Below are 56,237 nucleotides of genomic sequence, written 5' to 3' on the forward strand. Positions count from 1 at the left end.
GGCAGGATCGCGACCGGCGACGTGAAGTCAGTGCCCGTTGGCAAATATGCCAAGGCTGCGCTCGAGAAACTCGGGGCGTGGCAGGCGGCCGAGCCGAAGTTCGCCATGGCCGAGAGCGTGCGCGCCGCGCTGACGCTGGTGGCCCGTGGCGAAGCCGCACTCGGCATCGTCTATTCCACCGACGCCAAGGTCGAGCCCGGCGTCAAGATCGTCGGCACCTTCCCCGCGGATTCGCATCCGGCGATCATCTATCCGGTGGCCGCGACCACGACGGCGAAGGCCGAGACCAACGATTATCTGACGTTTCTGCGCTCGGCCGCCGCCAAGGCGATTCTGGAAAAATACGGCTTCAAATTCCTGATCAGCCCCACGACGTGATGTTCGCCACTTGATGTCCGAGATTTCGCCTGCGGAATGGACGGCGATCCTGCTCTCGCTCAGGGTCGCCATCATCGCGACGCTGGTGGCGACGCCGTTCGGCATTGCGCTGGCGTGGCTGCTCGCCCGCAAGGAGTTTTGGGGCAAGGCGGTGCTCGACGCATTGGTGCATCTGCCGCTGGTGCTGCCGCCGGTCGTGACCGGCTACCTGCTGCTTCTCACCCTGGGCCGCCGCGGCCTGGTCGGCGCTTTCCTGGCCGACCATCTCGGCATCGTTTTCGCGTTCCGCTGGACCGGCGCGGCGCTCGCCTGCGGCGTGATGTCGTTTCCGCTTTTGGTGCGCCCGATACGACTGTCGATCGAGGCGATCGACCGCCGGCTCGAGCAGGCCGCGGAAACACTGGGAGCTGCGCCTTTCAAAGTGTTTGTCACGGTGACGCTGCCGCTGGCGCTGCCCGGCGTGCTCGCCGGCATGGTGCTCGGCTTTGCCAAAGCCATCGGCGAGTTCGGCGCCACCATCACGTTCGTCTCCAACATTCCCGGCGAGACCCAGACGATCTCCTCGGCGATCTATTCGCTGATCCAGACGCCCGACGGTGATGCGGCCGCGGGCCGGCTCGTCATGATCTCGATCGTTCTCGCGCTGGGCGCGCTGATCGCCGCCGAATGGTTCGCCCGCCGCGCCACCGCGCGGCTGCACGGGAACTGACGATGCTGCGCGTCGACGTCGAAAAGCAACTCGGTGAGTTCTCGCTTTCCGCATCCTTCAAAAGCGAGGGCCGCGTCATCGGCCTGTTCGGTGCGTCCGGGGCCGGCAAGACCTCGCTGGTCAACATGATCGCGGGCCTGCTGCGTCCCGACCGCGGCACCATCGTCATTGACGGCGAGACCGTGGACGACACCGCGGCCGGCATCCACATCCCCACCTGGCGCCGCCGCGTCGGCTATGTGTTCCAGGACGCGCGGCTGTTTCCGCATCTCAATGTCGCGCAGAATCTCGACTATGGACGGCGGATGAATCGCGTGCTGCCCGATCCGGCGCAGCACAAGCGCGTCGTCGACCTGCTCGACATCGGCGCGCTGCAAGGTCGCCGCCCCGGAAAGCTCTCCGGCGGCGAGCGCCAGCGCGTGGCGCTCGGCCGCGCGCTGTTGTCCAGGCCGCGCCTGTTGCTGCTCGACGAGCCGCTCGGGGCACTCGACGAGGGCCGCAAGCTCGAGATCCTGCCCTATCTGGTGCGGTTGCGCGACGAGGCCAACGTGCCGATGGTCTATGTCAGCCACGACGTCGCCGAATTGCGCCAGCTCGCGACCCAAATCGTGATGCTGAAGCAGGGGCGGGTGACGTCGCTTGGCGGGGTGAAGGTGCTGACGTGAGGGTGCAGCCCGCCGCCATCGTCATTGCGAGCGCAGCGAAGCAATCCAGAGTCTTTCGGCGGCGGCAGTCTGGATTGCTTCGCTGCGCTCGCAATGACGGGGTTGGCTCCGGCCTGCCAAACTCAATGCGGGCTGCGTAGCGGCTAAACCCCCGCCACCGACGTCCAGAGATCCGCGAGCTTGCGCCGCAGCGCTTGCCGGCGCGTCAAGGGCGCGGGCGTTTCCTCGTCTTCCGGCAGGCGGAGGCCGACGACGTTGACGCGGCCGCCCGAGATGCTTCGCGCCACAAGCACGATCTCGTCCAGCGCGAGCTCGGCGCCCTCTTTCGGCGCGCGATCGAGGTTGATGTCGAACCAGTCGGCCAATGTCAGTTTGGCTTCGTCCTCACTCACCTTCACGCCGTAGATCTCGGCGAGTTCGGCCAGCGTGTGTTCGCCGGAGACCATGAAGTCGCCGAGCAGATGCGGGTCGGGCGCCGTGCTCGGCTGCATGTCGACGAAGAAGCGGTCGAGCGACTCGGCCTTTTCCGGCGGGGCCAGCAAATAGATGTAGTCGCCGGGCGCGATCGGATCGGCTTCGACGGGCGTCAAGATGTTCTCGTTGCGGATCACCAGCGTCGGCTTGGACCAGGACGGGATCAGGCCGCGGCGGAAATACAGGCTCTTGGGCCGCACCGGATAGCCGACGAGCTGCTGCTCGAGTTGGCCAGGCAGGTCGAGCTCGACGCGGCGCGGCCCGCGCTCGGCGCGGGGCAGCGCCACGTGCAGCTTGCGCGCGGCGGGTGCCAGGGTCCAGCCTTGCAGCAGGAGCGAGATGATGACGACGACGAAGGCGACGTCGAAATAGAGATAGGCCTTTGACAGGCCCACCAGCATCGGGATCGAGGCCAGGAAGATCGCGACCGCACCGCGCAAGCCGGTCCAGGCGATGAAGATCTTCTCCCGCCAGTTGAAGCGGAACGGCGCCAGGCAGACGAACACGGCAAGCGGCCGTGCCACCAGCATCAGGACCAATGCGACCCCCACCGCCGGCAACGCACTGGCGCCGAGCCGGCTTGGCGAGACCAGCAGGCCGAGCAGCACGAACATCACGATTTGCGCCAGCCAGGTCGCCGCATCGAGGAAAGCCACCACCGAATTGTGCGCGCGCGTCGGCCGGTTGCCGATGACGATGCCGGCGAGATAGACCGCGAGGAAACCCGAGGCGTGCATGATCTGCGAGCCGCCGAAGATCACCAGCGCGGCCGTGGTGACAAACGGCGCATGCAGGCCCTGCGGCAGCGCCACCTGGTTGAGCGCGATGACGACCAGGCGCCCGCCGATCACGCCGACAATGGCGCCCAGCACCGCCTCCTGCGCGAACTCCATCAGCACGTGCGTGGCCGTGCCCGTTCCTAGCGAGATGTATTCGACCAGCATCAAGGTGAGGAAGATCGCGAACGGATCGTTGGTGCCGGATTCCACTTCCAGCGTCGCACCAACACGCGGGCGCAGGCGCAGGCCCTGGGTATGCACCAGCAGGAACACCGCGGCGGCGTCGGTCGAGGCCACCACGGCGCCGACCAGCAGCGACTCGGTCCAGTTGAGGTCGAGGGCATATTTCGCGAACGGCGCCGTGATCAGCGCGGTCAGGAGCACGCCGACGGTTGCGAGCATCACCGACGGCGCAAGCACGGTGCGGATGCTGGCAAAGCGTGTCCTTAAGCCGCCGTCGAACAGGATCAGTGCCAGCGCCACCGAGCCGACCAGATAGGTGGTGCGGACGTCGTCGAACTGCAGCTGCCCGGGTCGGAATCGCCCGCCAGCATGCCGATCGCGAGGAAGACGAGCAGCAGCGGCGCGCCGAAGCGCAACGCAAGCAGGCTCGACAGGATACCGGCCATGATCAGGACGGCGCCGAGCAGAATGGCGATGCTGACGGAATCGAGAGAGGCCATCCACCTTCCGGTTACAAATCGCTGGCAAATCGCTGGCAAATCACTGGAATGGCATCCTTATCGTCGGCAGACTCCCGCGCCAACATATTTTCTCCCGCTCGCGGCGATCTGCCCGTATTTTGCGGCCTTAACGCGCGTCGGAGGGCGGTGTATCGATGGTCCCGCCGCTGCCTTTGTGGGATTCTGCTTCTCCCTCGAATCAATCCCGACCGCTTCCCGACGAGACCTCCGGATGGACATGGACCTCAAAGACCTCATGGAGCTCGTGCAGACGACCGCGCGCGGCGTCGGGGCGGAAATCTCCTCGCCCTGGTTCTACCTGCAATTTGGTCTGATTCTGGTGGCGACCGGGATCGCCTATGCGGCGGAGGCCGCCGTTCGCAACCGCGTCGACATGACGTCGCTGGCGATGGGCTGGCCGCTGCCGCTGCGGCACTTCGTTCGCGTCATGGTGTCCAGCGCCTCGGCGGCGGTGTTCACCCTGGTCGTGATCATCTCGCGCATCGTGATGTACCATGCGACCTGGCCGAGCCGCAGCTATCTGCTGATGGTCGCCGCCAAGCTCGGCTTGGCCTGGCTCGCGATCCGCCTCTTGACCTCGGTGCTGCGCAACGAATTCATCGTCAAGCTGGTGTCGATTACGGCGTGGTTCGTCGCAGCGCTGTCCATCCTCGGCCAGCTCGATGCCACGGTCGAGCTGCTGGACTCCTATGCGATCGTGCTCGGCGGGCTGCGGCTGACGCCGCTGCTGGTGCTCAAGGCCGGAGCGCTCTTGATCATCGCGCTCTGGTTCACCAACGTCGCCAGCAATTTCGCCGAGAGCAAGATCAACTCGGCCTCCGACCTGACCCCGTCGATCCAGGTGCTGCTGGTCAAGATCATCCGCATCGGACTGCTCGCCGTCGCGATCGTGATCGCGCTCGGAACGGTCGGCATCGACCTCTCGGCGCTCGCGGTGTTCTCCGGTGCCGTCGGTGTCGGCATCGGTATCGGCCTTCAGAAGATCGTGGCCAATTTCATCTCGGGTATCATCCTGCTCGCCGACAAGTCGGTGAAGCCGGGCGACCTCGTCACCATCGGCGACAATACCGGACGCATCAGCGCGATGAAGACGCGCTATATTTCCGTCGCCGCCGGCGACGGCCGCGAATTCCTGGTGCCGAACGAGGATCTGGTGACGCAGAAGGTCGTCAACTGGACCTATACCGACAAGAACACGCTGGTGAAGATCACCTTCGGCACCAATTACGATGCCGATCCGAAGCTGGTCTGCAAGCTCGCGATCGACACCGCGGCCGCCCACCCCCGCGCCCAAAAGGCCAAGCCGCCGAACTGCATCCTGACCGAGTTCGCTGAAGCCGGCATGAAGTTCTCGCTGACCCTCTGGCTCGCCGACCCCGACGGCATGGACAACGTCAGGAGCGACGTGATGCTGGCACTGTGGGACGCCTTCAAGCGCGAGGGCATCCGGGTTCCCTATCCCGTCCGCGAAATCCGCGTCCGCGGCGGCGCGCTCCCGGTGGAAACCACCGTAGAAGTCCCGAATTGAGCCGGCTTTCGGGCGCATGCCCGCCAAGCTTGGCTTGCATGAAGGCCCGCGATCATTAAATTGGGGCCTGAAATCAGACCCTTGCGCCCACCTCGATACCGGCTCCGTGCCGAGAAGACCGCATCCGCATGAGCTACGTCGAAGCCACCGATACCTCGCTCCGCAAAACCGGACAGATCAAGCTGCATGGGCCGAGCGCGTTTGCCGGCATGCGCAAGGCGGGCGCGCTGGTGGCCAAGTGCCTCGACGAACTGACCGACATCGTCGGGCCCGGCGTGCCGACCGAGCGCATCGACCAATTCGTTCGCGACTTCGCCTTCAGCCACGGCGCCTATCCGGCGACGCTGATGTATCGCGGCTATCGCTACTCGACCTGTACCTCGCTCAACCACGTGGTCTGCCACGGCATGCCCGGCGACCGTCCGCTGAAGGAAGGCGACATCGTCAATATCGACGTCACCTTCATCCTCGACGGCTGGTATGGCGATTCCAGCCGGATGTATGCGGTCGGCCCGATCGCGCGCAAGGCCGAGCGGCTGATCGAAGTGACCTACGAAGCCATGATGCGCGGCATCGCCGCGGTGAAGCCCGGCGCCACCACCGGCGACATCGGCCACGCCATCCAGAGCTTCGTCGAGCCGCAGGGCATGAGCGTGGTGCGCGATTTCTGCGGCCACGGCCTCGGGCGCATGTTCCACGACGAGCCGAACATCATCCATATCGGCCGGCCCGGCGAAGGCGTGCAGCTCAAGCCCGGCATGTTCTTCACCATCGAGCCGATGATCAATCTCGGCAAGCCGCATGTAAAGATCTCTCCGACGGCTGGACCGCCGTGACCCGCGACCGTTCACTCTCGGCGCAGTTCGAGCACTCCGTCGGCGTCACCGCCACCGGCGTCGAGATCTTCACGCTGTCGGAGCGGCACGGCGAGAAGCAGATCGGGTAACGTGTAGCTACCGCTCGATCGCATCGCCTATCGCCGGCGGAACGACGACGGTGGCCGCTTGTAGGTCGCCGCAAAAGCATCGTTGAATCGGCGAACGCTGCCGAAGCCTGCGGCGAAGGCGATTTCGGCCAACGTCATCTCGGTTTGATCAATCAGACGCTTGGCTTCCTGCACGCGGCGGGTTGCCGCGATCTCGCTCGGGCTCGCACCGGCATGGCGCATGAACAAGCGCAGGAGATGGCGAGGTCCGACCCCTAGGGCTTCCGCGAGGTCCACCACCGACGCGCGATCCAGAAAACCGTCGCCGATCAGCCGCATCCCACGTGCAACGGTGGTGGCGGTTCCCATCCAGGCCGGAGATCCTGGCGCCGCTTCCGGCCGGCAGCGCAAACACGGGCGAAAGCCGGCCCGTTCGGCGGCGGCCGCGGTAGCATAAAAGGTGACGTTCTCCGAGCGCGCCGGGCGAACCGGACAGACCGGGCGGCAGTAGATTTTCGTCGAGCGAACGCCGGAAAAGAACAGGCCGTCGAAGGCCCGCGAACGCGACAGCCGCGCCCGATCGCAGGTTTCCCGGTCGAGATGCGGGGGCAGCGCTTGCCGATGTGCCGAGCTTGTCGCCATGGCGGAAGAATAATACCCGCCCAGCACGCCGAGTAGTTGAAATCGGACTCGATCGGGCGATGAGGTCCGAATTCAGCCAGCCTGCGCCGTCGCTCTGGATCATGTTGCCGATCAACTCCGGAGCAAATCGCATGAGCACACAGGCGCCACGGGCAACATTAGCGCAAACCACGATTACCCCGGAGATTGGGCTTCTGTTGCTCCTTTCTTTGATCTGGGGCAGTTCGTTCACGCTGATCAAGGTAGCGATTCCCACGGTTCCACCGTTCACGATGGTCGCCGCGCGTGTCGCGATCGCGGCAATTCTGCTCGCTTTGATCTCCGTGGCGCAGGGACACTCACTCCCGAGACAGGGCCAGGTATGGGCTGCTCTCTTCGTCCAGGGGCTGCTGCAAAGCGCGCTGCCCTTCACCCTGATCAGTTGGGGTGAGATTCATATCGCGAGCGGTCTTGCCGGCGTGCTCAACGCCAGCCCGCCGATGTTCGTGCTTTTGATCGCGATGATGACGCAGCGCGGGCGACGGACGATCAGCGGCCGCAAAATCGCCGGCGTCTGTCTTGGCCTGGCCGGAGTGGCGGTAACGATGGGCATCGGCGCGCTCTCCGGGATCGGCACGGCGCCGGCGCTTGCGCAATTGGCCGTGCTCAGCGCGAGCCTCTGCTACGCGCTCGCACCGATGTGGGGACAGCGGTTTTCGAAACTCCCCGCAATCGTTACGGCGGCCGGCGCCATGACCTCCGCCGCGATCGTAATGATTCCCGCGGCCGCCATCCTCGATCAGCCCTGGCAATTGACCCCCACGGTGCAGGCGATGGCCGCGGTCCTCGGCCTTGCGATCGTCTGTACTGCCCTCGCAATGGTGATCTATTTTCGGCTGATCCATACACTAGGCCCGCTCGGCACGACCAGCGGGAGTTACCTGCGCGCAGGATTCGCGGTGGCACTCGGCAGCGCTCTGCTAGGCGAGCGCTTTACCTGGTCGATTCTGTGCGGAATGGTGCTCATCGTGCTCGGAATAGTGGCTGTTACAATGCCTTCGCCGAAGCGAGACGCTGGTGCCGGCTGAAACCGGGCGGCTAGAACAGCGGCGCCGCAATTGGCGGTTGCAAAAGCGCCGGTCCGCGGCAATGCTGGCGGCCGATGCCCGCCAAAGCCGACCACGACAAGAGCAAGCCGGAGGACGCGCCGCACTATCTCGGCCATCGCGAGCGGCTGCGCGAGCGCTTCTATAGCGCGGGAGCGGATGCGCTCAGCGACTATGAGCTGCTGGAGATGGCGCTGTTTCCGGCATTGCCGCGGCGCGACACCAAGCCGCTTGCGAAGGCGCTGATCAAGACTTTTGGTTCATTCGCCGAGGTCGTCCACGCACCGGTGGCGCGGCTGCGCAAAATCGAGGGCGTAGGCGAAGGCGCGATCAACCAGCTCAAGCTGATCGCCGCTGCTGCGCACCGGGTCGCCAAAGGCGAGGTCAACAGCCGCAACGCTCTGTCGTCCTGGAACGAGGTGATCGACTATTGTCGCACCAGCATGGCGTTTGCCGACAAGGAGCAATTCCGGCTGCTGTTTCTCGACAAGCGCAACCAGCTCATCGCCGACGAGGTGCAGCAGACCGGCACGGTCGACCACACCCCGGTCTATCCGCGCGAGGTGATCAAGCGCGCGCTGGAATTATCCGCAACCGCGCTGATCCTGGTGCACAACCACCCCTCTGGCGATCCCTCGCCGTCGCAGGCCGACATCCAGATGACCAAGGCCATCATCGACATCGCCAAGCCGCTCGGGATTTCCGTGCACGACCACATCATCGTCGGCAAGGGTGGGCATGCGAGCCTGCGCGGGATGCGGCTGATTTAGTTGCCGCTCACGGTTCAACTGCGTGCCCGCTGGAAGCGGATGACCGCTCAGTAGCAATACCGGGGATCGACGGGGACATAGCGGCCGTCGGGGCGCTGCATGTAGCAGCCGCGCTGATAGGCGTAGTATCCGGAGCGGCGGCGCTCGCCTTCGGAGGCGATTGCGGCACCCGTGCCGGCGCCGACGACGGCTCCGATCGCCGCGCCACGGCCGCCGCCAAGCGCGCCACCAACGATCGCCCCACCGACGCCGCCGAGGATGGCACCGCCAATTGCATCCTGCGCCACTGCTTCATGGACCGGCATCGCCATGGCCACGGTCAGACACGCCGCAATTCCAAGACCACGAAGCATTCCAAGCCCTCCATTGTGCTGAAACACGTCATAGCGCCGCCAGCGGATTCGAGCCAGAACAATCGCAGATCGCGGGGTTGACGCCGTGCGCGACGGCGCCGGAGTCCGGGCTCGAAGGCATCCCAGACCGCATGCGATGCAGCCGCCGCCAACATCATCTCAGGGCTTGACCCAGCGCTCCACGGCTTCGACGGTGTCGGCCGGCGTCGTGTTGAAACAGATCGCCGCCTCCGGTGCGAGCCGGTGGACCAGATTCACAATTCTCTCGAACAGCAGTAGCCGTTGCCTGGGCTCGCGCAGGCCGGCTCCGATGACGATGCAGTCGAAGCGCTCATCGCGCAACGCTGCCGTCACGCTGGCTTCCGCGGTCGCGTCGAGATCGATGAGGCAGCTTGTGACCTCGTAGCCGAGATCACGCAGGCGCAGGAGCTGCGCCTCGATATAGGTACGCACGAGCTCCGGCGTGAGCTGCGGAAACGCGCTGTAATCCGCACTTCCAGGCTCGATGCCGATCGCGAGGACGCGATTGACCAAGCAGGTCTCCTTGCCAAACAAACTCCATAGCTAACGGACGACCGGCCTTGCCGGTTCCCCGACTGGCGCAGTCGTGTCGTCGGCCGGCCGCTTCGGACTGCACTGCCGCAATCGGGGTTCTCGTGACCCTGGCCACAGCTGCTCCGCTGATTTCCCGCCGAGCGTGTAAGCCATTTCACATACCCCGGAGCGGCGGCCTGCCACATTCAGCGGGCCACGCCGAGAGCCCCTGCCCGCCGATGGCACGCGGCTCGCGCCTGACTTGCACGACGAACCAATATTTTATGAATTCGCGGGAGCGGGAAAATGGTGTCATTCGAGACTCTGAAGAGCGAATATGAGCGAAACTGGGCCAATCTCGAGATCCGGCCCGCACGCCTCGCCGAAGCCAACGCCGTCGCGCGCAAGGCGATCAATGGCAAGGCGAGCTATCAGCAGGTCGAGCGGCTGACCGGGGTGCCCTGGCACTTCGTCGCGCTGTGCCATTATCGCGAGTCCAATTTCGATTTCGACACCTATCTCGGCAACGGCGAGACGCTACATCGCGCGACATGCCTGGTCCCGAAAGGGCGCGGTCCGTTCGCCTCGTTCGTCGACGGCGCCGTGGACGCGTTGAGGATCGAGAATTTCGTCGGAACGCAGGACTGGGGCGCCGCGCGGACCCTGTTCAGGCTCGAGTGCTTCAATGGCCTCGGCTATCACGCCAAGGGCGTCAACTCGCCCTATCTCTATGGCGGCTCGACCCTCTACGGGCCGCCCGAGGCACGCGCCGGCAAATTCGTCGCCGACCACGTCTTCGACCCGGGCCATGCCGACTCCCAGCTCGGCACCGCGGTGATCCTGCATGCGATGATGTCGCAGGATTCCTCGATCACGCTCGACGGCAGCCCGCCGATCGCCGGCCGTTCCGAACCCGACGACGACATGGCGCCGTCGGTCCTGCTGATGCAGCAGACGCTCAACAAGCTCGGTGCCAATCCGCCGCTCGACGAAGACGGCATCTGCGGACCGAAGACCAAGGCCGCCGTCTCGCAATTCCAGCAACGCAACGGCCTGAAAGACACTGGCCTGCTCGACGGCACCACGATTGCCGCGATCACGAAGGCCACACCGCCAGGACCGGTGGCGGTGCAGCCTCCTGACCTATCCAAGATCCTCAAGCGGCTGGAAGACCTCACGCAGGTCATACCGCCGGCGGCGACAACACCGGCGGGCACGACGTCGGGAGCATCGCCGGTCGAGCTGTCGCAGATCCTGAGCCGACTGGAAAACGTGGCCCAGCTCCTGCAGCCGGGCGCGGCGACGCCGACAGGTGCAACGCCGGTCGCGGGCCCGCTGACAGGAACGGCGCCCGGAGCGCAGCCCAACCAGCTCTCTCAAATCCTGAACCGACTCGAGAGCCTCGCACAGCTGTTGCAACCGGGAGGAGCCACAGCGGCAAGCATACAGCCCGCGGCCAACAATGCAGTCAGCGTGCTCGAACGGCTGTTCTCTCTCGTCAGCAACTCGGCTCCCGCACCCGGAACGGCGGCGGCAAATCCGGTTGCGACCGACCAACTCAAACAGGTGGTCGACCTGCTCAGCGGTTTGCTCAGCAACAAGCCCGTCCTCGGCCAGGTCAATGGCGCGCTCGGCGACACCATCGGCAATCTCCTCAACGGCAAGAAAACCGCGATTGGCATCGGCGGGTCGCTCATCACTGCGCTGCTCTCCGCGGTAACGGCAAGCCCGAACGCGGGAGGTCTTGCCGGGCTGTTCGGGACGATCGCCTCAGCGGTCCCGGGCCTGAGCCAGTTCGCGCTCCCGATCTCGCTGGCGCTCACAGCCTGGGGCGTGCTCGGCAAGATGGAGAAATGGGCGCAAGGCACCGCGCCGCCGCCCAAGCCGACATCCTAGAGAGGCTCGTCGCGGAGGGCCTCGGCGCGGCGCTGCATCAGCGCACGTTCGCGGCCGTTGGTCGCGAGCTGCGCGGCGGCCTCGAACGCCAGACGTGCCTCTGCAAGGCGTCCGAGCTTTTGCAGGAGGTCGCCACGAACCGCCGGCAGGTGATGATAGGCCGTCAGCGCCGGCTCGCCGGCGATCGCATCCACGATATCAAGTCCGGCCTGCGGTCCCTCGGCCATCCCGACCGCGACCGCGCGATTGAGCTCGATGACCGGTGAGCGCACCAGCCGCGCCAGCTCGGCGTAGAGCTGCGCGATGCGCCGCCAATCGGTGCTGGCAGCCACATCCGCGGTGGCGTGACACGCCGCGATGGCGGCCTGAAGCGCGTAGAATCCGCTCGCGCCGCCGAGCTCGCCGGCGCGTTCGAGCGCGCGCAGGCCGCGACGGATCTGCAACCGGTCCCAGAGCATGCGATCCTGGTCCATCAGCAGAATGGGATCGCCGTTTGCATCGGTGCGCGCATGCAAGCGCGAGGCATTCAGGTCCATCAGGGCGACGAGGCCATAAACCTCGGGCTCTTCCGGCGCGAGAGCGACGAGCACCCGGCCCATGCGCAGCGCCTCGTCACAGAGTTGCGGCCGCAGCCATTCCTCTCCCCGCGCCGCGAGGTAGCCCTCGTTGAAGATGAGATAGACAACCTCCAGCACCGAGCCGAGGCGCTGTGACAACGCCTCGCCGCTGGGGGTCTCATAGGCGAGGCCGGATTCCGACAGCGTCCGCTTGGCGCGGACGATGCGTTGGGAGATCGTTGCTTCCGGCACGAGGTAGGCACGCGCGATCTCCGGCGTGGTCAAGCCGCAGATCATGCGCAGCGCCAGCGCCGCGCGGGCCTCGCGCGACAGGATCGGATGACAGGCCGTGAAGATCAACCGCAACAATTCATCGCCGATGTCATCGTCGAGCGCGGCATCGAAATCCGGCACGGTCGCCTGCTCCTGCAACATGTCCCGCGCCAGCATGCCGTGCTTGTCCGCGAGCATCTTGCCGCGGCGCAGATGATCGAGCGCCCGCCGCCTGGCGGTCGTCATGAGCCACGCGCCGGGATTCTCGGGCACGCCCATGCTTGGCCAGGCTTCCAGCGCCGCAACCAGCGCGTCCTGGGTCAGCTCCTCCGCAAGCGGCACGTCGCGCAGCATCCGCGACAGCGTGGCGATCAGCCGCGGCTGCACGACACGCCAATTGGCGCGGATGACGCGATCGATGTCGGCGGCGGTCATCGCCGCCGACCGGGGTGGACTGTCTCAGCCATCAGGCGTGGGCGGCTACCCCCGCGCGCGCGTCGACCTCGCAGGCCACGTCCACGCCCGGCGTCGCAAATGCCCGCAATTCACACGTGCCTTCCCAGCCCGGCATATGGTCGAGGTGCAGCTGCATGAATTCCTTGGCCATCGTCAGGGCCTCCTCCTTGTCGCGCAGCTCGAATATCGCATAGCCGCCGATCACCTCCTTGGCCTCCACGAACGGGCCGTCGATAACGCTGAGCTCGCCATCGGCGACATGCACCCGCGCGCCGGTCGCGAGCGGCATCAGGCCCCCATTGTCGAGCATCCGGCCGGCCCTGATCTCCCGCTCGGAAATCCGCTGCATCGCCTCCATCAGCGCAGGCGACGGGCCCATAGGGGGCTTCGGGGAGGTGACGATGTACATGAAGCGCATGCAAAACTCCTGTTGAGGCGAGACGCCGCCGTTTCGGCCGCAAAATCAGCTCGCTAGGGAGATGACGGTCCAGCCGACGCCAGATCGACACAAGTCATGAAAAAATTCGAAAGCCGGGCGGCGCCTACTGCCGCAGCAGGATCAGGGGATCGGCAGTATCGGGCACGCGCCGCCACTGCGCGTTGTCGTCGGCCTCGAACTGCCAGGCCTCGCCCGTCTTCGACAGCAGGATGATCTGGCCGCGCTCCAGCCGCCATTGGGTCGGGTTGAACTGCGCAATGGCCGCGTCGCATTTTGGCTTGAGGAAGACCTGGAAATTATCCGGGCCGGCTTCCGTGTTGGTCAGCGTCAAGCCGCAGACCGGCTGACCGTTGCCGCGCACGATCGACCAGTCGCCGATCATCTGGTCCATCGACTTGGCCATCGAGCGGGCGGCGGCGAGGTCTTGCAGGATGTAGACGCCCTCGCCCTGCCGCAGGCCTTCGAAAATGCCGGCCTCGACCTCGGTGAAGTCGATCACGGATTCACCGGTGGCATCCTGCAGGCGAACGATGTCGAGACCCCTGACGCTCCAGGCGACGATGTCCTTGGTGAACGGCAGCGCGGTCTTGCAGGCCGGCTCGAGCTCGAGCTTGAAACCTTGCCCGGTAGGATCGGCTTTCATGGTGACGACACAGGTCTTGCTGCGTTCGGTGGTCGAGAGCTCCCACTGCCCGACCATCTCTTTCTTCAGCGTCGTCGCATCCTGCGCCCGCGCAGCGCCGATTGCGGCAAGAGATGCCGCGACCGCCAATGCGAAGACCCGGACAGCGATCATCAGCGCCCCTTGACCGGCGTTTCCGCAACCGGCGTCAGCGGCGCCTTGCCGGCGAACCAGGCCTTGAGATTGTCGACCACGAGCTGGTCCATCGCGTTGCGCGTCACCACCGACGCCGAGCCGATATGCGGCAGCAGGATGACGTTCTGCATGGTCTTGAGCTCGTCCGGCACGTTGGGTTCGGCCGCGAACACGTCGAGGCCGGCGGCGAGGATGGTGCCGGACTTCAGTGCCTGCACCAGCGCCGGTTCGTCGACGACGGAGCCGCGCGCCACGTTGATCAGCACGCCGCGCGGGCCGAGCGCCTTCAGCACCTCGGCATTGATCATCTTTTCGGTAGACGCACCGCCGGGCACGATCACCATCAGCGTGTCCACCGCCTTCGCCATCTCGATCAAATCGGGATAATGCTTGTAGGAGACGTCCTTGGACGGATTGCGGGTGTGATAGACCACGGGCACCAGCGACGCATCGAGGCGGCGTGCGATCGCCTGGCCGATCCGGCCCATGCCGACGATGCCGACCTTGCGGTCGCGCAGCGAGCCGACGCTGAGCGGATAGTTCTGAGTCCGCCACAGGCCGGAGCGCACATAGCGGTCGGCCTTGATGAATTCGCGCAAGGTGGCGAGCAGCAGGCCCATCGCGACGTCGGCGACCTCCTCCGTCAAGACATCAGGCGTATTGGTGACGACGATGTCGTGCTCGGCCGCATATCTGGCATCGACGTGGTCGTAGCCGACGCCGAAGCTCGCGACGATCTCGAGTTTCGGCAATTGCGACAGCGAGTCCTTGTCGGCGCGGACGGTATGATAGGTCACGGCCATGCCGCGGATCTTCTCGCGGACCGCCGGCGTCAACCGCTCGAGATCGCCTCGCGTCTCAGCCTTGTGCACGACGAAATGATCGGAAAAACCGTTCTCGAGGATCGGCCGCACCGGCCCATAGATCAGGAGGTCGATCTTGTCGGACGAAATCGAACCGGCGGTCATCAATTTTCCTTTCCAAGCGCGCTCTCGTGCCAGCGCCGTAAAACGAGGTGGGAAACTAGCGCCAGCACCCCATAGATGACAATCCCGGCCAGCGACAACAACAGCAGCGCTGCGAACATGCGGGGTATGTTCAACCGGTAGCCGGATTCGGCGATTCTGTAGGCCAGTCCGGAGCCTGCGCCCGCCGTTCCCGCCGCAATCTCGGCCACGACAGCGCCGATCAGCGACAGTCCACCGGCAATGCGCAGGCCGCCGAGGATGTAAGGCAGCGCCGCCGGCAGCTTCAGGAAACGCAGGGTCTGCTGTGGCGAGGCGCCATAGAGCTGGAACAGTCCCGCGAGGTTGCGGTCGACCGAATTCAGCCCGAGCGTGGTGTTGGACAGCACCGGAAAAAAGGCGACGATGAAGGCGCAGACGACGACCGCGGTCTGCTGCTCCAGATAAATCAGCAGCAGCGGCGCGATCGCGATCACCGGCGTGACCTGAAGCACGACGGCGTAGGGGAACAGCGAATATTCCACCCATTTCGACTGGTTGAACAACAGCGCCAGCGCGATGCCGCCAAGGCTCGCCGCGACAAAGCCTTCCAGCGTGGTCAGCAGCGTGGTCGCGAGCGATTGCGACAGCACCGCCCAGTCCTTGATCAGCGTCAGGAAGATGGCGGACGGTGCCGGCAGCACATAGGGCGGGATCTCCTTGACGCGAACCACGAGTTCCCAGACCATCAAGCCGGCGGCGAACACGATGACGGGCAGCACGAAGCGTACCGCGCGTTGCGCGCCGGACGGTCTGGTAGTCATGGCGGGCTGCGCGTTCATAGCACCGACTGCCCCAAATAGGACGGCGCCAGCGCGGCCGACACTTTCCGGCAATAATCGGAATAGGCGACCGAGGTGCGAAACTCCTCGGCCCTCGGCTCGATTGTCTCGATGCGGATGTCAGCCTGAATGCGGCCGGGCCGCGCCGTCATGACCACGACGCGTTGCGACAAATAGACGGATTCGAACACCGAATGGGTGACGAAGATGATGGTCTTGCGCAAGCCCCGCCACAGCGCGAGCAAATCGTCGTTGAGGCGGAAGCGCGTGATCTCGTCGAGTGCTGCGAACGGCTCATCCATCAGCAGGATATGGGGATCGGTGACGAGCGCGCGCGCCAGCGACACCCTCATCTTCATGCCGCCCGACAATTCGCGCGGGAAGGCTTCGGCGAAATCCGCAAGCCCGACGCTCGCCAGCGCCGCGTCGGCACGCGCGCGGGCCTCGGCTTTCGGGATGCGCGCAAGCTTCAAGGGCAACCGGACGTTTTCGCGCACGCTGGTCCAGGGCATCAGCGTCGGCTCCTGGAACACGAATCCGATACCATGGCCCGGCTGCTGCGGGCCCTCGCGATGCGCGACGCGCAACGCGCCGGACGACGGTGCAGCGAGCCCCGCGATCAGCCGCAGCGCGGTCGACTTGCCGCAGCCGGAAGGGCCGAGCAGCGAGATGAACTCGCCCTTGCGCACGGCGAGATCGAGCGGGCCGAGCGCCATGACGCCATTGTCGTAAGCCTTGGTCACGCCGCGCAGGCTCACGGCGAGCGCCGTCAGGCCGGCTTCGACCCCGGGCGAGGTCTTGCCCTCTACCATTGCGCGTTGGATGTGAGTTGCTGAGCCGAGCTGCCCACCTCTCCCCAACGGGGAGAGGTCGCGCCGAAGGCGCGGGTGAGGGGGCTCTCGTCCCACGAGAAAGCATAAGCCCTCACCCGGATCGCATCTGACGATGTGATCCGACCTCTCCCTGCGGGAGAGGTGAACTGCGCCGCGACATATCGATCCAGCCGCAGCATGCGTTACGGCTTGCTCGGGCGCAGCTCGACGCCGACGCCCTTGTTGACGAAGCGCAAGGTGTAGGACTTGCGGAAGTCGAGATCGGGCTTGACGACACCGGCCTTCACCATCTTGTCGAAGAAGGAGGTGTAGCGCTCGTCGCTCATCGCGCCGATGCCGTTCCTCAAGGACTCGCCGGAATCGACGATGCCGTATTGCTTCATCTTGGCGACGGAATAGGCGAGCAGCTCGTCGGTCATTTCCGGATTGAGCTTCTTGATCATGGCGTTGCCGGCGGAATTGTCGCCATAGATGTAATTGTACCAGCCGACGATGGAGGCATCGACAAAGCGCTGCACGAGATCGGTTTTCTTCTCGACCATGTCGCGGCGGGTCTCGACCAGGGTCGAATAGGTGTTGAAGCCGTAATCGGCGAGCAGCAGCACGTTAGGCTTGAAGCCGGCCGCCTTCTCGACGGCGAACGGCTCCGACGTCACGTAACCCTGCATCGCGCTCTTGGGATTGGCGATGAAGGGCTGCGGATTGAAATTGTAGGGCCGGACGTTCTTCTCGCTGAAACCATATTCGGACTTGAGCCATTGGAAATAGCTGGTCATGCCCTCCTTGGAGACGAACAGCGTCAGCGGCTTCAAATCTTCGATCTTGCTGACCTTGGCGTCCGGTTGTGTCAGCAGCACCTGCGGATCCTTCTGGAAGATCGCGGCGATCGTCACCACGGGGACGTTGTTGGCGACTGCATCGAACGACATCAGCGTGTTCGCGGCCATGAAGAAATCGATCTTGCCGGCGATCAGCAGCATCCGGTTGTTCTCGTTCGGACCACCCGGAACGATGGTGACGTCGAGGCCGTACTTCTTGTAGGTGCCGTCGGCGACCGCCTGGAAGAAACCGCCGTGCTCGGCCTCGGCGACCCAATTGGTGCCGAAGCTGACCTTGTCCAGGGTCTCGGCGCGCGCCGGGACGACCGAGACGAATACGGCATAAAAGGCAACCGTTAACGCTCGCCAGAGCTGAATGAGGCGCATAATTGGACTCCGTCGATCGCTTCTAGCCGACACCAAACCAACGCGATAAAACCGCAAGACGTTCGGGGACGCGAACCGGCCGGCCCGCGTCCCTCCATAACACCAAAATACGTGACAAATTCGCGCAAAGAAACCTCCAGGGAAAACTTGCAAGGAAAACTTGATGACGCCTTCCCGCGACTGGACCGAGATCCGCTGGGCCGATGCTGGCGCTGCGGACATATCGCGCTGGATCGCGGTGCTGCCGCTGGCCGCGACCGAACAGCATGGGCCGCATCTGCCGCTCGAGACCGACGTGCTGATCGCGGAGGCGTATCTCGCGCGCGTGCGCGAGCTCTTGCCCGAGACCATTCCGGCCAGTTTCCTCCCCGTTGAACCGGTCGGGATTTCCACCGAGCACATCGACTATCCGGGCACGCAGACACTGCCGACCAACGTGGCGCTGGAGAAGTGGACCGCGATCGGCGAGGACATCGCGCGGCTCGGGATGAAGAAGCTCGTCATCATCACCAGCCATGGCGGCAACAGCGCGGCGATGATGCTGGTCGCGCAGGATCTGCGCGCGCATCATAAGCTGTTCGTGGTGACGACATCTTGGTCGCGGCTGTCGGGCGCGGACCAATTATTTCCGGCCGATGAAGTGCGCCACGGCATTCACGGCGGCGCCGTCGAGACCTCGATCATGCTGTCGCGCTATCCCGATCAGGTGCGCATGGATGCGATCGCAGATTTTCCCGCGAGCAGTCTCGCGCTGGAAAAGCAATATCGCTGGCTGTCGACGCAGCGGCCGGCGCCATTCGCCTGGCAGGCGCAGGATCTCAACGCCAGCGGAGCTATCGGCAATGCGACCCTTGCTGTCGCTGACAAAGGCGGGCAACTCATCGAGCACGGCGCGCGCGCCTTCTGCGAGTTGCTTGCGGAGGTCGATAACTTCGACGTGAACAGGCTCGCCAAGGGACCCCTCGGCTAGGCACCATCCATCTGGAATCATTCGGGAATGAGCCGGGATCCGCGGCTGCTGCCAGCCGCTTCGAACCGGTTCGGGCAAGCCTCCGTCCAATGGGGCACGCGGACCACAACGGACCCGCCCTCAACCCGGATGAGTTTCAAATGTCGATCAAGACCAAAATTGCCGCTGTCGCTCTCGCTGCCCTCGCCGTGACCGGCGGCATCGTAACCACGACGTCGCAGGCCGAAGCCAAGCCGATCGGCTGGGCCATCGGTGCCGGCATCGCCACCGCCGCCATCGTCGGCACCGCGGTCGCTGCGAGCAGCCAGCCCTATTATTACGGCTATCACTGTTGCGGCTGGGTCGCCCAGTACAACGCCTTCGGCCAGTACGTCGGCAACGTTCGCACCTGCTATTGATGTGAGAACCTGAGGCCGATCTCACGTGGATCCCGCGTCCGACACGGGCGCCTCATCCACCCCGTGTCGTGCCCCCGACCCCGCCCGGCTGTCCCCCCGGGCGGGGTCAACCGTTTTGGCGACCAGAATTTGTTGCAGTCCCGTCACACAAGGATGCGAACCATCTTCCACGACATTCTGTACTCGTTGCTATTAAGAACCATTCGCAATAAGGTTTGCAGCAAGCGCAGGGGCTTGGGACTAAATCCCCTTGCATCGAGATCATCTCGTCGGATCGGACAATCAGCCGGACCCTGATGACAGGAGCGCCGCGAATCGGCAGGGATGTCGGGGCGGCTGAGGCATATTCGCGTTTGGGGGCGTGCGTTGACGTTGAGAGGGCATCGACACCGGTACTTGCGGACGGCCGCGGCGGTCGCCACGGGCGTGCTGGTGCTGCCGAACCCGAGCCTTGCAGCCGACCTGCCGCTGAAGGCACCGGCGCTGAGGGCGGTCTATGACTGGACCGGCCTCTATATCGGCGCGCATACCGGTTTCACCCGCGGAACGTCCTCGGCGACGTTGACCGATCCCACGGTCGCCACCGACAAAAATGTCTTCACCGGCGCGACCGGCGGCGTGCAGGCCGGTTACAATTGGCGCCTCAACTCGGGCCTGCTGCTTGGTGTCGAAGGCGACATCTCCTTTCCGAACTATTTGCCCTCCAACCACGTGGTGTCGTCGGCGACCACCGCGCTGTCAAGCGCGGAGGAGCGCTGGGATTATGTCGCAACTCTGCGCGCGCGCCTGGGCTACAGCACCGGCGCCTGGCTGTTCTACGCGACCGGCGGCGCGGCCTTTGCCGGCGAACGCTTTCTCTCGACGCCCACCGGTGGCAACGAAGACAAGGTTCTGAACACGCGGTTCGGCTGGGTGGCCGGCGCTGGCGTCGAATACGCGTTCGCACCGCATTGGAGCGCGCGGCTCGAATATCTCTACAGCAAGTTCGAGAACGCCAACGTCACCTTCCCCACGGGCGCGCAATATTCGTCGTCGATGGACTTCCAGAGCCTGCGGATCGGGCTCAATCGCAAGATCGATTGGCCGGGCGTGCCGAGCTACGATCCCAAGAGCTCGTTGGCCAATACCGAATCGGATCGCTGGGAGATTCACGGCCAGGGCACTTATCTGCCGCAGGGGTATCCCTCCTTCCCTGCCCGCTACAGCGGCGCGAACTCCCTGTCGCCTTCGGCGCAGGCCAAGGCGACCTGGAGCAACAGCCTGTTTCTGAACGCGCGGCTGTGGGAGGGCGGTGAGGTCTACTACAATCCGGAGCTGCTTCAGGGATTTGGGCTGAACGATACGGTGGGCGCAGCCGGTTTCCCGAGTGGCGAAGCGCAGAAGTCGAACTTCCCCTACCCGCACTACAACACCTCGCGTCTTTTCCTGCGCCAGACCTTTGGCTTTGGCGGCGAGCAGGAGGAGCTTGCGAGCGGCCAGTTGCAGCTTGCAGAGAAGGTCGACGTCTCCCGCCTCACGCTGCAGGCCGGCAAGTTCGCCGTGACCGACGTGTTCGACGGCAATGCTTACGCCAAGGACACGCGCAAGGATTTCATGAACTGGTCGATATGGGCGCCGGGCGCCTTCGACTATTCCGCCGACAAGGTCGGACTCACCTACGGCGTCACCGCCGAGCTCAACCAGAAGCAATGGGCCGTGCGCGGTGGCTATTTCCTGATGGTCGCGGAATCCAATTCAAATCATTTCGACACCAGGGTGCCGGAGCGCGGTCAATACGTGGTCGAGCTCGAGACGCGCTATTCACTGTTCTCGCAGCCCGGCAAGATCCGAACCATGGGTTGGGTCGACAGCGCCAATATGGGCAGCTTCCGCGAAACGCTGGACAATCCTGCGCTCAACCTCGACATCACGCAGACCCGGCGCGGCCGCATCAAGGTCGGCTATGTCGTCAATCTCGAACAGGCCATCACCGACGATGTCGGACTGTTCGGCCGCTGGAGCTGGAACGACGGCAAGACCGAAACGCTCGCCTTCACGGATATCAACAGCAGCCTGTCCGCCGGGCTGTCGATCAAGGGCGCGAAATGGGGCCGGCCCGACGACGTGATCGGCATCGGCGGCGCAGTCAACGCCATCTCCCAAGACTATCGCGATTTCCTGGCCGCCGGCGGGCTCGGCGTTCTCGTTGGCGATGGTGCCCTCAACTACCGCAAGGAGCGCATCCTCGAGACCTATTACGCCTACGCGCTGAATAAGAATCTGACCCTCACCGCCGACTACCAGCTCATCGTCAACCCCGCCTACAACGCCGACCGCGGGCCGGTGTCGGTGATCTCGGGAAGGCTGCACGGCGAGTTCTGAGCGCGGCCGGCTACCCGCTCCTTACGCGGCCCGGATCGCGTCCAGGAATTTTCCGACCTCGACCTTGAGGCGGCTGCTCTCGCCGGACAGCGACTTTGCTGCCGCGAGCACATGGGAGGACGCCGATCCGGTCTGGCTTGCGCCGCGCTGCACGTCGACGATGCTTGCCGAGACCTGCTGGGTGCCCCGCGCCGCCTGCTGCACGTTGCGGGAGATCTCCCGCGTTGCCGCGCCCTGCTCCTCGACCGCCGAGGCAATCGCCGAGGCGATCTCGGACATGCGGGTGATGGTATCGCCGATCGTCTTGATCGCGCCGACGGAATCGCCGGTCGCCGTCTGGATTCCCGTGATCTGCTGGCTGATCTCGCCGGTGGCCTTGGCGGTCTGCTCGGCGAGCGCCTTGACCTCGGACGCCACCACGGCGAAGCCGCGTCCGGCCTCGCCGGCGCGCGCCGCCTCGATGGTGGCATTGAGCGCGAGCAGATTGGTCTGGGCCGCGATCTGGCTGATGAGTTCGACGACATCGCCGATGCGGCCGGCGGCCTTGGCCAACTCGCCGACATGATCGTTGGTCCGCCCGGCCTGCTGCACCGCTTCGCCGGCGATGCGGGCCGAGTCCTGGACCTGCCGGCTGATCTCGTCGACCGAGGACGCCATTTCCTCGGCGGCCGCGGCAACGGTCTGAACATTGGTGGAGGCCTGTTCGGACGCGGCCGCAACCGTCGCCGTGACCTGCTCCGATTGTTCGGCCGTGCTCGTCAGCGTTCCCGCGGATGTCTCCAGCTCCGAAGATGCCGAGGACACGGTGTTGATGACGTCGCCGATCATGGCTTCGAACTCGCGCGCGATCTGGTCCATGCGCTGGCTGCGCCTGAGCTTTGCCTCAGCCTCGATTGCGGCGGCCTCGTCGGCGGATTTCTGAGCGACGAGAGAGTCCTTGAAGTGCTGGAGCGAGCCCGCGACCTGGCCGATCTCGTCATTGCGGCCGGTTGCGGGAATCTCGACCGTGTGCTGTCCGGCGGCGAGCGCTGCGATCACGTCGGCGATCCGGCTGAGCGGCGTCACCACGCGGCTGCGCAGCATCATGGTCACGCCGCCGAGCGTCCCGAGCAGCGCCAACACCGCCACGCCGGCGAGCGCGAGCATCGCCAGCGCGCCATCGCGCGCGGCGGAGGCGCGGTCAGCCGCTTCCGCCAGCGCGGCGTCACGCACGCCGTAGAACATCTGGATGGCGGGCACGATGACGTTCGCCAGCTCGTCGGCGTTGATGCCATACTTGCCGTCGCTATGGGCCGCGGGCATCTCCTTGTCCACGACGAGCGCTGCTTTGCCGAAATAGGATCCGTCGCCGCCTTCAGCGCGGTGGCAATGCGGGACGGGCTTCCGAGCTGGTCGATGCCGGCCTCGATGCGATCGCGGTCGGCCTCGACACGCCCCTGCATGCGATCCATCAGCGAGAATTCGGCCATGGTGAGCGGTCGATGCGCGCTCAGTGCCGGCGACAACGACGCGGCGCGGCTGCCGGCCGAGACGCGCAGATCCTGTGCGGTTCGCGCCAGGCTCAACAGCGCAGCAAGCGAGGAATCGGCATTGATGACCTCCGCTTCGAGCCGGTTCATGATCGGCTCGATATTGCCGATGACCTCGGCAACGCCGGGCAGGAAGCCCTTGATCACGGCGCTGTCGCGCGCCGCCAGCGGAACGGCCATCGCACGATCTGCCGCCGAATAGATATCCTTGAGCCGCCGCGCGGTACGGTCCAGCTTTTCGATCATCGGTCCGGAATCATTCAGCACCATGAGAGCGCGCCTTGCGCCCTCGAATGCGGCATCGGCCGCCTTCGCCGCCTTCGCGGCAGCTTCGGTCTGGGGCTGCGTCGCAGTCCCCTCCTGAAAGATCGGGGAGATGTAAGGGGCGCGAAGGCTGGCGACCTGTTGGCTCACCATCAGGGTCGCACCAAACGCCTCAACCGTCTTGATCGCGTCGGAGCGGTTCGTGAAAATGCGCGTCTGGGGTACAAGCACCTCGGCGCCAAGGATGACTGCAAATACCGTCACCGTCAGCATCGATAGCGCGAAAAGCTTCCCAATTCGCATTGTGGTCCCCGAATACATGTCTGCAATGCCGGAAAAATAGCGGCTGCGGGCTAAGGCCCCGTTAAGCAAGGGCAGCACCGTAGTTCCGCGGGGCTGTTCGAGAGCTCCGGGGCCGGGCGGAGGTTCCCTGGCATTGCGGGTGCGACAGAATTGGCCGGCAATTGCGCTCCAAATACCTATATCAACGCTTGGTCGCGTCACCAGCGCCACACCCACTTACCTCGGAACATCAATGCTCTCGGTCGAACTCGTCGTCGTCGTCGTCCTGATCGTCATCAACGGCCTCCTGTCCATGTCCGAGCTGGCCGTGGTGTCGTCGCGTCCGGCCCGGCTCTCGATGCTCGCCGCCAAGGGCGTGCGCGGCGCCGAGCGGGCGCTGCGTCTTGCGGCCGATCCCGGCAAATTCCTCTCGACGGTGCAGATCGGGATCACGCTGGTGGGTGTACCTCGGGCGCGTTCTCGGGCGCGACGCTCGGGCAGCGGTTGACGCAATGGCTGCTCGAGCTCGGGCTGTCGGTAGGCATCGCCGACATCGTCGGCGTCGGCATCGTGGTCACGCTGATCACCTATGCGACCCTGATCGTCGGCGAGCTGGTGCCAAAGCAGGTGGCGCTGCGCGATCCCGAAAGCATCGCGGTCAAGGTCGCGCCCGCGCTGGACTGGCTCGCAACGATCTCGCTGCCGCTCGTTTTCCTTCTTGATATTTCAGGCAAGCTGATCCTCGCGCTGCTCGGCAGCGGCGGCAAGGCTGAGGAAAAGGTCTCGGAAGACGAGATCCATCATCTCGTCAGCGAGGCCGAGAACGCCGGCGTGCTCGAGCCCGGCGAGAAGGAGATGATCGCCGGCGTGATGCGGCTCGGCGACCGGCCGGTCGGCGCCCTGATGACCCCGCGCACCGAGGTGGACGAGATCGACCTCAACGATGATCCGGAGACCATTCGCAAGATCATCGCGGAGAGCCCGCATTCGCGCTTTCCCGCTTCAGACGGCGACCGCGACCAGCCGCTCGGCGTGCTCCAAGCCAAGGACCTGCTGGTCGCCTATATGAACGACCGCACGCCCGACCTGCGGCCGCTGGTCCGCGAAGCGCCGAGCATTCCCGCCTCGGCGGATGCGCGCGATGTGCTCGCGATCCTGAGGGCTGCGCCGGTCCATGTCGGGTTCGTTTACGACGAGTACGGCGCCTTCGAAGGCGTGGTCACGGCAGCCGATATTTTGGAATCGATCGTCGGCGCCTTCCATTCCGAGGAAGGGCCGCCGGAGCCGGCTTACGTCAGACGCGCGGACGACTCGCTGCTGGTCTCAGGCTGGATGCCGGTCGACGAATTCGGCGATCTGCTCGGCATCGAACTGCCGCCGCACCGCTATCACACCGTGGCCGGCCTGGCGCTGCAACAATTCAACGCGCTGCCCAATGTCGGCGACGCCTTCGATTTCGGCAGCTGGCATATCGAAGTGGTCGATCTCGACGGCCGGAGGATCGACAAGATCTGGCAAGCCGGCGCAGCGAGGCGGAGGCGGCGTGAGTTGGCGGGCGTTGAAACTCTTCCCTTCTCCCCTTGTGGGAGAAGGTGGCGCGAAGCGCCGGATGAGGGGTCTCTATCCGCTCAATCAATTGATGGTTGGAGTCGCCGAGACAACCCCTCACCCGTCTCGCCGCTACGCGGCGAGCCACCCTCTCCCACAAGCAAGGGGAGAGGGAAAACAGCCTCACCCAAACCTCACCCCAATCCGCTTTTCCTTGCGCCAGACCACGGTGCACGCCAAATGCACTGCGTCGGCCTGAATGACCAGGGTGAAGTGCTCGGGGATGCCGAGCGGGCTGGTGACGTCGAGTGCTGCGCCGGTCTCCGAGAAATTGCGGACCGTGCAATCGATCGCGCCGCCGCCGAACTCGATCGTTCCGGCCTTCAGCACGCGGTGCCTGGATTTGTCGCGTCGTTCGTTCATGGGCCAAGCCTACACCCAAAGTTGAATCAAACGTTTAGCACCAGCCCTGCTCGCAAAGAATTTACGCGGGGCCAACCGGCGTGATCCCAACGCATAGCCGGGCTTTCACGGCGCCGGCTGGAACGTATCCACCTGCGCCATCCGCCAGGCGTCGCGGAAGCGCGGGTCTTCCGTGCCTTCGAGCAGTTCGCCCGGGCGCAGCGACGGATAGAGCTGTGCAAAGGATTTCACCTGAGTCGTCGATGTCCGCTGGCTGAAGTGGATCGGGCGCAGCTGCTGCGGATGTTGCAGACCGGCCGCGGCAATCAGCTCGGTCAACGAGTGCAGCGTGGCGAGATGATAATTGTGCACGCGATCGATCTTGAGCGGCACATAGAGCGCGCGCGCGCGTCGGGTCCTGCGTCGCGACACCGGTCGGGCAGCGGTCGGTGTGGCAGCTCAGCGACTGGATGCAGCCGAGCGAGAACATGAAGCCGCGCGCCGAATTGCACCAGTCGGCGCCGATCGCCATGGCGCGGGCCATGTCGAAGGCGGTGGCGATCTTGCCGGAGGCGCCGAGCTTGATGCGGTCGCGCGCATTGATGCCGATCAGCGCATTGTGGACGAAATTGACGCCCTCGCGCATCGGCATGCCCAGATGATCCATGAACTCCAAAGGCGCGGCGCCGGTGCCGCCCTCATTGCCGTCGACCACGATGAAATCCGGATAGATGCCGGTCTGCAGCATCGCCTTGCAGATCGCCAGGAACTCCCAGGGGTGGCCGATGCAAAGCTTGAACCCGGTCGGCTTGCCGCCGGACAGCCTGCGCATCTCCGCGATGAACTGCATCATCCCGACCGGCGTGGAGAAGGCGCGATGCGAGGCCGGCGAGATGCAGTCCTCGCCCATCGCAACGCCGCGGATCTTCGAGATCTCCTCCGAGACCTTCGCCGCCGGCAGCACGCCGCCATGGCCGGGCTTGGCGCCCTGGCTGATCTTGAGCTCGACCATCTTGATCTGGTCCGTGCTGGCGACGCGTGCGAATGCCTCCGGATCGAACGTGCCGTCGAGATGGCGGCAGCCGAAATAGCCGGAGCCGATCTCCCAGATGATGTCGCCGCCCATCTCCGCGTGGTAGGGGCTAAAGCCGCCCTCGCCGGTATCGTGCGCGAAGCCGCCCATTTTGGCGCCGGCGTTGAGCGCACGCACGGCATTCGGGCTGAGCGCGCCAAAGCTCATGGCGGAAATGTTGAACACCGAGGCGGAATAGGGCTTTGCGCAGTCCGGTCCGCCGATGGTGACCCGAAACTTCTCCTCGGCATGCGCCTGCGGCGACACCGAGTGATGCATCCACTCATAACCCTCGCGGTAGACATCCTCCTGCGTGCCGAACGGCCGCTTGTCGAGCTGCATCTTGGCACGCTGGTAGACCACCGCGCGAATGTCGCGCGAGAACGGCATGCCGTCCTTCTCGCTCTCGAAGAAATACTGCCGCATCTCCGGGCGAATTTCTTCGAGCAGGAAGCGGATGTGCGCCGAGATCGGGTAATTGCGCAGGACCGCGTGGCCCTTCTGCATGAGATCGCGGACGCCCAGAGCCGTCAGGGCGCCGAAGATCACGATCGGGATCAGCAGGACGTCGAATATCTTGCGATCGGCGATGCCGATGCCGATCAGGAGCGCGGTGACGACCGCGCAGATGGTCAGGATGATGAAGCGCGGCGAGAATGGAAGCAGCAGGGTTTCCATGACCCCCTCTTCCGCCAGCGCCAGGCGTTTGGGCGATTGGGCTTTGGGCGATTCTTGCGTTTTGTTGTCGTCGGCCACGATCACATCCTCTCGCCAGCATGGGGCGGCACGATAGGCCCGCGCCTGTCATACGGATATGACGCGGCGTATGTTTCAGGCTAGCGAATTCAGCCGAACCAAATCAATCAGCCCGATGGGCGGATTTTGCAGTGCAGCAGAGGGCGGGGATACGGAAGGTGGTGGCTGCAATCTCAGCCGTCGTCCCGGGCAAGCGCCAGCGCAGACCCGGGATCCATAAGCACAGGAAGGAGTTGCGGGACGAGGCTGGTGGTTACCAACCTTCGCATAACCACGGCCTGTGGTTATGCGTCCCGGATCGGCGCGCTTGTGGCGCGCTTGTCCGGACGCCGGCCGCCCTGGGGCAGACGGTCTGAGGACGAGAAGGCGCGGTCCTTACCGCTCGACGAACGCCTTCTCGATCACGAAATGGCCGGGCCTGTTGCCGGAGCCCTCGATGAAATCGCGGCCCTCGAACATCACCTTCAGCTCTTCGAGCATCCCCGGGCTGCCGCACATCATGACGCGGTCGGTTTCGATGTCGAGCGGACCCTGGCCGATGTCGTTGAAGATCTGCTCGGAGCTGATGAGGTCGGTGATGCGGCCCCGGTTCTTGAACGGCTCGCGGGTCACGGTCGGGTAATAAACCAGCTTGTCCGCGAGCAGCTCGCCGAACAGCTCGTCCTCGCGCAAGGACGCGACCAGCTTCTCGCCATAGGCGAGCTCGGAGACCTGACGGCAGCCATGGACCAGCACGATGGATTCAAACTGCTCGTACACGTCCGGGTCCTTGATCAGGCTCGCGAAGGGGGCGAGGCCGGTGCCGGTCGAGAGCAGCATCAGCCGCTTGCCGGGAATGAGGTTGTCGGTGATGAGCGTGCCGGTCGCCTTGCGGCCAACCAGGATGGTGTCGCCTTCCTTGATCTTCTGCAGGCGCGAGGTGAGCGGACCGTCCTGAACCTTGATCGAGAAGAACTCGAGCTCTTCCTCGTGATTGGCGCTCGCCATGCTGTAGGCGCGCAGCAGCGGCCGGCCCTCGACCTCGAGGCCGATCATCGCGAACTGGCCGTTCTGGAAACGGAAGCCGGAATCGCGGGTGGCGCGGAAGCTGAACAAAGTGTCGGTCCAGTGCTGGACGGACAGAACCTTCTCTCGGTAAAACGCGCTCATGATTTTCGATATTCCGAATAGTTGCGGTTTTGAACAAAGCGTTGCCCTGCCCCTGAAGCGAGGCGAACACCACTTGCCATTGCGGCGGATTCCTCGCGGAGGATTTCCTGACGGAGGATTTCTTGGCTGTGATCTACGCCATTGAAGCCAATAATCAACCTCGTTTCGGATGCAATTGATGCCGATCAAACCGGCATTGCGGTGGAATTGGACGCATTATTCATGAATCTGCTACCAGCCGCGCGCGCAGGGCAATTTCTTTTCCCTGCGGGGCTCGATCGCAGCACTTAATTTCCGTCGCGCTCGCGAGAATTTCATTAAGAATAGCGCTGACTTTCACCCCTGTTTGGCGCCGTTTCCCGCATTTTTTGCGGCTTTTGGCGACGGAATGATGGAAGCATATGGCGAGCAATGAGCGGATCTTCGTCCAGGCCATCAGGCGCTATTGCGCGGACCATGGCATCGCGGTCGATATCCGCGCCGGCGGCTGGCTGATCGCGATGCGCCGCGGCGAGGAGCGTCGCTTTGCCTTCGGCTACGACATCGGCCTCAACAGCGCGATCGCGCACCGCCTTGCCAACGACAAATCGGCGACCGCCGAGGCGCTGTCGCTGGAGTGCGTGCCCTGCGTTCCGCATCAGCTCTTCCTCAACCCGAAGCTGGGCAGGAAGGTTGTCGATGATTCCTGGCGAGAGGCCATGCTTGGGCTGCTTCACGACAATCCGCAAGGCGTGGTGGTCAAGCCGAACGAGGGGACGTCGGGGCGATCCGTGTTCCGGGTGACGAGCGAGGCGGAGCTCGACCACGCGGTCGGCGAGGTGTTTTCGATGAGCGCAGGGCTCGTGATCTCGCCCTATGTCGCGATCGAGGACGAGGTCCGCGTGGTGCTGCTCGATGATGTGCCGCTCGTCGTCTACAGCAAGCAGCGTGGCGCGGATTGGCGGCACAATCTCGATGCCGGCGCCAAGCCGGTGCTGCTGCAGGACGGCGAGGTTCGCGCCGCCTGCGTCAAGATCGCGGTCGATGCTGCCAACGCCATCGGCATCACCTTTTCGTCGATCGATGTGGTTCGCGTTGACGGCGACTGGCGGGTGCTGGAAATCAACTCCGGCGTGATAATGGAGGCGCTGGGGAAGCTGTATCCGGAACTGGTCCAGGCGACGTATGATGCGGCGCTGGATCGGGTGTTTGGGACCTGAGCTGAGCGCCAGGCACTCGCTGCTGTCCCTTCTCCGCTTGTGGGAGAAGGTGGCGCGAAGCGCCGGATGAGGGGTTATTTCCGCGAGTTCAACTGCAAGAGGGTCCCGCGTGGAGAGAACCCCTCACCCGGCTTCGCTATCGCGAAGCCACCCTCTCCCACAAGGGGCGAGGGTGCAGCGAGCTTGGGGCGCGAACGTCGCAGTCAAGACGTTCTAATTATTCGCGCTCGCCGAATCGTCCATTGCCTTGAAGGCTTCTTCCAGTTGCAGCGAGATCGGCACGTTCAGCCGCTCTCCGGTGGGAAGGCGCGCGGTGAACCATTTGTTGTAGAGCGGCACCAAATCGTGGTTGGAGCCGAGCTTGCGGAAGGTTCGCTCGACCACGGCTGTCAATTGCGGTTCGCCCTTGCGGAACATGATGCCGTAGGGATCGTAGGACAGATAGTCGCCCGTCACGCGGAACTTGTCCTGCGCCTTGTGGCGCACGATCAGGCTCGACAGCAGGATGTCATCGGTCGCGAACGCATCCGCCTTGCCGTCCACGACCATCTGGAACGACTGCTCGTGGTCGGCGCCGACGACGATGTTCAGCCCCAGCGACGACTTCTTGTCGGCGGCCTGGATCGCCTGCTCGTTGGTGGTGCCCTTGGTCACCACGATGGTCTTGCCCTTCAGGTCGGCCAGCGCCTGGATGCTCGAGGCCTTCGGCACCATCAGCTTGGTGCCGGCGACGAACATCAGCGGCGAGAACGCGACGCGCTTGCCGCGCTCGGCATTGGCCGTGGTCGAGCCGCATTCGAGATCGATCTTGTTCTGGAGCACCGCGTCGATGCGGTCGTCCGAGGTGACCTTGACATAGTCGATCTTGAGATTGGGATCGTCGACTTCGGCGCCGATCTCCTCGACGATGGCCTCGCAGAGCTCGAGGCTATAGCCGATCGGGCGGCTGGCTTGATCGAGGAAGGAGAACGGCGGCGAGCCTCACGATAGCCGAGCCGCACGGTGTGCGCGTTCTTGATGGCAAGCAGCGTCGGGCTAAGCCCGTCGCTGCCGCCGGTCTGGGCCGACGCGCCGGTGGCCAGCAGGCTCGCCGCCAGCAACAGGCCGCCCCAAACCGGCTTAACCCAACTCGGCTTGCCCCAACTCGGCTTTAAAGGGCGCATCACGCATTCCCCATCAATGGCCGGCCATCGCGGGCACTTCGCCGGGCACCATATCGCCCGGCACGACGTCGCTCGGCCCCATCGCATGTTCGGGCCCGAGCTCGCCTTCCCATTTCGCGACCACGGAGGTCGCGAGCGTGTTGCCGATTACGTTGGTGGCGCTGCGGCCCATGTCGAGGAAGGTGTCGATGCCCATGATCATCAACAGGCCGGCTTCGGGGATGTTGAACTGCGACAGCGTCGAGGCGATCACGACCAGCGAGGCGCGCGGCACGCCGGCGACGCCTTTGGACGTGATCATCAACGTCGCCAGCATCGCAAGCTGCGTCCCGAGCGGCATGTCGATGTGATAGCTCTGCGCGATGAAGATGCTGGCAAAGGTGCAGTACATCATCGTGCCGTCGAGGTTGAAGGAATAACCGAGCGGCAGCACGAAGCTCGAGATTCGCGACGAAGCGCCGAAGCGGTTGAGGCCCTCCAGCGTCTTCGGATAGGCCGCTTCCGAGCTCGCGGTGGAGAACGCGATCATCAGCGGCTCGCGGATCAGCTTCAGCAGATGGCTGTAGCGCGGCCCGATCACGATGAAGCCGACGATGACCAGGATGCCCCAGAGCAGGAACAGCGAGAGATAGAACCCGCCCATGAACACGATCAGCTTCCAGAGCACCAGCAGGCCGTTCTTGGCGACGGTGGCGGTGATGGCGGCCCAGACCGCGAGCGGCGCGAACAGCATCACATAGCTCGTCACCTTGAGCATGATGTGGCCGAGATCGTCGATCAGCGCCAGGATCGGCTTGGAGCGTTCCGGCATCGAGCCCATCGCCACCGAAAAGAACACGGCGAAGATTACGATCTGGAGGATCTCGTTCTGCGCCATCGCATCCGCGATCGAGGTCGGGATCAGATGCGTCAGGAACTTCTCGATGGAGAAGGCGGAGACCGGCAGGCCGGTCGACTGCGCCTTGTCCGGCAACGTGCCGGGGAAGTTGGCGCCGGGCTGGAGCAGATTGACCATGATCAGGCCCAGCATCAGCGAAACGAAAGAGGCGCTGACGAACCAGCCCATGGTCTTGGCGAAGATGCGGCCGAGCTTGGAGCCCGAGCCCATATGGGCGATGCCGCCGACCAGGGTCGCGAATACCAGCGGCGCGATGATCATCTTGATCAGGCGCAGGAAGATCACGGCGACCAGATTGATGGACGAAGCCCAATCGCCTCGCGTATCCGGCAGGAAGTTATAGATCGCCGAGCCCATGATGATGCCGAGCACCATCGCCGCCAAAATGTATTGCGTAAACCTGTTCGACATTAGCGACCCCCACTACACCGGTGGTTCATGATGTCGCAGATATCAAGACGACGCAACACGCTTGGCGTGTGGTCGCGTTGTCCGGATGTTCCCGTTGTGAAACTGGCCGCACCGATCTAGCCTTCATGCAGCGCACAACGAATGCGGCTTGCATCTTTTTCTTGGCTGCGGCTGCATCAATAATCGTCACATTCAGGGAGGCAACGCCATGACCGTCAGCGCCAATCGCCAAATTCTTCTGGTGGAAAAGCCCAGCGGCAAGCTCGGTCCCGAGCACTTCAAGATGGTCGAAGGCGCACGGCCTGAGCCGAAGGACGGCGAGGCCTTGTTGCGCGTTCGCTACATCTCGCTCGATGCCGCCAATCGCGCCTGGATGCACGGTGCGACTTATCGTTCAGCCGTCGAAGCCAACAGCGTGATGGCCGGCGGCGCCATTGCCGAAGTCGTCAGCTCGAAGGCGCCGGGGCTCGCGCCCGGCGACATCGTGTTCGGCGACACCGGCTGGCAGGAGTATGCCGCCGTGCCGGCAAAGCATCTCACAAAAATGCCGAAGCTCGAGCCAATGACGCATCTGCTCAGCGTCTTCGGCATCGCCGGCCTCACCGCCTATTTCGGCCTTCTGGAGATCGGCAAGCCCGAGGAAGGTGAGACCGTGGTGGTTTCGGCGGCGGCAGGCTCGGTCGGCTCTATCGTCGGACAGATCGCCAAGATCAAAGGATGTCGCGTGATCGGCATCGCCGGCGGCGCGGACAAGTGCAACTGGCTGACGTCCGAGCTCGGCTTCGACGCCGCCGTCGACTACAAGGACGGTGCGACCTTCAAGGCGCTGCGCGCGGCCGCGCCAAAAGGCATCGACGTCTATTTCGACAATGTCGGCGGCGAGATTCTGGAAGCGTGCCTGCCGCAGATGAACAATTACGGCCGCATCGCCTGCTGCGGCGCGATCTCGCAATATGACGGCGCGCCGTCGGCGCATGGCCCGCGCGGCGTGCCCGGGCTGATCGTGGTGAAGCGTCTCGTCATGCAGGGCTTCATCGTGATGGACTACATGAAGGAAAGCCAGCGCGCGCTGGCCGATCTCCAGGCCTGGGTCAAATCCGGCAAGCTGAAAGTGCAGGAAGACATCATCGATGGACTGGAGAACACGCCGAAGGCGCTGATCGGATTGCTTGCCGGCGAAAACCGCGGCAAGCGCATGGTCAAGCTCTGAGGACGTAGTTACGTCGCAATTGCGTCGGCATTATCTACTTGCGGTAGAGGCCAAGGCGCCCAAAGATATCGCGCGCGAGGCACTGCTCGCGCTCATTGCGATTGCATCACTTTTCAAAAATCGTCGGCGTGACCGACAGGGCAGGAATTCACCCAGATGTTCAACACGTTGAAACATGTTTCGACGCGCAAAATGTTGCTCGCTGCAACACTCTTCGCAACTGCAACAAGCGCGTTCGCGCAAGCGCCGACCGAGGCTCAGAAGAGCGCCATCCGCTCCGCATGCCGCTCGGACTTCATCGCGCACTGCTCGAGCGTGACGCCCGGTGGTGTGGAGGCGTATCAATGCCTCCACAAGAACATGTCCAGCCTGTCATCGGGATGCCAGACCGCGGTTCGCGCGGTCGAGCCGGCCGCCGCGCCGAAGACCGAAGCTGCGCCGGCCAAATCTGAGCCGGCCAAATCCGAAGCAGCCAAGTCTGAGCCTCCCAAGTCTGAACCCGCAAAGTCTGAACCGGCAAAAACCGAGGCCGCGCCGACTGCGAAGCCGGCCGCCGCGGCGGCTGCGAAAGCCGCCACGCCCAAGCCGCCAAGCGGCGCGCAAGTCTCCGCCATCAAGAGCGCCTGTCGCTCCGATTATCCAAAGGTCTGCGCCGGTGTGCCGCCGGGCGGCGCGCCCGCGCTCGAATGCCTGGAGAAGAACAAGGCGAAGGTGTCGGCGGCCTGCGCAACAGCCGTGAGCGCCGCCTCCGGTGGTGGTGCTGCAGCCGCGGCGCCTGCGGGCGCTGCACCGGCTGCGGCGGCAACGCCGGCCGCAGCCCCTGCCGCGATCGTGCTGCGGCCGTTGCGGCCTCGGGAGGAGCTGTTCATCGTCCGGTCCGCCTGTGGCGGCGACATTCGCGCGCTGTGCGGCGGCGTGGCTCCCGGTGGCGGTCGCATCGTGCAATGCATTGCGAGCAATGCCGCGTCGCTGTCGCCCGGATGCAAGGACGTTCTGGCGCCGTTCGCGGCGCGATAAGACGTCGCGCGATCGCGCTGGTGGTCAAGCCGGCGCGATTTGGCTATGCTTCGCGCGTGACGGTTTCGGGCACACCCTAAGCGGGGGTCCGGGAGCGAGCCTCGGCGCGCCATGCCTTGCCGATAATTCCGCTGGCGCGGGACGCCGGAGCACATTAGTCTACCCCTAGATAGTAAGTATACTGTCAATTAGGGAGGCAGATTTTGCGGATCGCCGTGATCGGCGGGGGGCCCGGCGGGCTCTACTTCGCCTATCTCTGGAAGAAGCGTCACCCCGAGGATCAAGTCGACCTGTTCGAACAGAACCCGGCCGACGCGACCTGGGGCTTTGGCGTGGTGTTCTCCGAGCAGGCCCTGGAATTCCTGCGCGCCGACGACCCCGAGACCGTCGATGCGATCGCGCCGCACATGGAGAGCTGGCAGAACATCACGCTGAGCCTGGACGGCGACAACGTCGCTATCGACGGCGTCGGCTTCTCCTCGATCGGCCGGCTCGAGCTGTTGAAGTTCTTGCAGCAGCGCGCGCTCGATGCCGGCGTCACGTCGCGCTTCGACACGCCAATTCACGCGATCGACCAGCTCAACGGCCATGACCTGATCGTCGCCGCCGACGGCCTGAATTCGCTGGTACGCCGCGCCTATGAGGGCGATTTCGGCACCTCGCTGTCCTACTCCTCCAACAAATTCGTCTGGTACGGCACGTCGAAGCGCTTCGACACGCTGTCGCAGACTTTCGTGAAGACCGATCGCGGCGCCTTCAACGCCCACCACTATCGCTATTCGCCGAACATGAGCACCTTCCTGGTCGAATGCGACCACGCGACCTGGCAGGCCTATGGCTTCGCCTACAAGGACGTCGAGCAGTCCAAGGGCGTCTGCGAGGAGGTGTTTGCCGACACGCTCGGCGGTCACTGCCTGGTCTCGAACAAGTCGGTGTGGCGCAACTTCCCGTGGGTCTGGAACGAGCACTGGTCGTTCAAGAACATGGTGCTGATCGGAGATGCCCTGCACTCGGCGCATTTCTCGATCGGCTCGGGCACGCGGCTCGCGATCGAGGACGCCATCGCGCTGGTCAAGGCGCTGGAATCGGATGCGCATCTGACGACCGCGCTGCATCGCTACCAGGCCGCGCGAAAGCCAGTGGTGCAGAAGCTCGTCAACGCCGCGCGGACCAGCGCCTTCTGGTACGAGCACTTCGCCCAGCACATGCAGCTCGGCCTGATCGACTTTGCCTATAGCTACATCACCCGCTCGGGCCGCATCGACGATGCCCGGCTGCGGGCCATGTCGCCGGCCTTCATGGCGCGCTATGAGGCCGCGAAGAACGGCGAGGACGAGGCATGAGCAGCGAGATTCGCGACCAGGTGCCCGCGGACGGCCCGGGCGCCCGCGAGATCGGCTTCGCCGTTCCGCAAGCCTACAATGCAAGCCGCGTGCTCTTCGACAATCTCGCCAAAGGACATGGCGACAAGCTCGCGCTCATCGGCCCCGCAGGCACGCGCAGCTATGCGGAGCTCTGTACCGACGCTTGCCGCTGGGGCAACGGCCTTGCTTCACTGGGTTTGAAGCGCGGTGACCGCGTGCTGCTGTTTCTCGATGACACCCCGGCCTATCCGGCGGCGTTCTTCGGCGCGGTCCGCGCGGGCTTCGTTCCGCTGCTGATCAACACGCTGACCCCGCCGGATCTGCTGCAATTCTATCTCGCCGATTCCGGCGCGAACGTCGCGGTGGCCGAGTCCGAGTTCTGCGCGCGCTTCAACGCCGAGGCCTGCAATGACACGGGCCTGCGCACGCTGATCGTCGTCAACGGCGAGGTGGGCGAGCACGCCGCGCCGAACGCGATCGGCGCGGCAGACTGGCTTCCACAGTTTCCAACCGCGCTCGCGGAAGCCGATACCCATCGCAACGACATGGCGTTCTGGATGTACTCCTCCGGCTCGACCGGCCGGCCGAAGGGCATCGTGCATCTCCAGCACGACATGGCCTATAGCGAGGCGGCGTTTGCGCAGAACGTGTTGAAGCTGATGCCGGATGACATCTGCTTCTCCGTGCCGAAGATCTTCTTCGCCTATGGTTTCGGCAACTCCGTCACCTTCCCGTTCTCGGCTGGCGCTGCAACGCTGCTGTTGCCGGGACAGCCGAAGCCGGCCTCGATATTTGCCGCGATCGAGCAGTACAAGCCGACCGTCTTCTTCGGACTGCCGACGCTTTATACGTCGCTGACCAAGGCTGACAGTGCGGCCAAGACCGACTTCTCGTCGCTCCGCATGTCGCTGTCCGCGGCTGAAGTGCTCTCGGCCGAGGTGTCCAACGGCTGGAAGGCGCTCACCGGACTCGAAATCGTCGAGGGCCTCGGCTCGACCGAAGTGCTGCACATCTATCTCTCCAACCGCCCCGAACGGAAGAAGCTCGGCGCCGCCGGCCTGCGCGTGCCCGGCTACGAGATCGCACTGAGGGACAAGGACGGCCGCGACGTCGGCGACGACGAGGAAGGCATCTTGTGGGTGCGCGGCGATTCCAACACGCCGCTGTACTGGAACCGGCCGGACAAATCGGCGGAAACGATCCGCGACGGCGGCTGGATCTACACCGGCGACCGCTTCGTCCGCGACAGCGACGGCTTCCACTTCTTCCGCGGCCGCGCCGACGATCTCATCAAGATCTCCGGCCAGTGGGTCTATCCGCTCGAGGTCGAGTTGTGTCTGGCCGACCACCCCGACATCCGCGAATGCGCCGTGTTTGCCGCCGAGCTGCCCGACCGGCGCATGACGCTGAAGGCGGTGGTGGTGATGAACAGCAGGACCGTCGACCAGAGCGAGGCGACGCGGCGGCTCCAGGATTATGTGAAAGGCAAATTGCTGCCCTACAAATATCCGCGCGAGGTGATCTTCATCGACGACCTGCCGAAGACGGGTACGGGGAAGATTGATCGGCAGGCTTTGCTGCGGATGTGAGGAGACGGCCGGCCGCACATTCAGTGTCGTCCCGGCGAAGGCCGGGACCCATACGCCGAGGCAGCAGTGTGGCACGGAATGGTGTTTACCTGTCTTCGCCAAACCAGGAGTAGTGGTTATGGGTCCCGGCCTTCGCCGGGACGACGACGGTATTGACGCACGCCCCCTCACCCCGTTTTCCCCAGATGCTCCAGCGCGTCCTCGGTGCGCAGCGGCACCCGTGACGCCTCGTTGTTGAGATCGACGAGCTGCACCAGCAGTCCCATCAGCGCCTTGCGCTCAGTGGGCTTGAGCGGCTCCAGCATGCGCGCCTGCGCGCGTTCGACGGCAGGGATGATCTCGCGCAGGACCGCCGCGCCCGGCTTGGTCAGATAGAGCAGCTTGATCCTCTTGTCCTCGGGCGCAGGCCTGCGCTCGATATAGTTCTTGGCCTGCAGCCGCTCGATCACGCTGCCGAGCGTGGAGCGGTCGAAAGCGATCACCGCCGACAACCGCGTCGCGTCGATGCCGGGATGGGTGTGGATCGCGATCAGCGCCGCGTATTGCACCGGCGTCAGGTCGAACGCCTTGCATTCCTCCATGAAGATCGAGACCGCGATCTGCTGCATGCGCCGGAACAGATAGCCCGGCGCGGCATAGACCGCGTCGATCGTGATCGCAGCCGCGGGCTTACTCGGCATCGGGCTGCTTCTCCGGGGCTGCGTTGGCGAAGGCGGCCAGCGCCTTTGCGGCGGCTTCCGCCTTGAGCAGGCGCGGATAGGCGGAGACATCGACGCCGAAACGGCGCGCATTGGCGAGCTGCGGCACCAGGCAGAGATCGGCAAGTGTCGGCGCATCGCCGAAGCAGAACGGGCCGGGCTCGTTCCTGATCAGCGTCTCACACGCAGACAGTCCCTCGCGATTGACCCAGGCCGCCCATTCCTGGACTTTCTCCTCGGCAAGCCCGAGTTCACGCAGGCGTGCCAGCACCTTCAGGTTCTGCACGGGGTGCGTATCGCAGGCAATGGCGAGCGCGAACGCCCGCACCTTGGCGCGCTTGAGCGGATCTTTCGGCAGCAGCGGCGGATTGGGGTGGGTTTCGTCGAGCCATTCGATGATCGCCACCGACTGGGTCAGCACTGCGCCCGCATCGTCCTCCAGCGCCGGCACCAGCCCCTGCGGGTTGATGGCGAGATAGCTGGGGGCGCATTGCTCGCCCTTGCGCAGATGATGCGGCAGATGCTCCGCACCGAGGCCCTTCAGGTTCAGCGCGATCCGCACCCGGTAGGCGGCGCTGGAGCGGAAATAGCCGTGCAGCTTCATCAGAACCCTCCCTCTATCTGTCATTCCCGGGCGATGCGTTAGCATCGAACTATGGTGCGCAATTGCGCACCTGAGAATCTCGAGATTCCGGGTTCGCGCTTCGCGCGCCCCGGAATGACGACCCGGACTGTTGTTCAACAAGTTGACGCTACCTAGACTGTCAGTATACTGTCAATTAACAAAACGAACGGGAGCCGCACCATGGAAGCCGTGACCAGGACGCCGGAACGCGAGGCGTTCTACAAGAAGATCGACGGCGAGAACCTCACCGCGCTGTGGACGGTGATGGGCGATTTGATCACGCCGGAGCCCAGGAGCGCCTGCCGGCCGCACCTCTGGAAATTCGACGTCGTCCGCGACTACATGACGGAGGCCGGCAAGCTGATCACGGCCAAGGAAGCCGAGCGGCGCGTGCTCGTGCTGGAAAACCCCGGCCTGCGCGGCCAGTCCAAGATCACGACCTCGCTCTATGCCGGCGTGCAGATGGTGGTTCCCGGCGACGTCGCACCGGCACACCGGCACAGTCAGTCGGCGCTGCGCTTCGTGCTCGAAGGCAAGGGCGCCCATACGGCTGTCGACGGCGAGCGCACCGCGATGGAGCCCGGCGACTTCATCATCACGCCGTCGATGACCTGGCACGATCATTCCAACGAGACCGACCAGCCGATGTTCTGGCTCGACGGTCTCGACATTCCCATGGTGCAGTTCTTCGACTGCTCGTTTGCGGAAGGCGCCAAGGACGACCAGCAGAAGATCACAAGACCGGCCGGCGACAGCTTTGCGCGCTATGGCCATAACCTTTTGCCGGTCGACATAAAACGATCGTCGAAGACCTCGCCGATCTTCAGCTATCCCTATGCCTACACCCGCGAGGCGTTGGAGAAGGCGCGCGCGAGCCAGGAGTGGGACGCGTGCCACGGGCTGAAGCTGAAGTTCAGCAATCCCGAGACCGGCGATTTCGCGATGCCGACCATCGGCACCTTCATCCAGCTGCTGCCGAAGGGTTTCAAGACCGCGCGTTACCGCTCGACCGATGCGACGGTGTTCTGTCCGATCGAAGGCCACGGCCGTAGCCGGATTGGGGATGCCGTGTTCGAATGGGGCCCGCGCGATCTTTTCGTGGTGCCGAGCTGGCAATGGGTGACGCACGAGGCCGACATGGATGCCGTGCTGTTCAGCTTTTCGGACCGGCCCGTGCAGCAGAAGCTCGACCTGTTCCGCGAGGATCGCGGCAACGCGTAAGGCTGGATGCCAGCCACACCGTCATTGCGAGGAGCACTTGCGACGAGGCAATCCAGAATCCCACCACGGAAAGATTTCTGGATTGCTTCGCTTCGCTCGCAATGACGGGAGTACGCCTTACCGCCAGTGCAACAGCCGCGTCTCCAGCCAATTGATCACCCTGCCCACCGCCAACCCGAACACCGACAGGATCACCACGCCCGCGAGCAGCTGATCCGTCTGCATCAGATTGCCCGCCTGCAAGACGAACGCGCCGATGCCGTATTGGGCGCCGATCATCTCGGCGCTGACGACGAGCAACAGCGCCACCGAGGCGGTGATACGGAAACCGGCGAGGATCGCGGGCAAGGCGCCCGGCCAGATCACCTTGCGCACGATGGTGGCGAACGGCACGTTGAAGCTCTGCGCCATGCGGATGAGGTTGCGCGGCACCCCGTCGACGCCGCTATAGACCGAGATCGCCGTCGAGAAAAACACCCCTAACGCGATGGTCGCGATTTTGGGCTCTTCGCCGATGCCGAGCCACAGGATCAACAGCGGTAGCAGCGCGATCTTCGGGATCGGGAACAGCGCCGAGATGAAAGTGATGCCGACGCTGCGCGCGAGCCGCGACAGGCCGATGGCGAAGCCGACCGCAATTCCGGCCGTCGTCCCCAGCAGCCAGCCGACGCCGATGCGCAGCAATGAAGCGGAAAGGTGCTGCCATAGCGCGCCCGAGATCGCGAGCTGGTAGATCGCGCGCGCAATTGCCACTGGCGCCGGCAGGAACAGCGGATTGACGACGCCGGCGCTGCCGGCCGCCTGCCAGATCGCAATGACCAATGCGAGCGCGATCCAGCCGCCAAACCGGCTGCTCGCGGGCACGAAGCCGGCGCCGCGAAAGCGAACGCGGCGGGTCGTCTCGTCCTTTGTCGATGATGTCGCTGCCGGTGCGCGATCAAGCATGCTGCACCTCGCGCTCGGCATCGATCGCCTCGGTGCGGATCAGCGACCAGATCTGGTTCTGGAGCGCGAGCAGCTTTTCACGCGCGGCGATTTCGCCGCGCTCGGTGCGCGTCATCGGCACGGTCACGACCTCGCGAATGCGGCCCGGCCGGCGCGACAGCACCACGATGCGATCGGCGAGCCGCGCCGCCTCTTCGAGATTGTGGGTGACATAGACCGCGCCCATGCCGCCGTCCGCGAGCAAACGGACAAAATCCTCCATCAGCAGCTCGCGGGTCTGCGAATCCAGTGCCGACAGCGGCTCGTCCATCAGCAGTATCGCAGGCTTGACCGCAAGCGCGCGCGAGATGCCGACCCGCTGGCGCATGCCGCCGGAGAGCTGCTTCGGATAGGTTTTGCGGAAGTCGGTCAGGCCTGTGCGGCGCAGCGCGTCATCGACCAGCGCCCGGCGCTGGATGGCCGAGAGCTGCGTGTGCAGCAGCGGGAATTCGACGTTCTCCTCGACATTGGCCCAGGGCAGTAGCGCGAAATCCTGGAACACGAAGGTGAGCGGATTGAGGCTGCCCGCCGGCGGCGATCCGCGCAGCTCGGGCGCGCCCGACGTCGGCTGCAACAGCCCGCCGAGGATCGACAGCAGCGTGCTCTTGCCGCAGCCGGAGGGACCGACAATCGCCACCACCTCGCCGGCGCTGACCGTGAACGAGACATCGTCGAGCACGGCGAGATCGCCGAAGCGATGGGTGATATGGTTGGCGATCAGGTCCATCTCATGGCCTCAGTGTCGTCCCGGCGAAGGCCGGGACCCATACGCCGAGTGGCAGTTGTGGCGCAAAATAGTCATTGCCTGTCTTCGCCAAATTCAATTCGGCGGTTATGGGTCCCGGCCTTCGCCGGGACGACGCTGACGGCCGAGCTGCACGTGGGCCGTGCGCCCTTCGAGGCCTGCCTTGCGGCAAGCCGCAAGACAGGCACCTCGGGGTGACGGGGATAGTTCGAAGAACGTGGCATCAATCCGCCTTCACAAATTCCTTGGCGATGATCGTATTCGCATCAAAGCCCTTGTCGGCAAAGCCCTGCTCCTGGAGCCATTTGATCTGGTTGTCGACGTTCTTGACGTCGAGCTTGCCGTCCGGATCGATATAGGCGCAGTTGCCGACCACCTGCTCGACCGGCAAATTGGTGTACTTGGCGATGATCTCCAGCAGCGGCTTTGTCTTGTCGTTGATCGGGGCTGTGCCGTTCTTCATCGCGGCAAGGATGACGTCGTGATATTCGCGGTCGGCTTTCGCCAACACGCCGAGCAGCTTCGTCACCAGAACCTTGTTGGCGAGCGTCTTCGGCGAAGCGAACACCGCGCCCAATTGCCAGGGCGTCTCGTCGCCGACCCAACCCAGAAACTTCGCGCCGCCATCGTCCATCAGCTTTCGCGCGGTCGAAATCGGCAGCAGCGCCGCATCGACGGTCTCGCCCTTGAGCGCCGCGGCCGCATTCGACAGCGATTGCAGCGGGACGATCTTCACATCCGACAGCTTGAATCCGTATTTGTCCGCCAACAGGCCCAGCGAATAGTGGAACGAGGAGCCAACCTGCGTCACCGCCACGCGCTTGCCCGCAAGGTCCTTCGGCGTCCTCAATCCGGCTGCGTAGGCATTGTTGCTGGCGAAATAACCGATCAGGGGATAGCCGGCCCTCTCGCGGCTCATGCCGCCGATCACCTTCAACACGCCCTTGCCGGCGAGATTGTAGAGGCCGGCCGTGAACGCGGTGACGCCGAAATCGACGTCGCCCGAGGTGGTGGCGACCGCGATCGGCTGCGCGGCATCGAAGAACTTCAGCTCGACGTCGAGGCCGGCCTCGCGAAAATAGCCCTTGTCCTGCGCGATGAACACCGGCGCGGATGACGACAGGCGGAGCACGCCGATTTTGGCCTTGAGCGCGTCCTCGGCCCGGGCCGTCCCCATCGCCATGATCGCCACCAGGCCGGCAACCGCGAGCCGCGCAATCCCGATCATCTCGTTTCCTCTCTTTTTTCTCTTGCAGGCCGTCACAGTCCCTCGGGGACGGGCTGGTCCCGCCCGATGAAGGCGCCCTGTTGTTTCAACGTTTCCTGCAACTTTTCAACCGGGATTTCGCGTGGAATGCGATTACCTGAGAGTGCCAGCGCCGCTGCGGAACCGGCTGCCTCCCCCATCACGAAGCAGGCACCGGACACCCGTGCCGCCGATTGGCCCTCATGGGTCATCGAGGCGCAGCGTCCGGCGACCAGCAGATTATCGACCGCGTCGGGCACCAGCATGCGGTAGGGCAGCTCGTTATAGCCGCGCGATTCGGGAATTGGCGGAAAAGTGAACACGACATCGCCGGGAACATGGGCCTCGATCGGCCAGCCATTGACACCGATGGAATCCTCGAACGAAGCGCAGCCGAGCACGTCCTCGCCGCTGAGCTGATAGCCACCCGTGACGCGCCGGGTCTCGCGGATACCGAGCTGCGGCGGCAGGTCGACGATGTAGGACTTCTCAAACCCCGGCACGGTCCGCAGGAATTCGAACGCGGCCAGCGCCTGCTTGCGGCCTTCGATCTCGCCGCGGGTGAGATCGTCCGGCTCGATGCCGTTGATGGCGTGGCCGTCCTCGCGCGCGATTTGGGTAAAATTCACCCGCCATTCGATGCCGGACTTCTGCGGCCGTACGATCGCGCTTTTGCGCGGGAATTTGTGGGTGCCGGCGGCACTGGCCTTTTCCATCAATTGCGGGATGGTGCGCCAGGCCTCGCCCGCCCGCTGCGGATCGATGCCGTTGAGGCGGAGCATCATTGACGGGTACAGGGGATGGCCGTGTTCGTCGCCAAGCTCGAACGGCGCGCCGGCCCAGACCGCGAGATCGCCGTCGCCGGAACAGTCGATGAATATCTCCGCGCGTACCGCCTGCCGGCCGGCCTTGGTCTCCACCATCAGCGCGTCGATGCGGCGGTCGTCGCCCATCACCACGCCGGCGCCGAGCGCATGGAACAGGATGTGCACCTTGTGGCTGCCGAGCAGTTCGTCGGCCGCGATCTTGTAGGCGGCGGTGTCATAGGCCTGGGCAAAGACCTTGCCGAGGATCAGATGCGGCGCGTTCAGCCCGTTCAGGCGGTCGATCCGCGCCAACAGCTCGGATGCCATGCCCTGTACCAGCCGGTGGTGCTCGCCATGGACGTTGCCGTGCAGACCGCAGAAATTGGTGACGCCGGCAGCGGTGCCCATGCCACCGAGAAAGCCGTAACGCTCGATCAGCAGCGTCCGCCGCCCCGCGCGCGCGGCGGACGCCGCCGCCACGATGCCGGCCGGGCCGCCGCCGAGGACAACGACCTCGTATTCGCCGTAGAGCGGCACCTGGCGCGCTGGTTCTTCGATGGTCGTGGCCCGCATGGCGCGTCCTGTCCCTGAAATCTCTTGCTTGGGTCCGACTATGAATTAACGCTGAGCAAGCTACAATCCATCAAAATGGGCGATCAGCTTTCTCGAATCGCGAAAGGTCGGGATGGATATCCTGGTGAACCTTCAGGCCTTCCTCGCCACAGCCGACGCGGCCGGCTTCTCCGCCGCGGCGCGAAAGCTCAACGTCTCGACCTCGGTTGTGGCCAAGCGGGTCACGCAATTGGAGGCGCGGATCGGCACGCCGTTGTTTCATCGCTCGACCCGGCAATTGCGGCTCACCGACGCCGGCCAGCGCTACGTCCATCGCGCGCGCGGCGTCGTCACCGACGCCACCGATTTGCTGTCGCGGATGGGCGAGAAGGGCCACGATCTGGTCGATCACCTCCGCATCAAGGCGCCGACCTCGCTGACAGTGGCGCGGCTTGCGGATGCCTTTAGCGCATTCCAGACGCAGAACCCGCGGCTCAAGCTGGAGATCGTGCTGATCGATCGTCCGGTCGATCCGGTGACGGAGGGATTCGACATCGCCATCGGCGCCTTTCCGCATTCCTTCGGCGGCGTCGTGGACGAGCCGCTCTGTGCGCTGAAGCGGCTGCTCTGTGCCTCGCCCGCCTATCTGAAGAAGCACGGCACGCCAAAGCATCCGCGCGACCTCGTCGAGCATCGCTGCCTCAGCTTTCTGCCGACGGGACCGGAGTGGATCTTTGACGGCCCGCGCGGCCGCATCAGCATCCAGGTCAGCCCGCTACTATCCTCCAACGAGGGCCATGTGCTGGCGCGCAGCGCGATCGCGGGCAACGGCATCGCCCTGATCTCGCATTATCTCGTCGCCGACGCCTTACGCGAGGGGACACTGAAGCCGGTGCTGCGCGATTTTCCGATTCCGGAATTGTGGGTCAAGGCCGCGATCCCCGAGCGGCGGCGCAATGCAGCCGCGGTGCAGGCGTTGCTGACCTTGCTGAAAACGTCTCTTGCGCCGTCGCTGTAGAGGGCGCCGAGCGTGCGGTAACCGTAGCCCGCATGGAGCGCGGCGGAATGCGGGGATGCCGGCCCCGGACTGCGCTTCGCTCCATCCGGGCTACGCGCCTGTCATAAGCCGCGGCTGCTGAGCGGCTCGCTCAGCCTTTGCCGCCACCCCAATTCGCCGCCCGCTTCTCGGCGAACGAGGCCAACCCTTCCGCCGCCTCCCTGCTCTGGCGCTTCAGCGAATGCAGCTGCACGAGCCGCCTGTAAGCCGCATCATCCACAGCCATTCCGCCGAACGAGCTTTCCAGCGCGAGCCGCTTGGTCTCGGCCATCGCCTCCGGCCCGTTGGCGAGCAGCTGCTCGACCACCTTGGCGCCGGCGGCGTCGAGGTCGGCCAGCGGCACGACCTCATGCACGAGGCCGATGCGGCGGGCGTCCTCGGCGCCGAAGCGTTCGCCGGTGAGTGCGTACCGGCGGACCTGCCGCACACCAATGGCATCGCAGAGTTGCGGGATGATGATTGCAGCCGTCAGGCCCCAGCGCACTTCCGTGATCGAGAACAGGGCGTTGTCGGCCGCGATCACGACATCGCAGGCCGCGATCACGCCGGTGCCGCCGCCGAAGCAGCCACCTTGCACCAGCGCCACGGTCGGGACCGGCAAGGTGTTGAGCCGCTGCACGGCCTCGAACGTCGCGCGGGACGCGGCTTCGTTCGCGTCAGGCGATTGCGGCCGCACGCCGTTGATCCATTTGAGATCGGCGCCGGCCTGAAAGTGCTTGCCGTTGCCTCGGAGCACGACGACGCGGAGGTTGGGCTGTTTGCCGAGTTCGTCCATGGCCGCGAGCACGCCCGCGATCAACGCGCCGTCATAGGCGTTGTTCACCTCCGGACGGTTGAGCGTGACGGTCGCGACGCCACGGGCATCTGATGTCCACAGGACGGGGTTGGCGGTCATCGGGATCTCCGGTCATGTTGTTTGCCGCGCACTATGGCCGAGGCCACGCACCCCGATCCATATCTTTCCGTCGTAGGGCTGCCGCGTCCATCGCATGGCGGCTTGTGCCATGCTGGCGCCGGGCGGCAGTCAAGGGATCAGGACGGGGACATCACATCATGCGCATCTGCATTTTCGGCGCAGGCGCCGTCGGGAGCCATATCGCGGTGAGGCTGGCCCGTGCCGGCCATGAGGTCTCGTGCGTGATGCGGGGCGCGCATCTCGAAGCGGTGCGCGCGAACGGCCTGAAGCTGCGCGTCGGCGATTCCGAGGTAGGCGCCAAGGTGAATGCCACCGGCGATCCGGCCCTGCTCGGACCGCAGGACGTGGTGATCAGCACGCTGAAAGCGACTGCGCTCCAGGGGCTGGTCGCCAGCCTCAAGCCGCTGCTCCAGGACGATACCGCGATCGTGTTCGCCCAGAACGGCATTCCCTGGTGGTACGGGATCGGACTGCCGCCGCGGCACCCGACCCCGCCCGACATCTCCTTCCTCGATCCGGGCGGACGGCTGCGCGCCTGCATCCCGAAAGAACGGATCGTCGGTGGCGTGGTGTTCTCGTCCAACGAGGTGATCGCGCCGGGCGTGGTGCAAAACCTCACGCCCGATCGGAACCGCGTGCTGATCGGCGAATGCGACGACCGCAATTGCGAGCGGATTACGAAGCTCCGCAACATGTTGAACGACGCACGGCTGGACTCGCCGCCAGTTGCCGATATCCGCGAGGCGATCTGGTCAAAGCTGCTGACCAACATGTCGTTGTCGGTGCTGTGCCTGCTCACCGGCCAGACCGCGCGCGGCGTGCGCGACGACCCCGCCTTTACCGAAGTGATTCCGCGCATGCTGAACGAGGCCAACGACATCGCGCAGCACTTCATTCCCGAGGTCAAGCGCGTCACCCGCAGCGGCCCCGCCCCCAACCACAAGCCATCGCTGCTGCAGGACTACGAGCTCGGCCGCGCCATGGAGATCGACGTGCTGGTGAAGGCGCCCGCCGCCTTCGCGCGCACTGCCTGCCTCTCGACGCCGACGCTGGACCTGATCGCCGCGCTCGCGATCCAGAAGGCGCGCGACAAGGGGCTTTACTCCGCCTGAATTCAGGCGAGCGCGTCGATCCACGCCGCGAGCGTATCGAGCACCTCGGTCAGCGCTTCTTCATTGGTGCGGCCGGACTTTTTCAGCACCGCGAAGGAGTGATCGCCGCCTTCGATCTCATGCAGCGTCGCCTTCGCCCCGAGCGCAGTGACCACGGGCTTGAGAAGACCGAGGTCGGCGAGCTTGTCGCGCGTGCCTTGCAGGAACAGCATGGGAATTGCGATGCCGGCGAGGTGCTCGGCGCGCTCACTCGATGGCTTGTTGTCGGCATGCAGGGGAAAACCGAGGAAGGCGAGCCCTTTGACATCAGGCAGCGGGGCCTTGGACTGGGCCTGCGACGTCATTCGCCCGCCGAACGATTTTCCACCCGCGACGAGCTTGAGCCCGGGACACAGCCGCGCCGCCTCCTCGACTGCCGCGCGGATGGTGGCGTGCGCGACCGCCGGCTGGTCGGGGCGCCCTTGTTTCCTCTCCATGTAGGGAAAATTGAAGCGGAACGCGGCGATGCCGCGCTCCGCGAGCCCCTCCGCGACCTCGTTCATGAACGAATGCCGCATATCGGCGCCGGCGCCATGCGCCAGAACGTAGCAGGCCCCCGCATGCTCCGGCCGCGTCAGCATCGCCGAGACCGTGCCGATGCGCGCGATGTCGAGCTTGAGCTCTGTTGCCTTGGTCCTCATGACGCGTTCAACCCTCGATCGGCACTTAGCGGCGCGCCCCACTTGCGGGCCAGAGATAATTCAGAACGCGACCAAGCGTCGTCATGATCTCGCGATGTCCGGCCTCGCTGCCGACCGAGCCGAATTTCTCCTCCAGCGCCAGCTTGGCAAAGCCGTGGACAGTCGACCAGGCCGCCGCCGCCGCAATCTTCGCCTCTTTCGGCGTCCCGCCGACGAGCTCGGCGATAATGATCTCGAACTCGCGGCCGGCCGCCCTGCTCGCCTGCGTCAGACGCGAGTCGTCGGCGACGAGGCGCTTGTTGGCAAACATCATCTGGAATCGGCCGGGATGCTTGAGCGCGAATTCGACATAGGCAAGCCCCTGGGCCTGAAGCTTTTCGCGCGCTCCCTGCTTGCGGGACGCAGCATCGCGCAGCGCGCCGGCCAGTGCATCATAACCGCGGATCGCCACCTCGGTCAGCAGGCCCTGCGCATTGCCGAAGTGGTGCGACGGTGCGGCCGGAGACACACCGGCGCGGCGAGCGGCCTCGCGCAGGGTAAAAGCTTCGGCGCCGTGCTCGGCCAAAATGGCCTCGCTCGCTGCGATCAGAGCCTCCTGAAGCTCTCCGTGATGATAGCCGGGTTCGGGCCGGGGAGCCCGGTGGCTCGGCGCGGCGCGCGGCGTTTTCGATTTCGTCATGCTAACTTGACATTGTTCAGATTACAGACTACCTATCTTAACACCGTTTAGATTGGTCAGCCGGGAGTTCGAAATGACCGAAATGCAGCATAGCACCGCAAGTTCGCGCGTAAAGCGGCGTCATCTGGTGGCCGGCGCCGCGCTGGGCATGCTGGCGAGCACCGTCGGCGGCCTGGCCGGCGGCATCGCGCTCGGCCAGAGCGCGGCGCTGCCGCAGCAGAAGCCGAGCGGCAGGCGCCGCTTCGACGACAAGACCGTCATCGTGACCGGCGGCACTTCCGGCATCGGCCGCGCCGCCGCATTGATGTTCGCCGCCGAAGGCGGCAAGGTCGTGTTCTGTGGACGCAATGTCGAGCGCGGAACGCGGGTTGAGGACGAGATCAAGGCGGGCGGCGGCAACGCAACGTTCGTCCGCGCCGATGTCCGCAACGAGGCCGAGGTCAAGGCCTTGGTCGATAAAACGATCGATCTTCACGGCCGCCTCGATGTCGCTTTCAACAATGCCGGCATCTCGATCGAAAAGCCGCTGCACCAGTACAGCGCGGCCGAATTCGACGATGTGATCAATACCGACCTGCGCGGTGTGTTCCTCTCGATGAAGTACCAGATTCCGCACATGCTGCGGACGGGTGGATCGATCGTGGTGACGTCGTCATCCAACGCCATCGCCACCACGGCGAACCGTTCGGCCTATTCCGCCGCCAAGCGCGGGCTTGTCGGCATGGTTCAGGCCGCAGCACTCGAATATGCCCAATACGGGATCCGCATCAATACGCTGATTCCTGGCACCACGGATACGCCCTTCATCCGACGGCTCGCCGGCATGGAAAACCTGCCCGATGCCGCCTGGCACGTCGCCATCGCGCAATGGGCCAAATCCCATGTACCGGGAATGCAGCGCGTGGCGACGGCGGAGGAGATCGCAGCCTTCGCACTCGTGCTCGCCTCGGACGATCATCCCTACACGACGGGGGCCAGTTCGTCGTCGACGGCGGCAAGACCGCGCAGGCGGGATAGGGCATCCGCCGACGCAGCCTCAAGACACGATCTTTGGCAGCTCCGGTCGGCGTCGCAACACGACGGGCTTGCGCCCGCGTCTCGCCTTGTGGCACGGCTGAGCGGACACATCGCCAGCACGATCGAGGCCGCCATGTCCTACCGCTCCTCCTGGATGACTGAAGAGCTCGATGTCTTTCGCGACCAGTTCCGGAAATATCTCGCCAAGGACCTGGCCCCGCACGCCGAAAAATGGCGCGAGCAGAAGATGGTCGAGCGCTTTGCATGGCGCGGGCTCGGCGAGATGGGCGCGCTGCTCGCAAGCGTACCGGAGGAATATGGCGGCCTGGGCGCGAGCTTCGCTTATGACGCCGCGGTGCTGGAAGATCTCGAAAGCACGGTGCCGGAACTGACGACCGGCGTTTCCGTGCACAGCGCCATCGTTGCCCATTACATCCTCAACTACGGCTCGGAGGAACAGAGGAAGCGCTGGCTGCCGAAGATGGCGTCGGGCGAGATGATCGGTGCCATCGCCATGACCGAGCCCGGCACAGGCTCTGACCTTCAGGCCGTGAAGACCACGGCAAAAAAGCAGGGTAACTCCTACGTCATCAACGGCCAAAAGACGTTCATCACCAACGGCCAGGCCGCCGATCTCGTCGTCGTGGTGGCGCGGACGGGCGAGGTCGGCGCTAAGGGCATTTCGCTGATCGTGGTCGAGACCGCGGGCGCGGACGGCTACAAGCGCGGGCGCAACCTCGACAAGATCGGCCTGCATGCCTCCGACACGTCGGAGCTGTTCTTCGACAATGTCACGGTGCCGCCGGACAATCTGCTCGGCGGCGAGGAAGGCCAGGGTTTTGTCCAGCTGATGCAGCAATTGCCGCAGGAGCGGCTGGCGCTCGCGGTCGGCGCCGTCGCCTCGATGGAGCGCGCGGTCAAGCTCACCACCGAATACACCAAGGAGCGCAAGGCGTTCGGCAAGCCGCTGATGGATTTCCAGAACACCGCCTTCACGCTCGCGGAACGCAAGACCGAGGCCATGATCGCGCGCGTCTTCGTCGACTGGTGCATCGAGCGACTGATCGCCAAGGACCTCGACACCGTCACGGCGTCGATGGCGAAATACTGGTGCTCGGACAAGCAGGTCCAGACCGCCGACGAATGCCTGCAGCTGTTCGGCGGCTACGGCTACATGCAGGAATATCCGATCTCGCGCATCTTCATCGATTCCCGCATCCAGAAGATCTACGGCGGCACCAACGAGATCATGAAGCTGCTGATTGCAAGATCGCTATAGTCGCTATCTCATCCGCTTGTCGGTAGCGAGGAAATCGACGAACGTCCTCACCTTGGCGGAAAGATATTTGCGACTCGGACAGACCGACTGAGCCGATTCTTTTGAGCGCGCGCCTCGTCCTTCGAGACGACCGCTCCGCGGTCTCCTCAGGATGAGGCTAAGGGGCATCGGCGCCCGCTGAAAACTTTGACCGCGCACTCCGCCCTCATCCTGAGGAGCCCGCCAAAGCGGGCGTCTCGAAGGATAGGCCGCGGGGAGCCCGCTCTTAAATGCGGTCGCCCTGCTGCAAGCGGGAAGAGGCGAAATTCGGCCGACGCGTTGCGCTCCACCTAATTCGGATGCCACCAGCGGCCGCCGACGACGACGCCTTCGGAGACGATCTTGCGGTCGCCGATCAGGTGCTCGCCGACCACGTCCTCATAGTCGAACTGGCCTTCCCTCACCGAGATCAGCGTGGCATCGCCGACGCTGCCGGGCTTGAGGCTGCCGAGCTCGGGCCGCCGCAGTGCCATGGCGGCGTTGACGGTCGAGCTTGCGATTACATCCGACAGCGGCATGCCCATGCACAGAAATTTCGACAGCGTCGTGACCTGGTCGAAGGCCGGGCCGTCGATGCAGAGCTGATGGATGTCCGACGAGATGGTGTCCGGATAGAAGCCGTTGGCGAGCATCGCGCGCGCGGTCTTGAAAGCGAACGAGCCCTTGCCGTGACCGATATCGAACAGCACGCCGCGCTCGCGCGCGTCCAGCACCGCCCTCTTCACCGTGCCTTGCGCGGTCGCCGGCGTGTTCGGGAACGGCCGGAACGCGTGGGTCAGCACGTCGCCGGGACGCAGGCGCGCCAGCACCTCCTCGTAGCTCGGCGGCGGATGGTCGATATGCGCCATCAGGGGCATGCCGACCTCGTCTGCGACCTGGAGCGCGATGTCGAGCGGCACCGTCCCCGACGTGCCCGAGGCATGCAGGCCGACGCGCACCTTGATGCCGACGATGAGGTCGCGATTGGCATCCGCGACCTTGGCCGCCTCGATCGGATTCATCAGCCGCAATTCCTCGCTCTCGCCGACCATGACCCGGTGCGAGAAGCCGAAGATGCCGGCATGCGAGACGTGCAGATAAGCGAGGATGCGGACCTGACTCGGCTCGATCACATGCTTGCGGAAGCCTGCGAAATTGCCGGGGCCGGCACTGCCGGTGTCGACTGAGGTGGTGACGCCGGAGTTGCGGCAGAATTCCTCGGCATCAATGCCGAGCGAGGTGCCGCCCCAATAGACGTGGGTGTGAAGGTCGATCAGCCCGGGGGTGACGATGTAGCTGGAAACGTCGCGCACCTCGGTGCCCGGATCCGCCTTGAGCCCGCCGCCGACCGCAGCGACCTTGCCGCCGGTAAAGGCGACATCTGTCACGGCATCGAGCCTCTGGGACGGATCGACCACACGGCCGCCGCGCAGGATCAAGTCGAAGGCATTGTCGTCTCCGGATCGGGCAGTGAGGCGCGGCCGACATGTCGGCGAGGCTAGGAGGGAGTTTCCCGATTCTAGCAACTTTTGCGTGGTGGAGCGTGGGAAAGAAGGGCGATGGCCCATGACAAAATGGCGATCCCGGGAAGACTCGAACTTCCGACCTACGGTTTAGGAAACAGCCATTTCAGCGCAACACTGGCTAACTCAAACAAACAAAGCGCTACCCGGAAAACGACAAAACCCATTGTTTTTTTGGCTTTTTTTGTCCATTTGGGTTAAGTTACAAACACAGGCTAACAGAACATAACTGCCCGTTTTTGTTACCCAGACGTTACCCTGCTGAGGACCGTTAGCGATGGCCAAGACGTTAACGGCAGCCGCCGTGAAGAACTATCGCCCCGGCAAAAAACGCCGCGAAATACCTGATGGTGGCTGCCCGGGTTTGCATCTCGTCGTGCAGCCCAGCGGAGCCAAATCTTGGGCCTTGCGCTATCGTCGACCAGACAAGCGCACAGCAAAATTGGTGTTGGGTTCAGTGTTCGAACGGGACGGTCAAGAGCGCGATAATAAACTGGAAGAGCCCGATACCAAACCGGTGATAGGCGGCCATCTTACTCTCGCCGCCGCGCACCTCCTGGTAGCAGAGCTGCGCCACCAAATAGCACAGGGTCGTGACCCCGGCGCTGCATACCTGGTTGACCGAGAACGGCGTCGCGCTGCCACTCTCGATCGCGCGGCCAATACTTCAGTGCAGCTGCGAGAGATTTTGTTGAACAATACGCGAGCAAGAAGACCCGCCGCTGGGAAGAACAAGCGCGGCTCCTCGGTATTCGACCTAAGGACCTGACATTAATTCCAAAAGGCCTCGCAGATCGATGGAACAAGCGGCCAATAGCCGAAATCGACGGCCACGATATTTACGGGGTGGTCGATGAGACGCGCCGGAATGGAGCACCCGGCTTAGCCCGGCGGAGTGATGGACTGACTGAAGCACGGGCACGCGCCATGTTAAGTTGCCTGTCTCGAATGTTCAGGTGGCTCGTGCAGCACCGTAGGATCAGCCTTAATCCATGCACCGGCGTCCACCGGCCCGACACGCCGAGAGCGCGTGACCGCGTGCTGACTGACGCCGAAATCGCCAAGTTCTGGTCGGCTGCTAGCGCCGAGCGTGCGGAATTCGGCGCACTCGTTAAGCTCCTACTGCTGACCGGCTGCAGACTCAATGAGGTCGCTGGGATGACATCGGGCGAGCTAAGCGACGATCGCATGACTTGGAGTATCCCAGGCGCGCGTACCAAGAACGGGCGACCACATTTGGTTCCTCTAGCGCCACTTGCGCAGCAAATTCTGGGTAACGTGAGAGAGACTGACACTGCTGCGGGGCAGAGTTACATCTTCTCGACCACGGACGGAATCTCCCACGTGAGTGGCTGGTCAAAGATTAAAGCTCGCATGGACGACAGAATGAAGATCCCACATTGGCGTCTGCATGATTTACGGCGAACCGCCGCGACTGGTATGGCGGAAATTGGTATTGCACCGCACATTGTCGAAGCAGCGCTAAACCATATTAGCGGAGCTAAGGCAGGCGTGGCCGGCGTCTACAACCGTGCACAATACAGCGCCGAAAAGAAAGCGGCCCTGGCGCGATGGGCGCAACATGTTTCGGGCGTCATCGACGGCGGCGTGGCAAACGTGGTGCCCCTAGGGAACAGGCGGCGATGAACGCGAGTGCACCAGCATTATTTCGGCTGGCTCCCAACACAAGCGAGCGCCAGAAGTGTGCTTGGGAAGAACATATGCGGCTTTGGCTGCATGATCAGATCTCCGAACAGCTATACAAGTCGTTCTCCCAGAAAATCCATTATGACAACAAAACTAATGAATTTATAGTGTCGGAAGAATGGGCCATTTGGCTAGCGCGGACCGGCGATCCCAGCGAGCTGCGGAAACTGTATCCGCAGCTTGCAGATCTCATTTTCTCGCCCAAGCAGCCACAGAGATACCAGCGCCCGAAATTTGATGCAGCCAAGGCGAGCGTTGATTTTGCGCGGCGCATTCGGGCGCTTTGGGGCAAGCAGTACGGCAAGGTAAAGCGAACACGTGATGAGAGCCAGGCCGGTATAAGTGCCGAACACTTCGCTGTCGACATCTGCAAGATGTTGTTTCCAGAGAAATCAGTACACTTAACCATCGAAGCAGTGCTAGCCGCCGCCAAGCCAAGCGGCAAGCACAAGCCGGGACGGAAAAGAATTCTACGCGCCAGATAGCAGGAGTCGCGCGGTAGTTTGCTGGGCACCCAATTGCCATTGTTTGGCACCGTTAACAACCGGTCCAAACACCATGCAAAAGACACCGAACACTGACCTACCCCCGGAACAGCTAGTGCCGGACCCAATCGTCGCAAAGGAGTTTGGCGGCGTCACCTTAATGACGCTCTACCGCTGGACCATGGATCCGACGTTGGGCTTCCCGCCTCCGATCAAGATTCGCAACAAGAATTATCGATCTCGCTGCGCTCTTGAACAGTTCAAAGCGCGCCTGATGCGTACCGCCGTCACGCGGCGCGTGGAGGCCTAGTGAAATCATGACACGCACAAACAAACGCCCCGCCGCGAGTTCAACAACCGTCGGGGCACCGGGTAGCTCCGCAAACAGCACACGCTATCAAAAGAAGCAGTCCGACAATGACGCCATCTGGGACGTATGCCGTGAGGCGCAGTATGCCAGGGCGGAGCGTGAGACGCAGAAGGCGGACAATTTAAGAGCTGCGGCGTTGAATCTCGACTTTACGCGAAACGAAAGCGGAAGGTGGGTGAAAAAGTGCCCCGGCTGCGGGGACGAAGTCGGGCTATACACCACGCTGAACGGCGACCTCCGCGCATCTGGCTCGAGCACTTGTGCTGCCGTTCCGGAACTTCAGATCAGACTCCGCAAGTGGGGCCTCCAATGAAGGGCTTCATCGCAACCATGCTAGACTATGCCAAATACGGCTATTTCATTTTTCCCGCCAAATTTGCCAAGAAGCAGAAGCTCAGTCACACGTCCGCCGGAAAGAGCAACGGCAACCCGTGGGGCTACACGAAGGACCCGGATGAGATATCGGAGTACTGGCGTAGATGGCCCCACGCTGCGATCGGCCTCCCTACGGGGCCAATGAACGGGCTGTTCGTAATTGACGTCGATACGCCCGATGGTCATGATCAGGAGGGCCGCGAGAGCCTGATGAAGCTGGAGATGCGGTACGGTGCTTTGCCACGGACACGCATGGCCGAATCGCCGACAGGTTCGAAGCACTACTATTTCAAGCAGCCACCCGACGTCACGATCCCATGCAGCGTGTCAAAACTCGGGCCGGGCATCGACGTTCGGGGCAACGGTGGATTCGTCATCGCTCCGCCGTCCGTGAGGCCCAAACGTGGCGAGTACAAGTGGATCAACCACGCCCTCATCGCCGACGCGCCCAAGTGGCTGCTCGATCTCGTGGCGGTAAGAAGTCACGTCCTGAAGGCGATCGTACTCGATCCAAAGTTACGAGCCATTGTGCTGAAAGATGCTGGGAAGGGAGTCTCATTGCTTCCCGAAGACAACCCGCCAGTTTACGCGACGATGTCGGCAGAGGATCTTGAGCTAAAGATCAGGGTCGCGCTGTCCGTCATTCCCAGCGACGATTACGATCTCTGGTATCGCATCGGCGCAGCAATTTGCGCAGCGCTCGGCGAGGCTGGCTATTCGCTATTCGATGAGTGGTCCCGGTCGTCGTCGAA

47 protein-coding genes and 8 pseudogenes (2 of these 55 running past the window's edge) are annotated in these 56,237 nt (G+C 64.2%); 27 read left to right on the forward strand and 28 right to left on the reverse strand.

Annotated features, from left to right (window positions below):
• From modA to modC, 3 genes and pseudogenes are all read left to right on the forward strand, one after another.
• A pseudogene (modA, locus tag AB8Z38_RS20615) lies at window positions 1-378 on the forward strand (molybdate ABC transporter substrate-binding protein) (it extends 407 nt beyond the left edge of the window).
• Between the two features lie 13 nt (window positions 379-391).
• Entirely contained in the window at window positions 392-1,087 is a 696-nt protein-coding gene (gene modB / locus AB8Z38_RS20620; protein WP_369719682.1) for a molybdate ABC transporter permease subunit, read from the forward strand.
• Between the two features lie 2 nt (window positions 1,088-1,089).
• Entirely contained in the window at window positions 1,090-1,752 is a 663-nt protein-coding gene (gene modC / locus AB8Z38_RS20625) for a molybdenum ABC transporter ATP-binding protein (RefSeq protein ID WP_369719683.1), read from the forward strand.
• Between the two features lie 143 nt (window positions 1,753-1,895).
• On the opposite strand, the pseudogene AB8Z38_RS20630 reads toward modC, so the two are convergent.
• Window positions 1,896-3,688 (reverse strand): annotated as a pseudogene (locus AB8Z38_RS20630) (potassium/proton antiporter).
• A gap of 232 nt (window positions 3,689-3,920) precedes the next feature.
• On the opposite strand from AB8Z38_RS20630, the gene AB8Z38_RS20635 reads away from it, so the two are divergent.
• Both AB8Z38_RS20635 and map read left to right on the forward strand, forming a co-directional pair.
• A complete protein-coding gene (locus AB8Z38_RS20635) occupies window positions 3,921-5,237 on the forward strand; it encodes a mechanosensitive ion channel family protein (protein WP_369719684.1) in 1,317 nt (438 codons plus the stop codon).
• A 128-nt stretch (window positions 5,238-5,365) separates the two neighbouring features.
• Window positions 5,366-6,183 (forward strand): annotated as a pseudogene (gene map, locus AB8Z38_RS20640) (type I methionyl aminopeptidase).
• Window positions 6,184-6,210: 27 nt separating this feature from the next.
• On the opposite strand, the gene AB8Z38_RS20645 reads toward map, so the two are convergent.
• The gene (locus AB8Z38_RS20645; protein WP_369719685.1) at window positions 6,211-6,804 is read right to left on the reverse strand and encodes a bifunctional transcriptional activator/DNA repair enzyme AdaA; all 594 of its coding nucleotides are present in this window, start codon (window positions 6,802-6,804) and stop codon (window positions 6,211-6,213) included.
• Between the two features lie 101 nt (window positions 6,805-6,905).
• Between AB8Z38_RS20645 and AB8Z38_RS20650 the strand changes: the two genes are divergently transcribed.
• Entirely contained in the window at window positions 6,906-7,871 is a 966-nt protein-coding gene (locus tag AB8Z38_RS20650; protein ID WP_369719686.1) for a DMT family transporter, read from the forward strand.
• A 74-nt stretch (window positions 7,872-7,945) separates the two neighbouring features.
• Window positions 7,946-8,659, forward strand: coding sequence for a DNA repair protein RadC (radC, locus tag AB8Z38_RS20655; protein ID WP_369719687.1), 714 nt, complete (start codon window positions 7,946-7,948; stop codon window positions 8,657-8,659).
• Window positions 8,660-8,706: 47 nt separating this feature from the next.
• Here the strand turns inward: radC and AB8Z38_RS20660 are convergent, their stop codons facing one another.
• Window positions 8,707-9,012, reverse strand: coding sequence for a glycine zipper domain-containing protein (locus AB8Z38_RS20660; RefSeq protein ID WP_369719688.1), 306 nt, complete (start codon window positions 9,010-9,012; stop codon window positions 8,707-8,709).
• A gap of 159 nt (window positions 9,013-9,171) precedes the next feature.
• On the reverse strand, window positions 9,172-9,546 hold the full coding sequence (locus AB8Z38_RS20665; protein WP_369719689.1) for a hypothetical protein: 375 nt from the start codon (window positions 9,544-9,546) through the stop codon (window positions 9,172-9,174).
• Between the two features lie 306 nt (window positions 9,547-9,852).
• On the opposite strand from AB8Z38_RS20665, the gene AB8Z38_RS20670 reads away from it, so the two are divergent.
• Window positions 9,853-11,442 carry a peptidoglycan-binding protein gene (locus tag AB8Z38_RS20670; RefSeq protein WP_369719690.1) on the forward strand — a complete coding sequence of 530 codons (1,590 nt, stop codon included), beginning with the start codon at window positions 9,853-9,855 and terminating at the stop codon, window positions 11,440-11,442.
• Here AB8Z38_RS20670 and AB8Z38_RS20675 read toward each other — a convergent pair.
• The 7 genes from AB8Z38_RS20675 to AB8Z38_RS20705 form a co-directional block, all read right to left on the reverse strand.
• The gene (locus AB8Z38_RS20675; RefSeq protein ID WP_369719691.1) at window positions 11,439-12,707 is read right to left on the reverse strand and encodes an RNA polymerase sigma factor; all 1,269 of its coding nucleotides are present in this window, start codon (window positions 12,705-12,707) and stop codon (window positions 11,439-11,441) included. The genes AB8Z38_RS20670 and AB8Z38_RS20675 overlap by 4 nt on opposite strands.
• 31 nt (window positions 12,708-12,738) lie before the next feature.
• Window positions 12,739-13,146, reverse strand: a complete 408-nt coding sequence (locus tag AB8Z38_RS20680; protein WP_369719692.1) for a YciI family protein — start codon at window positions 13,144-13,146, stop codon at window positions 12,739-12,741.
• 124 nt (window positions 13,147-13,270) lie between these two features.
• Window positions 13,271-13,963: an AprI/Inh family metalloprotease inhibitor gene (locus tag AB8Z38_RS20685; protein ID WP_369719693.1), complete on the reverse strand. Its 693-nt coding sequence runs from the start codon at window positions 13,961-13,963 to the stop codon at window positions 13,271-13,273.
• Window positions 13,963-14,952 carry a 2-hydroxyacid dehydrogenase gene (locus AB8Z38_RS20690; protein WP_369719694.1) on the reverse strand — a complete coding sequence of 330 codons (990 nt, stop codon included), beginning with the start codon at window positions 14,950-14,952 and terminating at the stop codon, window positions 13,963-13,965. Before AB8Z38_RS20690 ends, AB8Z38_RS20685 begins: the two co-directional genes overlap by 1 nt.
• A complete protein-coding gene (locus tag AB8Z38_RS20695) occupies window positions 14,952-15,752 on the reverse strand; it encodes an ABC transporter permease (protein ID WP_369719695.1) in 801 nt (266 codons plus the stop codon). The genes AB8Z38_RS20690 and AB8Z38_RS20695 overlap by 1 nt, the downstream gene beginning before the upstream one ends.
• A gap of 14 nt (window positions 15,753-15,766) precedes the next feature.
• The gene (locus AB8Z38_RS20700) at window positions 15,767-16,582 is read right to left on the reverse strand and encodes an ABC transporter ATP-binding protein (protein ID WP_369719696.1); all 816 of its coding nucleotides are present in this window, start codon (window positions 16,580-16,582) and stop codon (window positions 15,767-15,769) included.
• A 203-nt stretch (window positions 16,583-16,785) separates the two neighbouring features.
• On the reverse strand, window positions 16,786-17,808 hold the full coding sequence (locus AB8Z38_RS20705; RefSeq protein ID WP_369719697.1) for an ABC transporter substrate-binding protein: 1,023 nt from the start codon (window positions 17,806-17,808) through the stop codon (window positions 16,786-16,788).
• Window positions 17,809-17,971: 163 nt separating this feature from the next.
• Here AB8Z38_RS20705 and AB8Z38_RS20710 point away from each other — a divergent pair, with 163 nt between their 5' ends.
• The 3 genes from AB8Z38_RS20710 (at window position 17,972) to AB8Z38_RS20720 (ending at window position 21,537) form a co-directional block, all read left to right on the forward strand.
• Entirely contained in the window at window positions 17,972-18,778 is an 807-nt protein-coding gene (locus AB8Z38_RS20710) for a creatininase family protein (RefSeq protein ID WP_369719698.1), read from the forward strand.
• A 140-nt stretch (window positions 18,779-18,918) separates the two neighbouring features.
• The gene (locus AB8Z38_RS20715) at window positions 18,919-19,176 is read left to right on the forward strand and encodes a hypothetical protein (RefSeq protein ID WP_369719699.1); all 258 of its coding nucleotides are present in this window, start codon (window positions 18,919-18,921) and stop codon (window positions 19,174-19,176) included.
• 396 nt (window positions 19,177-19,572) lie between these two features.
• The gene (locus AB8Z38_RS20720; RefSeq protein WP_369719700.1) at window positions 19,573-21,537 is read left to right on the forward strand and encodes a carbohydrate porin; all 1,965 of its coding nucleotides are present in this window, start codon (window positions 19,573-19,575) and stop codon (window positions 21,535-21,537) included.
• Between the two features lie 21 nt (window positions 21,538-21,558).
• Here the strand turns inward: AB8Z38_RS20720 and AB8Z38_RS20725 are convergent.
• Window positions 21,559-23,633, reverse strand: a pseudogene (locus AB8Z38_RS20725) (methyl-accepting chemotaxis protein).
• A 232-nt stretch (window positions 23,634-23,865) separates the two neighbouring features.
• Between AB8Z38_RS20725 and AB8Z38_RS20730 the strand changes: the two are divergent.
• Window positions 23,866-25,159, forward strand: a pseudogene (locus tag AB8Z38_RS20730) (hemolysin family protein).
• 184 nt (window positions 25,160-25,343) lie between these two features.
• On the opposite strand, the gene AB8Z38_RS20735 reads toward AB8Z38_RS20730, so the two are convergent.
• From AB8Z38_RS20735 to AB8Z38_RS20745, 3 genes and pseudogenes are all read right to left on the reverse strand, one after another.
• Window positions 25,344-25,583 (reverse strand): PilZ domain-containing protein, encoded by a 240-nt coding sequence (locus AB8Z38_RS20735; protein ID WP_369719701.1) that lies wholly within the window; start codon window positions 25,581-25,583, stop codon window positions 25,344-25,346.
• Window positions 25,584-25,688: 105 nt separating this feature from the next.
• A pseudogene (locus AB8Z38_RS20740) lies at window positions 25,689-27,312 on the reverse strand (FMN-binding glutamate synthase family protein).
• A gap of 453 nt (window positions 27,313-27,765) precedes the next feature.
• Window positions 27,766-28,539, reverse strand: coding sequence for a ferredoxin--NADP reductase (locus tag AB8Z38_RS20745; protein ID WP_369719702.1), 774 nt, complete (start codon window positions 28,537-28,539; stop codon window positions 27,766-27,768).
• A 401-nt stretch (window positions 28,540-28,940) separates the two neighbouring features.
• Here AB8Z38_RS20745 and AB8Z38_RS20750 point away from each other — a divergent pair, with 401 nt between their 5' ends.
• Window positions 28,941-29,738, forward strand: coding sequence for a RimK family alpha-L-glutamate ligase (locus tag AB8Z38_RS20750; RefSeq protein ID WP_369719703.1), 798 nt, complete (start codon window positions 28,941-28,943; stop codon window positions 29,736-29,738).
• A gap of 213 nt (window positions 29,739-29,951) precedes the next feature.
• On the opposite strand, the pseudogene AB8Z38_RS20755 reads toward AB8Z38_RS20750, so the two are convergent.
• Together AB8Z38_RS20755 and AB8Z38_RS20760 are read right to left on the reverse strand one after the other, a co-directional pair.
• Window positions 29,952-30,901, reverse strand: a pseudogene (locus AB8Z38_RS20755) (amino acid ABC transporter substrate-binding protein).
• A 13-nt stretch (window positions 30,902-30,914) separates the two neighbouring features.
• Entirely contained in the window at window positions 30,915-32,210 is a 1,296-nt protein-coding gene (locus AB8Z38_RS20760; protein WP_369719704.1) for a dicarboxylate/amino acid:cation symporter, read from the reverse strand.
• 208 nt (window positions 32,211-32,418) lie between these two features.
• Here AB8Z38_RS20760 and AB8Z38_RS20765 point away from each other — a divergent pair, with 208 nt between their 5' ends.
• Entirely contained in the window at window positions 32,419-33,420 is a 1,002-nt protein-coding gene (locus tag AB8Z38_RS20765; protein ID WP_369719705.1) for an NADP-dependent oxidoreductase, read from the forward strand.
• 341 nt (window positions 33,421-33,761) lie between these two features.
• Here AB8Z38_RS20765 and AB8Z38_RS20770 read toward each other — a convergent pair whose 3' ends face one another.
• On the reverse strand, window positions 33,762-34,034 hold the full coding sequence (locus AB8Z38_RS20770; RefSeq protein ID WP_369719706.1) for a pentapeptide repeat-containing protein: 273 nt from the start codon (window positions 34,032-34,034) through the stop codon (window positions 33,762-33,764).
• 43 nt (window positions 34,035-34,077) lie between these two features.
• Here AB8Z38_RS20770 and AB8Z38_RS20775 point away from each other — a divergent pair, with 43 nt between their 5' ends.
• The 3 genes from AB8Z38_RS20775 to AB8Z38_RS20785 all read left to right on the forward strand — a co-directional run bounded on the left by AB8Z38_RS20775 (window position 34,078) and on the right by AB8Z38_RS20785 (window position 37,390).
• Window positions 34,078-34,437, forward strand: a complete 360-nt coding sequence (locus AB8Z38_RS20775) for a hypothetical protein (protein WP_369719707.1) — start codon at window positions 34,078-34,080, stop codon at window positions 34,435-34,437.
• Between the two features lie 203 nt (window positions 34,438-34,640).
• On the forward strand, window positions 34,641-35,780 hold the full coding sequence (locus AB8Z38_RS20780; RefSeq protein ID WP_369719708.1) for an FAD-dependent monooxygenase: 1,140 nt from the start codon (window positions 34,641-34,643) through the stop codon (window positions 35,778-35,780).
• Window positions 35,777-37,390, forward strand: coding sequence for a benzoate-CoA ligase family protein (locus AB8Z38_RS20785; RefSeq protein ID WP_369719709.1), 1,614 nt, complete (start codon window positions 35,777-35,779; stop codon window positions 37,388-37,390). Before AB8Z38_RS20780 ends, AB8Z38_RS20785 begins: the two co-directional genes overlap by 4 nt.
• Before the next feature lie 167 nt (window positions 37,391-37,557).
• Here the strand turns inward: AB8Z38_RS20785 and AB8Z38_RS20790 are convergent, their stop codons facing one another.
• On the reverse strand, window positions 37,558-38,070 hold the full coding sequence (locus tag AB8Z38_RS20790; protein ID WP_369719710.1) for a MarR family winged helix-turn-helix transcriptional regulator: 513 nt from the start codon (window positions 38,068-38,070) through the stop codon (window positions 37,558-37,560).
• Window positions 38,060-38,692 (reverse strand): maleylacetoacetate isomerase, encoded by a 633-nt coding sequence (gene maiA, locus AB8Z38_RS20795; protein ID WP_369719711.1) that lies wholly within the window; start codon window positions 38,690-38,692, stop codon window positions 38,060-38,062. The genes AB8Z38_RS20790 and maiA overlap by 11 nt, the downstream gene beginning before the upstream one ends.
• A gap of 201 nt (window positions 38,693-38,893) precedes the next feature.
• On the opposite strand from maiA, the gene gtdA reads away from it, so the two are divergent.
• Complete coding sequence (gtdA, locus tag AB8Z38_RS20800) at window positions 38,894-39,934, forward strand: gentisate 1,2-dioxygenase (protein ID WP_369719712.1); 1,041 nt, start codon at window positions 38,894-38,896, stop codon at window positions 39,932-39,934.
• Window positions 39,935-40,051: 117 nt separating this feature from the next.
• On the opposite strand, the gene AB8Z38_RS20805 is transcribed toward gtdA, so the two are convergent.
• From AB8Z38_RS20805 to AB8Z38_RS20820, 4 genes are all read right to left on the reverse strand, one after another.
• Window positions 40,052-40,879: an ABC transporter permease gene (locus AB8Z38_RS20805; protein ID WP_369719713.1), complete on the reverse strand. Its 828-nt coding sequence runs from the start codon at window positions 40,877-40,879 to the stop codon at window positions 40,052-40,054.
• The gene (locus tag AB8Z38_RS20810) at window positions 40,872-41,645 is read right to left on the reverse strand and encodes an ABC transporter ATP-binding protein (protein WP_369719714.1); all 774 of its coding nucleotides are present in this window, start codon (window positions 41,643-41,645) and stop codon (window positions 40,872-40,874) included. Before AB8Z38_RS20810 ends, AB8Z38_RS20805 begins: the two co-directional genes overlap by 8 nt.
• A gap of 241 nt (window positions 41,646-41,886) precedes the next feature.
• On the reverse strand, window positions 41,887-42,891 hold the full coding sequence (locus AB8Z38_RS20815) for an ABC transporter substrate-binding protein (RefSeq protein WP_369719715.1): 1,005 nt from the start codon (window positions 42,889-42,891) through the stop codon (window positions 41,887-41,889).
• A gap of 32 nt (window positions 42,892-42,923) precedes the next feature.
• Window positions 42,924-44,288, reverse strand: coding sequence for an FAD-dependent oxidoreductase (locus AB8Z38_RS20820; protein WP_369719716.1), 1,365 nt, complete (start codon window positions 44,286-44,288; stop codon window positions 42,924-42,926).
• Window positions 44,289-44,400: 112 nt separating this feature from the next.
• Between AB8Z38_RS20820 and AB8Z38_RS20825 the strand changes: the two genes are divergently transcribed.
• Complete coding sequence (locus AB8Z38_RS20825) at window positions 44,401-45,285, forward strand: LysR family transcriptional regulator (RefSeq protein ID WP_369719717.1); 885 nt, start codon at window positions 44,401-44,403, stop codon at window positions 45,283-45,285.
• 130 nt (window positions 45,286-45,415) lie between these two features.
• On the opposite strand, the gene AB8Z38_RS20830 is transcribed toward AB8Z38_RS20825, so the two are convergent.
• Complete coding sequence (locus AB8Z38_RS20830) at window positions 45,416-46,219, reverse strand: enoyl-CoA hydratase-related protein (RefSeq protein ID WP_369719718.1); 804 nt, start codon at window positions 46,217-46,219, stop codon at window positions 45,416-45,418.
• A 158-nt stretch (window positions 46,220-46,377) separates the two neighbouring features.
• On the opposite strand from AB8Z38_RS20830, the gene AB8Z38_RS20835 reads away from it, so the two are divergent.
• The gene (locus AB8Z38_RS20835) at window positions 46,378-47,352 is read left to right on the forward strand and encodes a ketopantoate reductase family protein (protein ID WP_369719719.1); all 975 of its coding nucleotides are present in this window, start codon (window positions 46,378-46,380) and stop codon (window positions 47,350-47,352) included.
• Between the two features lie 2 nt (window positions 47,353-47,354).
• Here AB8Z38_RS20835 and AB8Z38_RS20840 read toward each other — a convergent pair whose 3' ends face one another.
• Together AB8Z38_RS20840 and AB8Z38_RS20845 are read right to left on the reverse strand one after the other, a co-directional pair.
• Window positions 47,355-48,032 carry an alpha/beta family hydrolase gene (locus AB8Z38_RS20840; protein WP_369719720.1) on the reverse strand — a complete coding sequence of 226 codons (678 nt, stop codon included), beginning with the start codon at window positions 48,030-48,032 and terminating at the stop codon, window positions 47,355-47,357.
• A 25-nt stretch (window positions 48,033-48,057) separates the two neighbouring features.
• Complete coding sequence (locus AB8Z38_RS20845; RefSeq protein ID WP_369719721.1) at window positions 48,058-48,711, reverse strand: TetR/AcrR family transcriptional regulator; 654 nt, start codon at window positions 48,709-48,711, stop codon at window positions 48,058-48,060.
• Between the two features lie 304 nt (window positions 48,712-49,015).
• Between AB8Z38_RS20845 and AB8Z38_RS20850 the strand changes: the two are divergent.
• Both AB8Z38_RS20850 and AB8Z38_RS20855 read left to right on the forward strand, forming a co-directional pair.
• Window positions 49,016-49,627: pseudogene (locus AB8Z38_RS20850) on the forward strand (SDR family NAD(P)-dependent oxidoreductase); the annotation flags it as partial.
• A 234-nt stretch (window positions 49,628-49,861) separates the two neighbouring features.
• Window positions 49,862-51,007, forward strand: a complete 1,146-nt coding sequence (locus tag AB8Z38_RS20855; protein ID WP_369726554.1) for an acyl-CoA dehydrogenase family protein — start codon at window positions 49,862-49,864, stop codon at window positions 51,005-51,007.
• A 329-nt stretch (window positions 51,008-51,336) separates the two neighbouring features.
• Here the strand turns inward: AB8Z38_RS20855 and AB8Z38_RS20860 are convergent, their stop codons facing one another.
• The gene (locus AB8Z38_RS20860) at window positions 51,337-52,464 is read right to left on the reverse strand and encodes an amidohydrolase/deacetylase family metallohydrolase (protein ID WP_369719722.1); all 1,128 of its coding nucleotides are present in this window, start codon (window positions 52,462-52,464) and stop codon (window positions 51,337-51,339) included.
• 361 nt (window positions 52,465-52,825) lie between these two features.
• On the opposite strand from AB8Z38_RS20860, the gene AB8Z38_RS20865 reads away from it, so the two are divergent.
• The 5 genes from AB8Z38_RS20865 to AB8Z38_RS20885 form a co-directional block, all read left to right on the forward strand.
• Window positions 52,826-53,317: an Arm DNA-binding domain-containing protein gene (locus tag AB8Z38_RS20865; protein WP_369719723.1), complete on the forward strand. Its 492-nt coding sequence runs from the start codon at window positions 52,826-52,828 to the stop codon at window positions 53,315-53,317.
• Between the two features lie 269 nt (window positions 53,318-53,586).
• Window positions 53,587-54,195: a site-specific integrase gene (locus AB8Z38_RS20870; RefSeq protein WP_369719724.1), complete on the forward strand. Its 609-nt coding sequence runs from the start codon at window positions 53,587-53,589 to the stop codon at window positions 54,193-54,195.
• Complete coding sequence (locus tag AB8Z38_RS20875) at window positions 54,192-54,740, forward strand: hypothetical protein (RefSeq protein ID WP_369719725.1); 549 nt, start codon at window positions 54,192-54,194, stop codon at window positions 54,738-54,740. The genes AB8Z38_RS20870 and AB8Z38_RS20875 overlap by 4 nt, the downstream gene beginning before the upstream one ends.
• A gap of 115 nt (window positions 54,741-54,855) precedes the next feature.
• Window positions 54,856-55,050, forward strand: coding sequence for a hypothetical protein (locus AB8Z38_RS20880; RefSeq protein ID WP_369719726.1), 195 nt, complete (start codon window positions 54,856-54,858; stop codon window positions 55,048-55,050).
• 369 nt (window positions 55,051-55,419) lie between these two features.
• Window positions 55,420-56,237, forward strand: partial view of a bifunctional DNA primase/polymerase gene (locus tag AB8Z38_RS20885; RefSeq protein ID WP_369719727.1) — the 5' portion only. The gene runs 151 nt beyond the window's last position; only the first 818 of its 969 coding nucleotides appear in the window; the start codon lies at window positions 55,420-55,422; its stop codon lies beyond the right edge, outside the window.

This window comes from Bradyrhizobium sp. LLZ17, assembly GCF_041200145.1.
In the GTDB taxonomy this organism is placed as follows: Bacteria; Pseudomonadota; Alphaproteobacteria; order Rhizobiales; family Xanthobacteraceae; genus Bradyrhizobium.

Excerpts from the sequence above, each read along its gene's own strand:
- modB (WP_369719682.1), top strand. The coding sequence starts at position 392 with ATGTCCGAGATTTCGCCTGCGGAATGGACGGCGATCCTGCTCTCGCTC.
- modC (WP_369719683.1), top strand. The coding sequence starts at position 1,090 with ATGCTGCGCGTCGACGTCGAAAAGCAACTCGGTGAGTTCTCGCTTTCC.
- AB8Z38_RS20635 (WP_369719684.1), top strand. The coding sequence starts at position 3,921 with ATGGACATGGACCTCAAAGACCTCATGGAGCTCGTGCAGACGACCGCG.
- AB8Z38_RS20645 (WP_369719685.1), bottom strand. The coding sequence starts at position 6,804 with ATGGCGACAAGCTCGGCACATCGGCAAGCGCTGCCCCCGCATCTCGAC.
- AB8Z38_RS20650 (WP_369719686.1), top strand. The coding sequence starts at position 6,906 with ATGTTGCCGATCAACTCCGGAGCAAATCGCATGAGCACACAGGCGCCA.
- radC (WP_369719687.1), top strand. The coding sequence starts at position 7,946 with ATGCCCGCCAAAGCCGACCACGACAAGAGCAAGCCGGAGGACGCGCCG.
- AB8Z38_RS20660 (WP_369719688.1), bottom strand. The coding sequence starts at position 9,012 with ATGCTTCGTGGTCTTGGAATTGCGGCGTGTCTGACCGTGGCCATGGCG.
- AB8Z38_RS20670 (WP_369719690.1), top strand. The coding sequence starts at position 9,853 with ATGGTGTCATTCGAGACTCTGAAGAGCGAATATGAGCGAAACTGGGCC.
- AB8Z38_RS20675 (WP_369719691.1), bottom strand. The coding sequence starts at position 12,707 with ATGACCGCCGCCGACATCGATCGCGTCATCCGCGCCAATTGGCGTGTC.
- AB8Z38_RS20680 (WP_369719692.1), bottom strand. The coding sequence starts at position 13,146 with ATGCGCTTCATGTACATCGTCACCTCCCCGAAGCCCCCTATGGGCCCG.
- AB8Z38_RS20685 (WP_369719693.1), bottom strand. The coding sequence starts at position 13,963 with ATGATCGCTGTCCGGGTCTTCGCATTGGCGGTCGCGGCATCTCTTGCC.
- AB8Z38_RS20690 (WP_369719694.1), bottom strand. The coding sequence starts at position 14,952 with ATGACCGCCGGTTCGATTTCGTCCGACAAGATCGACCTCCTGATCTAT.
- AB8Z38_RS20695 (WP_369719695.1), bottom strand. The coding sequence starts at position 15,752 with ATGACTACCAGACCGTCCGGCGCGCAACGCGCGGTACGCTTCGTGCTG.
- AB8Z38_RS20700 (WP_369719696.1), bottom strand. The coding sequence starts at position 16,582 with ATGGTAGAGGGCAAGACCTCGCCCGGGGTCGAAGCCGGCCTGACGGCG.
- AB8Z38_RS20705 (WP_369719697.1), bottom strand. The coding sequence starts at position 17,808 with ATGCGCCTCATTCAGCTCTGGCGAGCGTTAACGGTTGCCTTTTATGCC.
- AB8Z38_RS20710 (WP_369719698.1), top strand. The coding sequence starts at position 17,972 with ATGACGCCTTCCCGCGACTGGACCGAGATCCGCTGGGCCGATGCTGGC.
- AB8Z38_RS20715 (WP_369719699.1), top strand. The coding sequence starts at position 18,919 with ATGTCGATCAAGACCAAAATTGCCGCTGTCGCTCTCGCTGCCCTCGCC.
- AB8Z38_RS20735 (WP_369719701.1), bottom strand. The coding sequence starts at position 25,583 with ATGAACGAACGACGCGACAAATCCAGGCACCGCGTGCTGAAGGCCGGA.
- AB8Z38_RS20745 (WP_369719702.1), bottom strand. The coding sequence starts at position 28,539 with ATGAGCGCGTTTTACCGAGAGAAGGTTCTGTCCGTCCAGCACTGGACC.
- AB8Z38_RS20750 (WP_369719703.1), top strand. The coding sequence starts at position 28,941 with ATGGCGAGCAATGAGCGGATCTTCGTCCAGGCCATCAGGCGCTATTGC.
- AB8Z38_RS20760 (WP_369719704.1), bottom strand. The coding sequence starts at position 32,210 with ATGTCGAACAGGTTTACGCAATACATTTTGGCGGCGATGGTGCTCGGC.
- AB8Z38_RS20765 (WP_369719705.1), top strand. The coding sequence starts at position 32,419 with ATGACCGTCAGCGCCAATCGCCAAATTCTTCTGGTGGAAAAGCCCAGC.
- AB8Z38_RS20770 (WP_369719706.1), bottom strand. The coding sequence starts at position 34,034 with ATGGCGGAGACTTGCGCGCCGCTTGGCGGCTTGGGCGTGGCGGCTTTC.
- AB8Z38_RS20785 (WP_369719709.1), top strand. The coding sequence starts at position 35,777 with ATGAGCAGCGAGATTCGCGACCAGGTGCCCGCGGACGGCCCGGGCGCC.
- AB8Z38_RS20790 (WP_369719710.1), bottom strand. The coding sequence starts at position 38,070 with ATGCCGAGTAAGCCCGCGGCTGCGATCACGATCGACGCGGTCTATGCC.
- maiA (WP_369719711.1), bottom strand. The coding sequence starts at position 38,692 with ATGAAGCTGCACGGCTATTTCCGCTCCAGCGCCGCCTACCGGGTGCGG.
- gtdA (WP_369719712.1), top strand. The coding sequence starts at position 38,894 with ATGGAAGCCGTGACCAGGACGCCGGAACGCGAGGCGTTCTACAAGAAG.
- AB8Z38_RS20805 (WP_369719713.1), bottom strand. The coding sequence starts at position 40,879 with ATGCTTGATCGCGCACCGGCAGCGACATCATCGACAAAGGACGAGACG.
- AB8Z38_RS20810 (WP_369719714.1), bottom strand. The coding sequence starts at position 41,645 with ATGGACCTGATCGCCAACCATATCACCCATCGCTTCGGCGATCTCGCC.
- AB8Z38_RS20815 (WP_369719715.1), bottom strand. The coding sequence starts at position 42,891 with ATGATCGGGATTGCGCGGCTCGCGGTTGCCGGCCTGGTGGCGATCATG.
- AB8Z38_RS20820 (WP_369719716.1), bottom strand. The coding sequence starts at position 44,288 with ATGCGGGCCACGACCATCGAAGAACCAGCGCGCCAGGTGCCGCTCTAC.
- AB8Z38_RS20825 (WP_369719717.1), top strand. The coding sequence starts at position 44,401 with ATGGATATCCTGGTGAACCTTCAGGCCTTCCTCGCCACAGCCGACGCG.
- AB8Z38_RS20830 (WP_369719718.1), bottom strand. The coding sequence starts at position 46,219 with ATGACCGCCAACCCCGTCCTGTGGACATCAGATGCCCGTGGCGTCGCG.
- AB8Z38_RS20835 (WP_369719719.1), top strand. The coding sequence starts at position 46,378 with ATGCGCATCTGCATTTTCGGCGCAGGCGCCGTCGGGAGCCATATCGCG.
- AB8Z38_RS20840 (WP_369719720.1), bottom strand. The coding sequence starts at position 48,032 with ATGAGGACCAAGGCAACAGAGCTCAAGCTCGACATCGCGCGCATCGGC.
- AB8Z38_RS20845 (WP_369719721.1), bottom strand. The coding sequence starts at position 48,711 with ATGACGAAATCGAAAACGCCGCGCGCCGCGCCGAGCCACCGGGCTCCC.
- AB8Z38_RS20855 (WP_369726554.1), top strand. The coding sequence starts at position 49,862 with ATGTCCTACCGCTCCTCCTGGATGACTGAAGAGCTCGATGTCTTTCGC.
- AB8Z38_RS20865 (WP_369719723.1), top strand. The coding sequence starts at position 52,826 with ATGGCCAAGACGTTAACGGCAGCCGCCGTGAAGAACTATCGCCCCGGC.
- AB8Z38_RS20875 (WP_369719725.1), top strand. The coding sequence starts at position 54,192 with ATGAACGCGAGTGCACCAGCATTATTTCGGCTGGCTCCCAACACAAGC.